Annotated in this window: 51 protein-coding genes and 1 tRNA gene (2 of these 52 running past the window's edge); 36 read left to right on the top strand and 16 right to left on the bottom strand. The window is 68.6% G+C overall.

Annotated elements, in window-relative coordinates; translation table 11 throughout:
- Nucleotides 1-512, bottom strand: partial view of a formate--tetrahydrofolate ligase gene (locus tag ABIC21_RS00510; RefSeq protein WP_354348502.1) — the start only. 1,285 nt of this gene lie to the left of the window's left edge; the window shows 512 of its 1,797 coding nt (coding positions 1-512); the start codon lies at nt 510-512; its stop codon lies beyond the left edge, outside the window.
- A 58-nt stretch (nt 513-570) separates the two neighbouring features.
- Entirely contained in the window at nt 571-1,857 is a 1,287-nt protein-coding gene (gene mshA, locus ABIC21_RS00505) for a D-inositol-3-phosphate glycosyltransferase (RefSeq protein ID WP_354348501.1), read from the bottom strand.
- 129 nt (nt 1,858-1,986) lie between these two features.
- Between mshA and ABIC21_RS00500 the strand changes: the two genes are divergently transcribed.
- On the top strand, nt 1,987-2,523 hold the full coding sequence (locus ABIC21_RS00500; protein WP_354348500.1) for a GNAT family N-acetyltransferase: 537 nt from the start codon (nt 1,987-1,989) through the stop codon (nt 2,521-2,523).
- 9 nt (nt 2,524-2,532) lie between these two features.
- Here the strand turns inward: ABIC21_RS00500 and ABIC21_RS00495 are convergent, their stop codons facing one another.
- The gene (locus ABIC21_RS00495) at nt 2,533-3,948 is read right to left on the bottom strand and encodes a family 4 glycosyl hydrolase (RefSeq protein ID WP_354348499.1); all 1,416 of its coding nucleotides are present in this window, start codon (nt 3,946-3,948) and stop codon (nt 2,533-2,535) included.
- Between the two features lie 81 nt (nt 3,949-4,029).
- On the opposite strand from ABIC21_RS00495, the gene ABIC21_RS00490 reads away from it, so the two are divergent.
- The 6 genes from ABIC21_RS00490 (at nt 4,030) to tsaD (ending at nt 9,661) form a co-directional block, all read left to right on the top strand.
- Entirely contained in the window at nt 4,030-5,121 is a 1,092-nt protein-coding gene (locus tag ABIC21_RS00490) for a carbohydrate kinase family protein (RefSeq protein WP_354348498.1), read from the top strand.
- Between the two features lie 287 nt (nt 5,122-5,408).
- Complete coding sequence (alr, locus tag ABIC21_RS00485) at nt 5,409-6,629, top strand: alanine racemase (protein ID WP_354348497.1); 1,221 nt, start codon at nt 5,409-5,411, stop codon at nt 6,627-6,629.
- Nucleotides 6,626-7,261, top strand: a complete 636-nt coding sequence (tsaE, locus tag ABIC21_RS00480) for a tRNA (adenosine(37)-N6)-threonylcarbamoyltransferase complex ATPase subunit type 1 TsaE (protein WP_354348496.1) — start codon at nt 6,626-6,628, stop codon at nt 7,259-7,261. Before alr ends, tsaE begins: the two co-directional genes overlap by 4 nt.
- Nucleotides 7,261-7,932: a tRNA (adenosine(37)-N6)-threonylcarbamoyltransferase complex dimerization subunit type 1 TsaB gene (gene tsaB / locus ABIC21_RS00475; RefSeq protein ID WP_354348495.1), complete on the top strand. Its 672-nt coding sequence runs from the start codon at nt 7,261-7,263 to the stop codon at nt 7,930-7,932. Before tsaE ends, tsaB begins: the two co-directional genes overlap by 1 nt.
- Nucleotides 7,933-8,045: 113 nt before the next feature.
- Nucleotides 8,046-8,513 (top strand): ribosomal protein S18-alanine N-acetyltransferase, encoded by a 468-nt coding sequence (gene rimI, locus ABIC21_RS00470; protein WP_354348742.1) that lies wholly within the window; start codon nt 8,046-8,048, stop codon nt 8,511-8,513.
- Complete coding sequence (gene tsaD, locus ABIC21_RS00465; protein ID WP_354348494.1) at nt 8,510-9,661, top strand: tRNA (adenosine(37)-N6)-threonylcarbamoyltransferase complex transferase subunit TsaD; 1,152 nt, start codon at nt 8,510-8,512, stop codon at nt 9,659-9,661. The genes rimI and tsaD overlap by 4 nt, the downstream gene beginning before the upstream one ends.
- A gap of 26 nt (nt 9,662-9,687) precedes the next feature.
- On the opposite strand, the gene ABIC21_RS00460 is transcribed toward tsaD, so the two are convergent.
- Nucleotides 9,688-10,839 (bottom strand): glutamate--cysteine ligase, encoded by a 1,152-nt coding sequence (locus ABIC21_RS00460; RefSeq protein WP_354348493.1) that lies wholly within the window; start codon nt 10,837-10,839, stop codon nt 9,688-9,690.
- Nucleotides 10,840-10,962: 123 nt separating this feature from the next.
- Between ABIC21_RS00460 and ABIC21_RS00455 the strand changes: the two genes are divergently transcribed.
- Together ABIC21_RS00455 and ABIC21_RS00450 are read left to right on the top strand one after the other, a co-directional pair.
- Nucleotides 10,963-12,732, top strand: a complete 1,770-nt coding sequence (locus ABIC21_RS00455; protein ID WP_354348492.1) for a glycoside hydrolase family 3 N-terminal domain-containing protein — start codon at nt 10,963-10,965, stop codon at nt 12,730-12,732.
- Nucleotides 12,733-12,804: 72 nt separating this feature from the next.
- Nucleotides 12,805-13,623, top strand: a complete 819-nt coding sequence (locus ABIC21_RS00450) for a shikimate 5-dehydrogenase (RefSeq protein ID WP_354348491.1) — start codon at nt 12,805-12,807, stop codon at nt 13,621-13,623.
- A gap of 45 nt (nt 13,624-13,668) precedes the next feature.
- Here the strand turns inward: ABIC21_RS00450 and ABIC21_RS00445 are convergent, their stop codons facing one another.
- Nucleotides 13,669-14,898 carry a THUMP-like domain-containing protein gene (locus ABIC21_RS00445; RefSeq protein ID WP_354348490.1) on the bottom strand — a complete coding sequence of 410 codons (1,230 nt, stop codon included), beginning with the start codon at nt 14,896-14,898 and terminating at the stop codon, nt 13,669-13,671.
- A gap of 56 nt (nt 14,899-14,954) precedes the next feature.
- Between ABIC21_RS00445 and ABIC21_RS00440 the strand changes: the two genes are divergently transcribed.
- The 3 genes from ABIC21_RS00440 (at nt 14,955) to groL (ending at nt 17,750) form a co-directional block, all read left to right on the top strand.
- Nucleotides 14,955-15,386, top strand: a complete 432-nt coding sequence (locus ABIC21_RS00440; RefSeq protein ID WP_354348489.1) for a hypothetical protein — start codon at nt 14,955-14,957, stop codon at nt 15,384-15,386.
- Between the two features lie 379 nt (nt 15,387-15,765).
- Nucleotides 15,766-16,062, top strand: coding sequence for a co-chaperone GroES (gene groES, locus ABIC21_RS00435; RefSeq protein WP_069949240.1), 297 nt, complete (start codon nt 15,766-15,768; stop codon nt 16,060-16,062).
- Nucleotides 16,063-16,139: 77 nt separating this feature from the next.
- Nucleotides 16,140-17,750, top strand: coding sequence for a chaperonin GroEL (gene groL / locus ABIC21_RS00430; protein WP_307460391.1), 1,611 nt, complete (start codon nt 16,140-16,142; stop codon nt 17,748-17,750).
- Nucleotides 17,751-17,860: 110 nt separating this feature from the next.
- Here the strand turns inward: groL and ABIC21_RS00425 are convergent, their stop codons facing one another.
- Nucleotides 17,861-18,829, bottom strand: coding sequence for a DUF389 domain-containing protein (locus tag ABIC21_RS00425; protein ID WP_354348488.1), 969 nt, complete (start codon nt 18,827-18,829; stop codon nt 17,861-17,863).
- 147 nt (nt 18,830-18,976) lie between these two features.
- Between ABIC21_RS00425 and ABIC21_RS00420 the strand changes: the two genes are divergently transcribed.
- From ABIC21_RS00420 to ABIC21_RS00410, 3 genes are all read left to right on the top strand, one after another.
- Nucleotides 18,977-21,079 carry an acyltransferase family protein gene (locus tag ABIC21_RS00420; RefSeq protein ID WP_354348487.1) on the top strand — a complete coding sequence of 701 codons (2,103 nt, stop codon included), beginning with the start codon at nt 18,977-18,979 and terminating at the stop codon, nt 21,077-21,079.
- 180 nt (nt 21,080-21,259) lie between these two features.
- Nucleotides 21,260-22,771 (top strand): IMP dehydrogenase, encoded by a 1,512-nt coding sequence (gene guaB / locus ABIC21_RS00415; RefSeq protein ID WP_354348486.1) that lies wholly within the window; start codon nt 21,260-21,262, stop codon nt 22,769-22,771.
- 108 nt (nt 22,772-22,879) lie between these two features.
- Nucleotides 22,880-24,721, top strand: coding sequence for an ABC transporter ATP-binding protein (locus tag ABIC21_RS00410; RefSeq protein WP_354348485.1), 1,842 nt, complete (start codon nt 22,880-22,882; stop codon nt 24,719-24,721).
- A gap of 9 nt (nt 24,722-24,730) precedes the next feature.
- On the opposite strand, the gene ABIC21_RS00405 is transcribed toward ABIC21_RS00410, so the two are convergent.
- Nucleotides 24,731-25,357, bottom strand: a complete 627-nt coding sequence (locus tag ABIC21_RS00405; protein WP_354348484.1) for a hypothetical protein — start codon at nt 25,355-25,357, stop codon at nt 24,731-24,733.
- Nucleotides 25,358-25,455: 98 nt separating this feature from the next.
- Here ABIC21_RS00405 and ABIC21_RS00400 point away from each other — a divergent pair, with 98 nt between their 5' ends.
- From ABIC21_RS00400 to ABIC21_RS00370, 7 genes are all read left to right on the top strand, one after another.
- Nucleotides 25,456-26,592 (top strand): GuaB3 family IMP dehydrogenase-related protein, encoded by a 1,137-nt coding sequence (locus ABIC21_RS00400; RefSeq protein ID WP_354348483.1) that lies wholly within the window; start codon nt 25,456-25,458, stop codon nt 26,590-26,592.
- Nucleotides 26,593-26,666: 74 nt separating this feature from the next.
- A complete protein-coding gene (locus ABIC21_RS00395) occupies nt 26,667-28,418 on the top strand; it encodes a glycerol-3-phosphate dehydrogenase/oxidase (RefSeq protein WP_354348482.1) in 1,752 nt (583 codons plus the stop codon).
- Nucleotides 28,419-28,489: 71 nt separating this feature from the next.
- The gene (locus ABIC21_RS00390; protein WP_354348481.1) at nt 28,490-28,978 is read left to right on the top strand and encodes a PTS sugar transporter subunit IIA; all 489 of its coding nucleotides are present in this window, start codon (nt 28,490-28,492) and stop codon (nt 28,976-28,978) included.
- A 57-nt stretch (nt 28,979-29,035) separates the two neighbouring features.
- Entirely contained in the window at nt 29,036-29,899 is an 864-nt protein-coding gene (locus tag ABIC21_RS00385; RefSeq protein WP_354348480.1) for an SURF1 family protein, read from the top strand.
- On the top strand, nt 29,896-30,408 hold the full coding sequence (locus ABIC21_RS00380) for a DUF3817 domain-containing protein (RefSeq protein ID WP_354348479.1): 513 nt from the start codon (nt 29,896-29,898) through the stop codon (nt 30,406-30,408). The genes ABIC21_RS00385 and ABIC21_RS00380 overlap by 4 nt, the downstream gene beginning before the upstream one ends.
- A 108-nt stretch (nt 30,409-30,516) precedes the next feature.
- Nucleotides 30,517-32,106, top strand: a complete 1,590-nt coding sequence (gene guaA, locus ABIC21_RS00375) for a glutamine-hydrolyzing GMP synthase (protein WP_354348478.1) — start codon at nt 30,517-30,519, stop codon at nt 32,104-32,106.
- A 267-nt stretch (nt 32,107-32,373) separates the two neighbouring features.
- Nucleotides 32,374-36,474 carry an AAA family ATPase gene (locus tag ABIC21_RS00370; RefSeq protein WP_354348477.1) on the top strand — a complete coding sequence of 1,367 codons (4,101 nt, stop codon included), beginning with the start codon at nt 32,374-32,376 and terminating at the stop codon, nt 36,472-36,474.
- 79 nt (nt 36,475-36,553) lie between these two features.
- On the opposite strand, the gene ABIC21_RS00365 is transcribed toward ABIC21_RS00370, so the two are convergent.
- The 3 genes from ABIC21_RS00365 to ABIC21_RS00355 form a co-directional block, all read right to left on the bottom strand.
- Nucleotides 36,554-37,135 carry an RcpC/CpaB family pilus assembly protein gene (locus ABIC21_RS00365; RefSeq protein WP_354348476.1) on the bottom strand — a complete coding sequence of 194 codons (582 nt, stop codon included), beginning with the start codon at nt 37,133-37,135 and terminating at the stop codon, nt 36,554-36,556.
- 359 nt (nt 37,136-37,494) lie between these two features.
- On the bottom strand, nt 37,495-37,746 hold the full coding sequence (locus tag ABIC21_RS00360; RefSeq protein ID WP_354348475.1) for an FmdB family zinc ribbon protein: 252 nt from the start codon (nt 37,744-37,746) through the stop codon (nt 37,495-37,497).
- Nucleotides 37,747-37,883: 137 nt separating this feature from the next.
- Nucleotides 37,884-38,528 (bottom strand): 5-formyltetrahydrofolate cyclo-ligase, encoded by a 645-nt coding sequence (locus ABIC21_RS00355; RefSeq protein ID WP_354348474.1) that lies wholly within the window; start codon nt 38,526-38,528, stop codon nt 37,884-37,886.
- Between the two features lie 99 nt (nt 38,529-38,627).
- Between ABIC21_RS00355 and galU the strand changes: the two genes are divergently transcribed.
- From galU to ABIC21_RS00300, 11 genes are all read left to right on the top strand, one after another.
- Entirely contained in the window at nt 38,628-39,545 is a 918-nt protein-coding gene (gene galU, locus ABIC21_RS00350) for a UTP--glucose-1-phosphate uridylyltransferase GalU (protein WP_354348473.1), read from the top strand.
- 5 nt (nt 39,546-39,550) lie between these two features.
- Nucleotides 39,551-40,171, top strand: coding sequence for a GNAT family N-acetyltransferase (locus ABIC21_RS00345; RefSeq protein ID WP_354348472.1), 621 nt, complete (start codon nt 39,551-39,553; stop codon nt 40,169-40,171).
- Nucleotides 40,172-40,287: 116 nt separating this feature from the next.
- Nucleotides 40,288-41,274, top strand: coding sequence for a hypothetical protein (locus ABIC21_RS00340; RefSeq protein ID WP_354348471.1), 987 nt, complete (start codon nt 40,288-40,290; stop codon nt 41,272-41,274).
- A gap of 125 nt (nt 41,275-41,399) precedes the next feature.
- On the top strand, nt 41,400-42,200 hold the full coding sequence (locus tag ABIC21_RS00335) for an SDR family oxidoreductase (RefSeq protein ID WP_354348470.1): 801 nt from the start codon (nt 41,400-41,402) through the stop codon (nt 42,198-42,200).
- A 46-nt stretch (nt 42,201-42,246) separates the two neighbouring features.
- Nucleotides 42,247-42,319: transfer RNA gene (locus tag ABIC21_RS00330), tRNA-Ala, on the top strand.
- A 107-nt stretch (nt 42,320-42,426) separates the two neighbouring features.
- Nucleotides 42,427-42,966, top strand: coding sequence for a PadR family transcriptional regulator (locus ABIC21_RS00325; protein WP_354348741.1), 540 nt, complete (start codon nt 42,427-42,429; stop codon nt 42,964-42,966).
- A 12-nt stretch (nt 42,967-42,978) separates the two neighbouring features.
- Nucleotides 42,979-44,691, top strand: a complete 1,713-nt coding sequence (locus tag ABIC21_RS00320; protein ID WP_354348469.1) for an ABC1 kinase family protein — start codon at nt 42,979-42,981, stop codon at nt 44,689-44,691.
- A gap of 36 nt (nt 44,692-44,727) precedes the next feature.
- A complete protein-coding gene (locus ABIC21_RS00315) occupies nt 44,728-45,195 on the top strand; it encodes a GatB/YqeY domain-containing protein (protein ID WP_354348468.1) in 468 nt (155 codons plus the stop codon).
- A 225-nt stretch (nt 45,196-45,420) separates the two neighbouring features.
- Nucleotides 45,421-46,542, top strand: coding sequence for a methyltransferase (locus tag ABIC21_RS00310; protein ID WP_354348740.1), 1,122 nt, complete (start codon nt 45,421-45,423; stop codon nt 46,540-46,542).
- Nucleotides 46,543-46,600: 58 nt separating this feature from the next.
- On the top strand, nt 46,601-48,193 hold the full coding sequence (locus tag ABIC21_RS00305) for an ABC-F family ATP-binding cassette domain-containing protein (protein ID WP_354348467.1): 1,593 nt from the start codon (nt 46,601-46,603) through the stop codon (nt 48,191-48,193).
- Nucleotides 48,194-48,273: 80 nt separating this feature from the next.
- Nucleotides 48,274-48,588 (top strand): hypothetical protein, encoded by a 315-nt coding sequence (locus tag ABIC21_RS00300; RefSeq protein WP_354348466.1) that lies wholly within the window; start codon nt 48,274-48,276, stop codon nt 48,586-48,588.
- A 24-nt stretch (nt 48,589-48,612) separates the two neighbouring features.
- Here ABIC21_RS00300 and ABIC21_RS00295 read toward each other — a convergent pair whose 3' ends face one another.
- Genes ABIC21_RS00295 through ABIC21_RS00285 form a run of 3 tightly spaced genes read right to left on the bottom strand, consistent with a single transcriptional unit; the run spans nt 48,613 to nt 51,849 of the window.
- Nucleotides 48,613-50,316, bottom strand: a complete 1,704-nt coding sequence (locus ABIC21_RS00295) for an ABC1 kinase family protein (protein ID WP_354348465.1) — start codon at nt 50,314-50,316, stop codon at nt 48,613-48,615.
- Between the two features lie 41 nt (nt 50,317-50,357).
- Nucleotides 50,358-51,353 (bottom strand): magnesium/cobalt transporter CorA, encoded by a 996-nt coding sequence (gene corA / locus ABIC21_RS00290; protein WP_354348464.1) that lies wholly within the window; start codon nt 51,351-51,353, stop codon nt 50,358-50,360.
- A 7-nt stretch (nt 51,354-51,360) separates the two neighbouring features.
- Nucleotides 51,361-51,849, bottom strand: coding sequence for an Lrp/AsnC family transcriptional regulator (locus ABIC21_RS00285; RefSeq protein ID WP_354348463.1), 489 nt, complete (start codon nt 51,847-51,849; stop codon nt 51,361-51,363).
- A 180-nt stretch (nt 51,850-52,029) separates the two neighbouring features.
- On the opposite strand from ABIC21_RS00285, the gene ABIC21_RS00280 reads away from it, so the two are divergent.
- On the top strand, nt 52,030-53,268 hold the full coding sequence (locus ABIC21_RS00280; protein ID WP_354348462.1) for an MFS transporter: 1,239 nt from the start codon (nt 52,030-52,032) through the stop codon (nt 53,266-53,268).
- A gap of 43 nt (nt 53,269-53,311) precedes the next feature.
- Here ABIC21_RS00280 and ABIC21_RS00275 read toward each other — a convergent pair whose 3' ends face one another.
- Complete coding sequence (locus ABIC21_RS00275; RefSeq protein WP_307460300.1) at nt 53,312-53,818, bottom strand: Lrp/AsnC family transcriptional regulator; 507 nt, start codon at nt 53,816-53,818, stop codon at nt 53,312-53,314.
- A 132-nt stretch (nt 53,819-53,950) separates the two neighbouring features.
- On the opposite strand from ABIC21_RS00275, the gene ABIC21_RS00270 reads away from it, so the two are divergent.
- The gene (locus tag ABIC21_RS00270) at nt 53,951-55,114 is read left to right on the top strand and encodes a trans-sulfuration enzyme family protein (RefSeq protein WP_354348461.1); all 1,164 of its coding nucleotides are present in this window, start codon (nt 53,951-53,953) and stop codon (nt 55,112-55,114) included.
- Here ABIC21_RS00270 and ABIC21_RS00265 read toward each other — a convergent pair.
- Nucleotides 55,104-56,444 (bottom strand): MFS transporter, encoded by a 1,341-nt coding sequence (locus ABIC21_RS00265; protein WP_354348460.1) that lies wholly within the window; start codon nt 56,442-56,444, stop codon nt 55,104-55,106. The genes ABIC21_RS00270 and ABIC21_RS00265 overlap by 11 nt on opposite strands.
- A gap of 90 nt (nt 56,445-56,534) precedes the next feature.
- Between ABIC21_RS00265 and ABIC21_RS00260 the strand changes: the two genes are divergently transcribed.
- Nucleotides 56,535-57,518 carry a LysR family transcriptional regulator gene (locus tag ABIC21_RS00260; RefSeq protein ID WP_354348459.1) on the top strand — a complete coding sequence of 328 codons (984 nt, stop codon included), beginning with the start codon at nt 56,535-56,537 and terminating at the stop codon, nt 57,516-57,518.
- A gap of 137 nt (nt 57,519-57,655) precedes the next feature.
- On the opposite strand, the gene ABIC21_RS00255 is transcribed toward ABIC21_RS00260, so the two are convergent.
- Nucleotides 57,656-57,671, bottom strand: partial view of a nitronate monooxygenase gene (locus tag ABIC21_RS00255; RefSeq protein WP_354348458.1) — the end only. It continues 1,031 nt past the right edge of the window; the window shows 16 of its 1,047 coding nt (coding positions 1,032-1,047); its start codon lies off the right edge, out of view — the gene reads right to left on this strand; the stop codon is at nt 57,656-57,658.

Here is a 57,671-nt window from a genome sequence, read left to right as displayed (position 1 = left end):
AAATCCCCGGTGAAGTGCAGGTTGATCTCGTCCATCGGCAGCACCTGGGAGTAGCCGCCGCCCGTGGCGCCGCCCTTCATGCCCAGGATCGGCCCGAGCGACGGCTCACGCAGCGCGATCATCACCTTGTGGCCTGCACGGGCCAGGGAATCCGCCAGCCCCACCGTCGTCGTGGACTTGCCTTCACCGGCGGGAGTGGGGGACATCGCCGAAACCAACACCACCTTGCCCGGGGCGCGGGACGCGCCGCCGGCCGGCGGACCGGCGAGCCTGGCAGGATCGATCTTCGCCTTGTAACGGCCGTGGAAGTCCAGCGCCTCGGCGTTGATCCCGGCCGCCGCGGCAATTTCCTCGATCGGCCGCATCGTGGCCTGCTGCGCGATCTCCAGATCACTCAACGCGGCGGCGCCGCCCGCGGCAGGCCCGACGGCGGCGCCCGTAGCGGCGGACTGGCCCGGTGCGCCGCCCGTGGCTGGTGTCGCGGCTGATCCGGGAATCCTTGTTTCAGACATCGTTGTCCTTTGGCTCGTGGCGTCGGTGGGTGTTCCGACCAGTGGGTTCAGGCCGCTGTTACCGGCCTATGGTTCCAGGTGAGGGGGTGTGGCCCACCGGAATGGTCAGGTTTCCAAAGTACTGGCTCAACGCGGTGTGGTAGCTCTCCAGCGTGACCGCGGCGGTTCGTTGCCAGCCGAATCCCTCCGCGTGCAGGGCGGCCGCGCGGCCCATGTCCTCGCGGGTTGCGGGGTCGTCGTACAGGGCCTCCAAAGCGTCAGCCCAGTCGGCGGCCTTGTGGCCCTCCACGAGCATGCCGGTCCGGCCGTCAAAGACGGCACGGGAGAGCCCGCCGACCTTGGTGGCGACGACCGGCGTTCCGCAGGCCTGGGCCTCCAACGCCACAAGACCGAATGATTCGCTGTAGGACGGCATCACCACGACGTCGGCGGACCGGAACCAGCCGGCGAGCGTCGGTGCGCTGACCGGCGGGTGGTGGGTGACGACGTCGTCCATCCCGGCGGCGCTGATCAGCGACTTCAGGTCGAAATCCTTGGCCCCGCTGACCGCGCCGACGATGGTCAGCTGCAGGTCGATGTCCGGACGCCGGTCCCGGAGCAGGGCGGCGGCCTTGACCAGGATCTGCGGTCCCTTGAGGCGCTGGATCCGGCCCGCGAACAGCAGGTGGAAGCGGCCCGGCGGGATCCCGCGGGCAGCCCGGTCCCGGCCGCGGAACGCCGGCGTGAAGATGTCCAGGTCCACGCCCGGCGGGGCCACATCGATGTGGTCGTTGTCCGCGTGGTAGTGCGAGACCAGTTCCGCCGCTTCGGTGCCCGTGTTGGCGATCAGCCGCGTGGCGCCGTCGACAATCCTCTGCTCGCCGTCCTCGCGCCGCCGCGGCTCGGGTTGCTCGCCGGAGACCAGCAGCAGGTTCTTCACCTTGGCCATGGTGTGCATGGTGTGCACCAGCGGCAGCCCCCACAGGCTGGCAAGCTCCAGCCCGGCCACCCCGGAAACCCAGTAGTGCGAATGGATCACGTCGTAGCGGCCGTGCGGCTGGAGCTGCCGGATCCGGTCGATTTCGGCGACCATGCTGTGCAGCAGTTCGGGAAGCTCCTCCTTGGGCAGCTTCCGGGCCGGGCCGGCCATGACGTTGTGCACGCAGACTCCGGGGGAGGGGTGCTCGACGGCGGCCTGGCCGGCGGCCGTGGACCGGGTGAAGATCTCCACCTCGACGCCGGTTTCGGCCAGGGCCGCGGCGAGCGCGCGGATGTACACGTTCATGCCGCCGGCGTCGCCGGACCCGGGCTGCTCCATCGGCGAGGTGTGCAGGGAGAGGAAAGCGACGCGGCGGATCAGCGACATTCCCTACCACCCTTCCATGTGCGCCTGGAACTGCATTTCGATAAAACACTACTCCTGAAAATCCCGCGGGTTCATAGGCCGCCGGGCGGCGCCGGTCACAGAGCCAGGCATCCTGCTAACGTGACGGCTGTGAGCACAAGCGAAGAGACCGAATCCACCGCCCCGGGCTGGGATATCCGCCCCGCCGCCGGCGCGGACTGGCCGGCGATCTGGGGGATCCTCGAACCCGTGATCAGGGCCGGGGAGACCTTCACCTGGGACCGGGACACCACCGAGCACCAGGCTCGCGACCGGTGGTTCAAACAGTCCCCGGGGCAGACCTTCGTCGCGGTGGGGCGGGGGGAGCTCGACGGCGTCGTCCTGGGCACCGGCGAGCTGCACGCAAACCAGGGCGGCGGCGGAAGCCACGTCGCGAATGCCGGGTACATGGTCCACCCGGCGCACGGGGGCAAGGGGGTGGCCCGCGGGCTGTGCGCGTACTCGCTCGACGCGGCGCGGGCGGCCGGCTTCCGGGCCATGCAGTTCAACGCCGTCGTGGAAACCAACGTCCGGGCCGTTGCCGCCTGGCAGTCCCTGGGCTTCGACGTGCTGGCCACCATCCCGGAAGCGTTCCTGCACCCGCGGCTGGGCTACGTGGGACTGCACCTGATGTACCGCAGGCTGTAGCGCCGGGGCTCAGGGCTTCCCGCGCCAGAGCTCCTTCAGCTCCGGGAACGCGGCCTCGTACCCGGCCAGCAGTTTGTCCGCGAGGGCCGCGGAACCGACCAGCGGGTGCCCGGCGAACGCCGCCAGCGCCGCGTCCCGGCGGCCCGGCCCCGTGGAGCCGGAGTCCCGGCTGGTGGCCGCCACGACGAGCCGTTCGACGTCCTTGACCTGCCGGAGCAGCGCCAGCTGTTCCGGTGCGGGGCGCTCCTGCGGTAGCGGCGCCACGCCGTCGGGCGTCACCCGGCAGGGAACCTCGACGACGGCGTCCGCGGGCAGCCCGGGAATCGCCGGCGCAGGGGCTCCCCCTGCGCCGGTGGTGTTGGGGGTGTTTAGGATCAGCTCCGCCGCACCGCCGCCGGAGAGGGCCCGCATCACGGCGAGGGCGACGCGTTCGTAGCCGCCGCCGGCCAGGTCCGTCTCGTCACGGCGCTCGCCGGCGGCGCGGGCCTCGGCGAGGTAGCCCTCCTCGCGGGAACGCCGTGCGGCGTCCCACAGCCGGTAGGCCTCCGGGCCTGCCGCCGCGAGCTGCGGATAGAGCTCGGACTGCTGCCGGTCGATGGACTCGCCGCGGGTCGTGGGGGAGGACCGGATGCCGGCCAGGGCGCGTCCGGTCTCGTAGTAGTAGTACAGGTATTCGTTCGGCAGGCACCCCAGCTTCGCCAGGAAGGTCTGCGGAAACAGGCGTCCCTCCTCGAAACCGGCCAGGGCGTCCGCGTCGGCCAGCAGCCCGGGCAGTGCGTCCCGCCCGCCGGCCGACAGCCGGTACAGCCAGCCGAGGTGGTTCAGGCCGTAGTAGCCCACGCCGTCGAGCGTGCCCTCCGGCAGGGCGACGCCGGCGGCCCGCGCCGCCCGGTGCACCAGCCCGCTGGCCGAGTCGCAGATGCCGACCACCTTGCGGCCGAGCACCGGGACCAGGGCTTCGGTGACCATGCCGGCCGGGTTCGTGAAGTTCAGCAGCCACGCGTCAGGGCAGTGGCGGCGCATCTGGGCGGCGAGCTCCAGCATGTGCGGGATGGACCGCAGCGCGTAGGAGATGCCGCCGGCCCCGGTGGTTTCCTGGCCCAGCAGCCCCAGTTGCAGGGCCACCCGTTCGTCGGCGGTGCGGCCGGCTGTCCCGCCGGGCCGGATCGCGGCGAACACCAGGTCCGTGCCGTGCAGCGCCTCGGCCAGGGAGGTGGTGGCGCGGACCGCGGGAAGCGTGGCTGCCGTGCCGGGCTGGTGCTGGCCCGTAAAGGAGGCCAGGACGGCGTTGATGGCGGCGAGCCGGCCGGGATCGACGTCGTACAGCACCAGTTCCCGGACCAGCCCGGCGAAGGGACCCGCGCAGAGCGCCCGGTAGACCAGCGGTACACGGAATCCGCCGCCCCCGGCAATCATCAGCCGCATGTCGACAGTCTATGCACAGCGACAGCTGCCTGGCCCGGCAGACGCCTTTCCAGTGCTACCCGGACGGCGTACTGTGCATACATGGACGCGATACCGACGCGGCGTTTTGACCCGCTTTCCTCCGTCCGAACCCCGGCGGCGGAGGGCTTCGATCTGCTGCTGACCGGGACCGTTTTTCAGGACATCATCTTCACCGGGTTGCCGCACGCACCCGTCGCCGGAACCGAAATCTGGAGTGACGGGATGGGCAGCTGCCCCGGAGGCGTGGCCAACCAGGCCATCGCCGCGGCACGCCTGGGGCTGCGGACCGGGCTGGCGGCAGCGTTCGGCGATGACGGCTACGGCGACTACAACTGGAAGATTTTGGCCGGACAGGAACACGTTGACCTGTCCCTGTCCCGGAAGATCGCAGGCTGGCACTCCCCGGTCACGGTGTCCCTCAGCGTGGACCACGACCGATCCATGGTGACGCACGGCCACCCCGCCCCGGTGAGCTCCAGCGACCTGGTCGGCTGCCCTCCGCCGTCACTCGCCGCCGTCGCGGAGCTTGGCGAGGAGCTGGAGCCGTGGGCGCTCGACGCGCACAAGGCCGGGGTCCGGCTGTTCGGCGACGTCGGCTGGGATCCCACGGGCGTCTGGTCCGCGGCACGGCTGGACAACCTGCAGTACTTCCACGCCTTTATGCCCAACCAGCACGAGGCGATGGCCTTCACCGGGCACGACAACCCGTGGGCTGCGCTCTACGCGCTGGCGGACAAGGTGCCAGTCGCCGTCGTGACCCTTGGGCCCCAGGGTGCCATGGCCGTGGACTCCTTGACGGGCGAGGAGGAGTGGGTGCCGTCGCTTCCGGTGTCCGCTTACGATCCGACAGGCGCGGGGGACTGCTTCGGCGCCGCCTTCATCGTGGGCTGCTTGGCGGGCTGGCCGCTCGGCGACCGGCTGCGGTTCGCCAATCTCTGCGCCGCCCTGGCCGTGCAGGAGGTCGGCGGCTCGCTCGCCGCACCCGGCTGGGGGGACATCGCCGACTGGTGGCAGCGGGCCAACGCCCGGAAGGAACGCCAGAGCAGCCAGTGGCTCCGGCGCTACCGCTTCCTCGAGGACATCGTCCGCGACGTGCCGCAGGAAGCGCAAAGGCGGGCGACGGCGACCATCGCGCACCTTTCGGACGCGTAGCAGGCTCCCCCCACTGGACATGCCCTCCCTGCGGGCTGAGGAGTGGACAGAATGCCATTGTGCTCACTCGTGGCCGCGAAGACTGGGCATGTCCCTCGGAGCGACGGTGCGGACCTGGATCCAGGTCTGGTCCACGTGGCGGCTGGACATGCCCTCCCTGCGGGCTGGGGAGTGGACAGAATGCCATTGTGCCCACTCGTGGCCGCGAAGACTGGGCATGTCCCCCGGAGGGTGGTGCCGGGAGGCCCGAATTCAGCCCCATGCGCAGCCACCCCTAGAATCGTTAAGTGACTTACCCAGCAGCAACAGGTGACTTCCGGTCCGCCCCGCAGGTTCCGCCGGCCTACGCCGAGGAGCGCTCGGCAATAATCGACCTCGAAGCCATCCGGCACAATGTCCGCCGCCTGGCTGCCGTGGCATCACCGGCGCAGGTGATGGCGGTGGTCAAGGCCGACGCCTATGGCCACGGCGCCGTCCCCGTCGCCCGGGCCGCGCTCAGTGCCGGCGCCAACTGGCTGGGAACCGCCCACATTTCCGAGGCCCTGGCCCTGCGCGCCGCCGGCATCGAGGCCCCCCTACTGGCCTGGCTGCACACCCCGGAGAGCAACTTCGCCGCCGCCGTGGCCGCCGGCATCGACATCGGCTGCTCGGGCTGGGAACTCGAACGCATTGTCGCGGCCGCCCGCGAGCAGGAACGGCCCGCCCGCGTGCATCTCAAAGTGGACACCGGACTGGGCCGCAACGGGGCGACCCTGGATGCCTGGGACAGCCTCGTGGGCGAAGCCATGGATTTCCAGGACCAGGGCCTGCTGCGCGTGGTGGGCATCTTCTCCCACCTGGCGGTCGCCGACGAACCCGAGCGCCCGGAAACCGACGAACAGCTCGCGGCCTTCCGCGAGGCCCTCGCCATCGCCCAGGACGCCGGCGTGGATCCCGAGGTCCGGCACCTCGCCAACACCCCGGCCACCCTGTCCCGGCCCGACACCCACTTTGACCTCGTCCGCGTCGGACTGGGCCTCTACGGGCTGTCGCCGTTCGACGGGCAGAGTCCGGACGAGCTGGGACTGCGCCCCGCCATGACGGTCCGCACCGTCGTGTCGCACTGCAAGGATGTGCCGGCCGGCCAGGGCGTCTCCTACGGCCTGAACTACCGCACCGGCGGCACCAGCACGCTGGGGCTCATCCCGCTCGGCTACGCCGACGGCGTCCCCCGCATCGCCACCGGGGGACCGGTCCGCGTCGGGGGCGTGAACTACCCCGTGGTGGGGCGCATCGCAATGGACCAGATGGTGATCGATCTGGGCCCGCTCAACGTCTCGGCCGGCGGCCCCAGCGTCCTCGGCGCCGAAGCCGTGCTCTTTGGCAACGGCGACGACGGCGGGCCCACCGCCGAGGACTGGGCCCGGGCGGCCGGCACCAACAACTACGAGATCGTGACGCGCATCAGCCCGCGGGTGCCGCGCCGCTACATCAATGAAGAGCCTGCCGGCGGCGGGCCGCGGCTGTGAGCGCGGCGGCCTGGGAACGGACCCTGCGAGTCGGGACCGCGGACGAAACGCACGCCCTCGCGGCCGCCCTCGGCGCCCAGCTCCAAGCCGGTGACCTGCTGGTCCTCACCGGGGAGCTGGGCGCGGGAAAGACCACCTTCACCCAGGGCCTCGGCGAGGGCCTGGGCGTCCGGGCCGGCATCATCTCGCCGACCTTCGTGCTGGTCCGGATCCACCCCAACCTGCCCGACGGTCCGCGCCCGGGCGGCCCGGACCTGGTGCATGTCGATGCGTACCGGCTGGGTTCGGCGTCGGAAATCGACGATATCGACCTGGAAAACACGATGGACAGCGCCGTGACGGTGGTGGAATGGGGCCGCGGCCGGGTGGAGCACCTCAGCGAGAGCCGGCTTGAGGTGGACCTGGTCCGCAGCCTCGGCGGCGCCCAGGCGCCCGCACGTCCGCCGGAATCCGGCCACTGTCCGGCACCAACAGAACACGCCGAGGTGCTGGACTTCGACACCGACGACGACGACGAACCCCGCACAATCGTGATCCGTGGCTTCGGTCCCCGCTGGGCGGCCCCGCCCGCCCTCCCGGCGTCCGGTGGGTCCGCACCCGCGCCCCTGCCCCACACCCCGGAAGGGACCTGATGCTGATCCTTGCCATCGACACCTCGGCGGTGGCCAGCGCCGCGCTCGTCTCCGATGACACCCCGGAATTCCTCGTGGGAAGCTTCGCCACCGAAGACACCCGGAGCCACGCCGAAGTGCTGGCGCCGGGAATCGAAGCCCTCCTCGCCGAGGCCGGCCTGAGCGGGGCCGACATCGACGCGGTGGTGACCGGTGTGGGCCCGGGCCCGTTTACCGGCCTGCGCTCCGGGATCGTCACGGCCCGCACCCTCGCGTTCGTCTGGGGCAAACCGCTGTACGGGCTGATGAGCCTGGACGCCATCGCCCTGGAGGTGGCGGAGTCCACTGATGCGGCGCCGGAGTTCATCGTCGCCACGGACGCCCGGCGCAAAGAGGTCTACTGGGCCCGGTATGTCCTCAGCGGCGGCCAGTTGCCGCACCTGCTGGACGGCCCGCACGTCGGTTTTGCCGCGGACCTGCCCGATCTTCCGGTCTACGGCGCCGGCGCCGGCCTGTATGCCGACGTCGTCAAGGCCGTCCCGGAATTCAGCGGCCGCCAGCCGGAAGCCCTCTCCCTGGGCCAGTTCGCCCTCGCACGGCTCGCCGCGGGGGAACACCTGCTGGACTCCACCCCGCTGTACCTGCGCGAGTCCGACGCCCAGGTCCCCGGCCCGCGGAAGAGGGCGCTGTGAACGCAGGGTCCGCAGGACAGAACTCAGGACAGAACACAGGACAGGGCACCGGACAGGGCCCGGGAACGGACGCGGTGCCGGCGGGGCTCCCCGGCGGGGTGTTCCTCCGGGACATGACCCCGGCGGACATCCCGGCCGTGCATGAGCTGGAGCGCAGGCTGTTCCCCGTGGACGCCTGGCCGCTGCAGATGTTCACCGCCGAGCTGGCGCAGGCCCAGACCCGGCGCTACCTCGTGGCCGAGCGTGCCGGGCGGATCGTGGGCTACGCCGGGCTGATGTGCATCCAGCCGATCGCGGACGTCCAGACGATCGCCGTCGTGCCGGAGCAGGAAGGCCGGGGGATCGGCTCGGCGCTGCTGACCGAACTCATCCGGGAAAGCCGGCTGCGGCATGCCGAGGACGTGCTCCTGGAGGTCCGGGCCGACAACCCCCGCGCCCAGCAGCTCTACCGCCGCTACGGGTTCGAACAGATCCACGTCCGGCCCCGCTACTACCGCGACGGCGTCGACGCGCTGATCATGCGGCTCCGGCTCGGCACCCCCGACTCCAACACCACCCCCAGGGAAGCAGACCGCCCATGAACAGCACCCAGCACCACCGGCCGCTGGTCCTTGGCATCGAGTCCTCGTGCGACGAGACCGGCGTCGGGATTGTCCGCGGGATGCAGCTGCTGACCAACACCGTGTCCTCCTCCATGGACGAACACGTCCGGTTCGGCGGCGTGATTCCCGAGATCGCCTCCCGCGCGCACCTGGACGCCTTCGTCCCCACCCTCCGCGAGGCGCTGGCCGAGGCCGGCGTCACCCTGGCGGATATCGACGCAATCGCCGTCACCTCCGGGCCCGGGCTCGCCGGCGCCCTGATGGTTGGGGTCTGCGCGGCCAAGGCGCTCGCCGTCGCGACGGGCAAACCGCTCTACGCCATCAACCATCTCGTCGCGCACGTCGGCGTCGGGCTGCTGGAGACGGACGACGGCGGCCGGCTCGCCTTCGCCGGCGGGCCGCGTGAGAACCCCGAGAACCCGGGCACCACCCGGCCGGCCAACGCCCTGCCGGACAACCTGGGGGCCCTGCTGGTCTCCGGCGGGCATACCGAAATCCTGCGGATCCGGAACATCACAGGGGACGTCGAGCTGCTGGGGTCCACAATCGACGACGCCGCCGGCGAGGCCTACGACAAGGTGGCGCGGCTCCTGGGCCTCGGGTATCCGGGCGGCCCGGCCATCGACAAGCTGGCACGCACGGGCAACGCCAAGGCGATCCGGTTCCCGCGCGGCCTCAGCCAGCCCAAATACATGGGCACCGCGGAGGAACCCGGCCCGCACCGCTACGACTGGTCCTTCAGCGGACTCAAGACCGCCGTCGCACGCTGCGTGGAGCAGTTCGAGGCCCGCGGCGAGACGGTGCCGGTGGCGGATATCGCCGCAGCCTTCCAAGAGGCCGTCGTGGACATCATCACCTCCAAAGCCGTGCTGGCCTGCCGGGAGAACGGCATCACCGAGCTCCTGCTCGGCGGCGGGGTGGCGGCGAATTCACGGCTGCGGCAGCTGACGGAACAGCGCTGCAGCGCCGCCGGGATCCGGCTGACCGTCCCGCCGCTGGCCCTGTGCACGGACAACGGAGCCATGGTCGCGGCCCTCGGCGCCCAGCTGGTGATGGCCGGAATCGCGCCGAGCGGCATCGGCTTCGCGCCGGATTCCTCCATGCCGGTCACCACCGTCTCGGCCTGAGGCGGTCCGGCGAAGGACCGCCGAGTCTAGGCTTCGGGGCCCTTGCGCATCTGCTGGACCAGGTCCAGGACGACGGCGCGCAGGTCGCCGCCGTGCTCGGCGGCCACGCGCCGCTGCCGCTGGTACCCGGCGCCGCGCTCGATGATCTTCAGGACGTCGGCCAGCTCCGCGACGCAGCCCAGTTTCACCGCGACGGGTTCCAGCCGGGCGACCGTCTCGCGGATGTGGTCCGTGACGAGCTGCTCGTTGCCCGCGGCGTCCAGGATGATGATGGCGTCCAGGCCGTAGCGGGCCGCGCGCCATTTGTTCTCCTGCACATGCCAGGGCGGCATGGTGGGGATGGTGCCGCCGTTGTCCAGCGTCGTGGAGAACTCGTCGACGAGGCACTGGGTCAGGGCGGCGATGGCGCCGACTTCCTCGAGCGTGGCCAGGCCGTCGCAGATGCGCATCTCGATGGTGCCGAAATGCGGGACGGGCCTGATGTCCCAGCGGATTTCGGACAGTGAGTCGATCACGCCGGTGGTGAACATGTCCTGGGCGTAGGACTCAAAGTCATCCCAGCTGGCGAACTGGAAGGGCAAACCGGCGGTGGGCAGCTGCTGGAACATCAGCGCGCGCTGCGAGGCGTACCCGGTGTCCTCGCCGCCCCAGAACGGGCTCGAGGCGGAGAGCGCCTGGAACTGCGGGAAGTAGTTCACCAGTCCGTCCAGGACGGGGAGCACCTTGTCCCGGCTGTCCAGGCCCACGTGCACGTGGACGCCGTAGATCACCATCTGGCGGCCCCACCACTGCGTGCGGTCAATAAGTTTCGCGTACCGCTCCTTGTCGGTCACCGGCTGCAGCTGCGGGGGGCTGAAGGGGTGGCTGCCGGCGCAGAAGATCTCGACGCCCATCGGATCGGTGACGTCACGGACGGCGGCGAGGGAACTGCTCAGGTCCGCTTTCGCTTCCGCCACGGTGTTGCAGATCCCGGTGACCAGCTCCACCGTGTTCAGCAGCAGCTCCTGCTTGATATGCGGGTGCTCGTCGTCCTCGTTCAGCTCGGGATGCTTCGCGGCGACCCCGCGGAGGACCTCCTTGGCCACGGACGCCAGTTCCCCGGTTTCCGCATCCACGAGGGCGAGTTCCCATTCCACACCAAGAGTTGATTGCCTGGATGAAGCGAAATCAATCTTCATGTGGTCCCTTCATGTTGTGCTGTCCGTTTCCCTGCCCCGTCCGGCTTTCGTCTTGGGCGGAATTGCCGGACAGTTGGCGAGGCAACGGTGGCTCAAGTCTAGTGCAGGGGTAGCATCGAGCCGGTGGCCAGGTTGCAGCGAAAACGTGAAAGTGTTCACAATCGACCCCGGACCGCGGCGGTACTGACGGCAGTTCTGGGGCTTGTCCTCGGCACCGCCTCCTGTTCGGGGACCCCGACGCCGGACCCCTCGGCGGATTCGGCGGCCCTCTCCGCGGACCCCGCAGCGACCGCACCGGCGCAGCCTCCGGCGCCCCCGTGGGATCCGTCCGCGACACTGCCCGACGATCCCGATACCTTCCCCCGCGCCGGGACCCGGCCGCTCGGCTGGGGGCCGCAGCAGCGGGACGCGACCGCCGCGGCGCAGGCCGTGGCCGCGATGACCACCGAGCAACGGGCCGGGCAGGTCCTGCTGCCGTTCTACCGCGGACTCGACCATGAGGCCCAGGCCGCGGTCATCGAGCGTCTGCACCTGGCCGGTTCCATCATTATGGGTGACAACGTCCCCCGAACAGCGGACGGACGCGTGGACACCGCGGCGATGCACGGCGTCGCCAGCCGGCTCCAGGCCGCGGCACGGACCGGCGGCCGCAGCTGGCCCGGCATGATCGGCGTCGACCAGGAAGGCGGCGTGGTGGCACGGCTGCGGGCGCCGCTGACCGAGTGGCCTGCCCCGATGAGCTACGGCGCGGCGGGAAGCGGGCCGCTCGCCGGCGAAGCCGGCCGGGCCATGGCCGCCGAACTCGCGGCGCTGGGCTTCAACACCGACTTCGCCCCGACCTCCGACGTCACCATGGGCCCGGCCGATCCGACCATCGGAGCCCGGTCCATGTCCGGCGACGCCGACGCCGCGTCCGGCTTCGGCGTCGCCTTTTCCCAGGGGATGCTGGCCGCGGGGCTGCTGCCGGCCGCGAAACACTTCCCCGGCCACGGCTCCGTCAGCGTCGATTCCCATGCCCGGCTGCCGGTCCAGGGCGCAAGCCTGGAGCAACTCCGGGCCAAGGACCTTAAGCCTTTCCAGGCTGCCATCGACGCCGGCCTGCCGATGGTCATGACCGGCCACATCGCCGTGCCCGCGCTTGAGCCCGGCGTTCCCGCCTCCGTGTCCACGGCAGCCTATGCCGAACTGCGGAAGATGGGGTTCCAGGGCGTGGCGGTCACGGATGCGCTCAACATGGGCGCGGTCAAGGGGTCGTATCCCAACGACTCCGCCGCGCCGCTGGCCCTGGCCGCCGGCGCCGACCTGCTGCTGATGCCCGCCAACGTGGCGGCCGCGCACGCCGCGATCATCGCCGCGGTGCGCGGCGGCACCCTGCCGCCCGAGCGGCTCGCGGAGGCGGCGCAGCGCGTTGTCACCATGATGATCTGGCGCGGACGCGCGGGCGCCGGACCCGGAACGGCGCCCGGCAGCGGCAGTGGCCTGTCGCAGGAAGTCTCCGCGGCGGCCATCACCGTGCTGTCCGGGCCCTGCGACGGCCCGATGGTGCCGGCCAGCGTCCGGGTGACGGGCGGCTCAGCCCAGGACCGGGCACGGTTCGCCGCCGCTGCCCGGAACGCCGGCATCAGCATCGGCAAGGGGCCGCTGGTCTCGCTGATCGGCGCACCGGCGTCACCAGCAGCACCGGCCACGCCGCAGTCGCCGGCGGACGTGGCGGTGGCCCTCGACGCGCCCTGGCCGCTGGCGCACTCCACGGCCCCGGCCAGGATCGCACTCTACGGCCGGAGCCCCGGTGCGTTCGAGGCCCTGGCGGCCGTGCTGGCCGGACACGCCAAGGCCCCCGGCAAGCTTCCGGTCGCCGTCGGGTCCCAGCCTCCGGGTACCGGCTGCGCGTGAGACCAGGCCGGCGCGGACCGGCCCGCGTCCGGGAGCACGCCGGCCCGGGCCGGCCTGTCGTTTAATGGAGGGGTGCCCATCCTGAATAAAGACATGACCCTCTGCATCTCGCTCTCGGCCCGGCCGAGCAACAACGGGACCCGCTTCCACAACCACCTGTATGACCAGCTTGGCCTGAACTGGATCTACAAGGCCTTCGCCCCCACAAACCTCGGCCAGGCGATCGCCGGCGTGCGCGGCCTCGGAATCCGCGGCTGCGCCGTGTCGATGCCGTACAAGGAGGACGTCATCGCGCTCGTGGATGTGATGGACCCGTCCGCGAAAGCCATCGACTCTGTCAACACGATCGTCAACGACGGCGGCACGCTCACGGCCTACAACACCGACTACACGGCGATCGAGCAGCTGCTGCAACGCAACGCCGTGCCCTCGGCGTACTCGGTGCTGCTAAGGGGCGCCGGCGGCATGGCGAAGGCCACCGCCGCGGCCCTGCGCGACGCCGGGTTCCGGGACGTCACCGTGATCGCGCGCAACGAGGAAGCGGGCCGGGCGCTCGCCGGGCTCTACGGCTTCGCCTGGCGCGCCGACGTCGATTCCCTGACGGCCGACATGATCATCAACGTGACGCCCGTCGGCATGGCCGGGGGCCCCGACGTCGACTCCCTGTCCTTCCCGCAGGAAACAGTGGACGCCGCGAAGGTAGTGTTCGACGTCGTCGCGCTGCCGGCCGAGACCCCGCTGATCAAGGCCGCCCGCGCGGCCGGCAAGACCGTGATCACCGGTGCGGAGGTGGCGACCATCCAGGCGCTGGAACAGTTTGTGCTGTACACCGGGATCCGGCCCAGCGACGAGCAGGTCCGGGCCGCCGAGGACTTCATGCGGGCCCAGTAGCTTCCCGCGAATCCGGCGTTCCGGCTGCCCGGACAGCGGTCGAAACTAGACAGGCTCTACCGAGATGGCCACCCGCTCCTCCCCGATCCGGGTGAGGACCAGGGTGGCTGTTTTCTTGCTCTTGCTTTTTCCTCCGGTTTTCCCTCCGGGGAGGAGCTGTTTGCGCAGCTCCTCCGGGGTGACCGAGGTGCCGCGCTTCTTGATGTCCAGGACTCCGATGCCCTGATCCTTGACCCAGGCCTTGAGCGCCTTGACGTTGTAGGGCATCACCTCCAGCACCTTGTAGGGCCGGGCGAAGGGGGTGTCCCGCAGTTCCGGGGCGCAGATGTAGGCGATGTGCTCGTCCACAAGGTGCCCGCCCAGCTGGAGTGCGACGTCGGCCACCAGCCCGGCGCGGATGACGGCGCCGTCGGGCTCGTAGAGGTACCCCTCGACCGGCCCCACGGGGGCGACCGGGCCGCCGCCGAAATCCTCGGCGCTGGTGAGCTCCGCCGCGCCGGCGGGGCCGAGGAGCAGGGCAGCCCGCCGGATCCCCGGGCGCCGGACGGCGTTGAACCACAGCGCCACTTCGGTGACGTCCCCGCCCACCGAGACCCACTGGGCCTCGCAGTCCCTGGGCACCGAATCGTGCGGCATGCCCGGGCCCATCTTCACACCCACGGCCAGTCCGGCGCCGGCCAGGGACTCGACGAAGGACAGCGGCGGGGAAAAGTCCTCCGGATCCCAGAGCCGCTTCGTGCCCGAGGTGGAGGTGGTCCGGCGTGCCGGGTCCAGCCACACGCCGTCCATCCCGTCGAGGGCCACCGTCTCCGCATCGGAATGGACCACGGTAGCGTTCCGGAACGGGATCAGGTTCATCGTGGCGCAGGCGGCCGTCGTCTCGTCCCTTTCAACCGCCGTGACCTGGATGTCCAGCGAGGCGAGCGCCATGGCGTCGCCGCCCAAGCCGCAGCCAAGGTCCGCCACGTGCTGCACGCCGGCTTCCGCGAAGCGCTGCGCGTGCCGGGCCGCCACGGTGAGCCGGGTGGCCTGCTCCAGGCCCGCCTGGGTGAAAATCATCTGCCGGGCGAACTCGCCGAACTTGGCCTCGGCCTTGGTCCGCAGCCGCGACTGGGTGAGGACGGCGGAGACGAGTTCGGGGGAGTGGCCGGCCTTCCGGAGCGAGGCGTTGAGACGGAACGCCTCGTCCTCCTTGTAGGGGCCAAGTGACGCCAGCAGCTCCCAGCCCTCGGGGTTCAGCAGCGGGGCGATTTGGTCCTGCGGTGCGTCAGACATGGGATCAAGCCTAGTTCAGCGCGGGGTGGAGCCGTGCGCCCGATAAGGTTGACGGCATGGATGACAGCGGCACGGCAAGCAGCGGCACGGACGAGTACTATCCGGGGGGCGGCGCCGCCGAGCGGGCCGCCGACGGCGGCCGCCCCGCCCGCCCGGGACTCGCCCGCTTCGCCCGGCCGGCGCTGATCGCCGGCGGCGTCATCGCCGTCGTGTGCGTGGCCCTGCTGGTCATCATCTTCTTCCTCGACTCCTTCAACGCGACCGTCTATTCAGTCGGCGGCCTGGACGTCCAGGACGCCACCGACGAAGCCAGGGCCATCCGCGAGAACTACGCCGGGGCCCGCGCCGGCGGCATCGTGTTCTTGGTGCTGGGCGTTGCATTGGCCGCAGCCGGTGCCCTGGTGCTGTACCGGCACCGGAACGAGGCCGGTACCGACGACGGCGACAACGGCGAGGACGTCGACTTCGAGGACCTCGGCGGACGGTAGCCCGGCGGCGGCTCCGCGCCGCCGGACATGTCCAGTCTTTGGCGTCAGGGGCGGACATGTCCTCCCCGGAGTGGTCCACGCCCCGCGGACATGTCCCGCGGCCGGCGCCGGCACTGAGCACAATGCCCAAGTGTCCACGGGCCGCACCCGGGAATGGGCATGTCCCCCCGCCGCCGGCGTTCACCGAGAACGTATTTCTGGCACTCGCCTTGACCGAGTGCTAACTACTTACATAGAGTCGTCATTAGCACTCTCCCTAGGAGGGTGCTAACACCTGAAGCTTCACAGCCAGGCTGCTGCCGGCACCGCGACGACGGTCTGTACGCCTTGGCACCACAGCTTTGATGTCCACGAATTTGCTGACGAAAAGGAGAGGTCATTGTCGGTCTCTATTAAGCCTCTTGAGGATCGTATTGTTGTCCGCCCGCTCGAAGCCGAGCAGACCACGGCTTCCGGCCTGGTCATCCCGGACTCCGCGCAGGAAAAGCCGCAGGAAGGCGAAGTTGTCGCAGTAGGCCCCGGCCGCTTCGACGACAACGGCAACCGCGTGCCGATCGACGTCACCATCGGCGACGTTGTTATCTACTCCAAGTACGGCGGAACTGAAGTCAAGACCGGCGGCACCGAGTACCTCGTGCTGTCCGCCCGCGACGTCCTGGCGATCGTCGTAAAGTAACTCTCTTGGACCCCGCGCCGCCGATCCTCCTTTGACGGGTCAGTTGCGCGGGGTTCTGTCTTTGAAAGGACAAAACCATGGCAAAGCAGCTTGCGTTTAACGACGCTGCCCGCCGGTCGCTTGAAGCCGGCATCGATAAGCTCGCCAACACGGTCAAGGTGACGCTTGGCCCGCGCGGCCGCAACGTCGTGCTGGACAAGAAGTGGGGCGCCCCCACGATCACCAACGATGGTGTCACCATCGCCCGTGAAGTCGAACTGGACGACCCCTACGAGAACCTTGGCGCGCAGCTTGCCAAGGAGGTCGCCACCAAGACCAACGATGTTGCCGGTGACGGCACCACCACCGCCACCGTGCTGGCACAGGCCCTCGTCAAGGAAGGCCTCCGCAACGTTGCGGCAGGCGCCGCCCCGGGCCAGATCAAGCGCGGCATCGAGGTCTCTGTTGAGGCCATCGCCGCCCGCCTGCTCGAAAACGCCCGCCCGGTCGAAGGCACCCAGGTCGCCAACGTCGCCTCCATCTCGGCCCAGAGCGACGAGATCGGCGAGCTGCTGGCCGAGGCATTCGACAAGGTCGGCAAGGATGGTGTGATCACCATCGAGGAATCCTCCACCACGCAGACCGAACTGGTCCTCACCGAGGGCATGCAGTTCGACAAGGGCTACCTGTCCCCGTACTTCGTCACCGACGCGGAACGCCAGGAAGCTGTCCTCGAAGACGCCCTGATCCTGATCAACCAGGGCAAGATCTCCTCGGTCCAGGACTTCCTGCCGCTGCTGGAAAAGGCGCTGCAGAGCTCCAAGCCGCTCTTCATCATCGCCGAGGACGTCGACGGCGAGGCGCTCTCCACGCTGATCGTCAACCGCATCCGCGGCACCCTGAACGTCGTGGCCGTCAAGGCACCGGGCTTCGGCGACCGCCGCAAGGCCATGCTGCAGGACATCGCCACCCTCACGGGCGCACAGGTTGTCTCGCCGGAACTGGGCCTCAGCCTGGACACGGTCGGCCTTGAGGTGCTGGGCACCGCCCGGCGCATTACCGTCACCAAGGACAACACCACGATCGTTGACGGCGCCGGTTCGGCCGAAGACGTCGCAGCCCGGGTTTCCCAGCTGCGCGCCGAGCTGACCCGCACCGACTCCGACTGGGACAAGGAAAAGCTGCAGGAACGCCTGGCCAAGCTGGCCGGCGGCATCGGCGTGATCAAGGTCGGCGCTGCCACCGAGGTCGAGCTCAAGGAAAAGAAGCACCGCATCGAGGACGCCGTATCCTCGACCCGCGCTGCCCTGGAAGAGGGCATCGTCGCCGGCGGCGGCGCCGCCCTCATCCACGCCCTCAAGGCGCTCGACGAGGACCCGGCCGTCCAGGCCCTCGAGGGCGACGCGGCAGCTGCTGTCGGCATCGTCCGCCGGGCACTGACCCAGCCGCTGCGCTGGATCGCCCAGAACGCCGGCTTCGACGGCTACGTCGTCGTCGCCAAGGTCGCCGAATCGGCCAACAACCAGGGCTTCAACGCCAAGACCGGCGAATACGAAGACCTGATCGCTGCCGGCGTCATCGACCCCGTGAAGGTGACGCGTGCGGCCCTCCGCAACGCGGCGTCCATCGCGGCACTGGTGCTCACCACGGAAACCCTCGTGGTCGAGAAGCCTGCCGAGGAAGACCAGCACGCAGGCCACAGCCACTAGGCTGCAGCCAACACGCACACACAAAGAACCGGTCCGGCCTCCGCTGGGCCGGTTTTTTGTGCGTTGCGCCCGCCTGCTCTTGCGCTGCTGCTGTGCCGGGCTGCGCGGACTCAGCGCCGTGCCCGCAGCGCCGTCCGTTTCAGGCGCAACGCCGCGGCGTCGGGCAGCCGTTTGGTGATGAGCCGGTAGAAAATCAGCACGGCAACAGCCGCCGCCACGATACCCACCAGGTTCAAGGCCAGCTGCAGGGCGGAACCTGCGGCTTTCTCGAATTCGCCCAGCACCAGCGCGACGGCCACGAAGCCGGCGGCGGGGACCGTGGTCACGGAGATGAACACGCCGATCAGGGCGGCGGAGCGCCGGCTGATCACGGACAGCATCCCGGCGGCGCCGGCCAGCACGGCGACAATCAGCGAGTAGGGGCCCGGGTGGTAGATGAAATCGACTGCCGAGCCGCGGTCCAGGACATCTTCGGGGAAGAGACCCAGCGGCACGGAGAGCCACGCCGTGAAGGCCGCTGCCAGCATCGCCACGGGGAAACCGACGCCGAGGGCGAGCGCCGCACGGCGTCCCAGCTTCCACTGCCGCCGCACAAGCGCGACCGCCAGGGCCGCCAGCGGTCCGAACTCAGGGCCCACAGCCATCGCGCCGACAATGGCGATCGTCGAGTCCGTCACGATGCCGATGGCCGCCAGCTGGGTCGCCAGGATGAGGAAGGCAAGGAAGCTCCACGTCAGCCGGGAATCCTCGCCCGTCTGCCGCGATACCTCGTCCCAGATCACGGCGTCCGCGCCTTCCCCGGGGGCGTCCGCGGCGGCCTTGTCCGCCCGGTCGGAGAGCACCAGGTCGGGCATGGTGACCGAGATCGAGCCCTGCTCCTGGACCTGAAGGACGTGGAGTTTCTCCACCAGCCCCTCCACCGACTCCCGGGCGAGCAGCACGTGGATGACGTCCCCGGGAGGAACCACGGACGCACCTCGCTGCCGGGAGACTTCGGCGACGCCAACCTCGCCGGTGGAGCAGTCCACGACGGCGTCGGACAACTTTTCCGGAACACAAATGCGCAGCTGTGCGATCACGATGCGGCCTCCTCTGGCTCGTTACAGGGTAGCCTCCGGGACCGCCCGGGACCGGCGACCCGGCGGCTGCACGCGCCCCCGTGATTGGCCAGAAAAATTACGACTCGGTAACATTGATGCTTTGGAAACCGCCCTGGAAGGTCCCGAGTGTCGAATGAGCGAACCATAGCGAGCCCGCCGGCAACGGAGGCGGGTTCGCCGTCGCGCGCAAAATCGGGCTACCGCCCCGAAGTAACATCGGGCTACCGCCCCGAAGTCCAGGGCCTCCGCGCCCTTGCTGTCCTCATGGTGGTCACCTATCACGTGTGGCTCGGACGGGTCTCCGGCGGGGTCGACATTTTCCTGCTGATTTCGGCGTTCCTGATGACCCTCAGCTTCACCCGGAAGGTCGGGGCCGGCAAGCCCCTCCGTCTCCTCGGCCACTGGCTCCACCTGCTCAAGCGGCTGCTTCCCGCCGTCGTCGTGGTTATTCTTGGCGTCCTCGCCGGTACCCGCATGGTCCTGCCCCAGAGCCGCTGGCCGGACGTTCTGGACCAGGTCTGGGCCTCCCTGCTGTACCGGCAGAACTGGCTCCTGGCGGACACCGCCGTCGACTACTACGCGCAGGACCACTCCGGGGCCAGCCCGCTGCAGCACTTCTGGTCCCTGTCCATCCAGGGCCAGGTTTTCCTGCTCTGGCCGCTCGTGTTTGCCGGCGCGGCCCTGCTGCTGCGGTTCCTGCGCCGGACCCCCGTGGGCGACCGGGTTGGCTATGCCGCGCTCCTCGCTACGGCCTTCGGCGCGATCTTCGTCGCGTCGCTGGTGTTTTCGATCGAGCAGACCGCCACTAACCAGTCCTACGCCTACTTCGACACCCGCACGCGGCTCTGGGAATTCGCCCTCGGCTCGCTGCTGGCGCTCGCGCTGCCGCACCTCAAACCCGGTAAGGTTCTGCGGCTTGTCCTCGGATGGACGGGCCTCGCCGCGATGCTCTCCTGCGGCCTCCTGCTCACCGTGGACCGCTCCTTCCCCGGTTTCATTGCGCTGTGGCCAACGCTGGCTGCGGCCGCCATCATCGTCGCCGGACAGAGCGGCAGCCGCTACGGCGTGGACCGCGTCCTGACCTGGAAGCCGCTGGTGGCGCTCGGGGACAACTCCTATGCCCTGTACCTGTGGCACTGGCCGCTGCTGGTGCTGGGCCTCGCCGCGACGGGCATCACCGCGCCGGACCTGATCCAGGGACTGGCGATCGTTTCCGCCTCGATCGTGCTGGCCGTGCTGACCACCCGGTTCGTGGAGAAGCCGCTGCGCGAGTGGCACTGGCCGCAGCGCCGGGCCTGGCGCACCGCCGTGGTGATCGCGGCGTGCGGCGCGCTGCTGGCGGGCCCGGTGTCCGTGTGGCAAAGCAAGCTGACGGCAGACGAGGCGGTGGCAGCGGCCCAGTCGCGGGAACTGACCCCCGGCGCGGCCGCCCTGGCGCCCGAGAACGCGGGCAAGCCGACGCCGGAGGCCAAGATCATCCCGGCTCCGGGCGCCATGAAGAACGAATGGGCGGACATCGACGGGCTGTGCACGGACGGGAACCTCCCGCGCGACCCGCTGCTCGCGGGGTGCCTGCAGAACAGCCGCCCTGACACCGTCACGAAGCGCATCGTCGTGCTCGGAGACTCCCACGCCCAGCAATACATGGCCGCACTCGGGCCGGTCGCGCGAAGCCACGGCTGGGAAGTCGTCGCCCTGCTGAAGGGAAACTGCCGCTTCGGCGGCGAATCCCCGGACCGGGATGCCGAGTGCAATGCCTTCAACCGGGCCAGTGCGCAGTACGTCCTGGACCACCAGCCGGACGCGGTTTTCACCGTCGCCTCGCTGACGCACAAAGAGGCACCCTTCGAAACCGAGGTGCCGCAGTACCTCGAAGGCATCAAACCCTTCACCGATACCGGCATTGAAGTGGTCGGCATCCGCGACAACCCGCGCTTCAACATGAACATGCCCGAATGCGTCCAGAAGCACGGACCCGAAGCCCCGAAATGCCGGGTGCCCCTGCAGGAGTCCCTGGCCGGGGCCTCCCCGCTCGACGGGTACCGGGGAAGGGTGCCCGGGCTGTACCTGGTGGACCTGAGTGACTTCATCTGCGCCGGCGGCACCTGCCCCGCCGTCGTCGGGAATGTGTACGTCTACAAGGACGACAACCACCTGACCAAGACTTATGTTCAAAGCATGATCCCCATGTTCGAGCGGCGCCTGCTCGCCGCCACCGGCTGGACGTGACGCAGCGCCGCCGGTCCGGCCGGTGCCGTTGCTCACATTACTGCCCCGGAATATGGGGATCGCCGCCAAGGTTCTACTATTTATTCAACACTTCTGCACAGGCCATGCCCGTAATGACGGGCTGGTCATCTGCTGCAACCCCTACCCGTGAAACCCATAACCAAGGTAAGAGGCGCACTCATGACCCAGCCCGAACACAACCCCTTCGGCTTCATCGGACTGACATACGACGACGTTCTGCTGCTGCCCGGCCACACGGATGTCATCCCCTCCGAGGCCGACACGTCCTCCCGGATCTCCAAGCGCATCTCGGTCCAGACGCCGCTGCTCTCCGCGGCGATGGACACCGTCACCGAATCGCGGATGGCGATCGCCATGGCCCGCCAGGGCGGCCTCGGCGTCGTGCACCGCAACCTCTCCATCGCCGACCAGGCGGACCAGGTGGACCGGGTCAAGCGCAGTGAATCCGGCATGATCACCAACCCGCTGACCATCGGCCCGGAAGCCACCCTGGCCGAACTCGACGAAATCTGCTCGCACTACCGGGTTTCCGGACTCCCCGTCGTCGACGAGGGGATGCGGCTGCTGGGCATCGTCACCAACCGCGACACCCGCTTCGTCCCGGAAGCGGACTTCCCGATCCGCCTCGTCAGCGACGTCATGACCAAGATGCCCCTCGTCACGGGGCACGTCGGCATCAGCCGCGAGGAAGCCTCGCACAAGCTGGCGACCAACAAAATCGAGAAGCTCCCGCTCGTTGACGAGCAGGGCCGGCTCAAGGGCCTCATCACCACCAAGGACTTCACCAAGGCCGAGCAGTACCCGCTGGCTACCAAGGACGACGAAGGCCGGCTGCGCGTCGGCGCCGCCATCGGATTCTTCGGCGACGGCTGGGAGCGGGCCATGGCGCTGATCGACGCCGGCGTGGACGCCCTGTTCGTTGACACCGCCAACGGGCACTCCCAGGGTGTCCTGGACATGATCCGCCGGCTCAAGTCCGATCCGGTGGCCGCGCACGTCGACATCATCGGCGGCCAGGCGGCCACCCGCGAGGGCGCCCAGGCGCTCATCGACGCCGGTGCCGACGGCATCAAGGTCGGAGTGGGTCCCGGCTCCATCTGCACCACCCGCGTGGTCGCCGGCGTCGGCGTCCCGCAGATCACCGCCATCTACGAGTCGGCCAAGGCCGCCATCCCCGCCGGCGTGCCGCTGATCGCCGACGGCGGGCTGCAGTACTCGGGTGACATCGGCAAGGCCCTGGTGGCCGGCGCGGACACCGTCATGCTCGGTTCCCTGTTGGCCGGCTGCGACGAGTCCCCGGGTGACCTGATCTTCGTCAACGGTAAGCAGTTCAAGCTCTACCGCGGCATGGGCTCCCTCGGCGCCATGCAGACCCGCGGGAAGAACACCTCCTACTCCAAGGACCGCTACTTCCAGGCCGACGTCTCCGGCGACGACAAGCTCATCCCGGAGGGCATCGAGGGCCGGGTGGCCTACCGCGGCCCGCTGGCCTCGGTGGCGTACCAGCTGGTCGGCGGCCTCCGCCAGACCATGTTCTACACCGGCGCCCCGACCGTGCCGGAGCTCAAGGCCCGCGGCAAGTTCGTCCGGATCACGGCGGCAGGGCTCAAGGAGTCCCACCCGCATGACATCCAGATGACGGTGGAGGCACCGAACTACGGTTCGCGCTAGCCCCTTGGGGAGGCCCGCCCAACTGACTCGCAGCAGGGGCCGTTTTGGAAGCTCATAACGGCCCCTGCTGCTAGCTAGTTGGGCTGGCCTGTGTCCTAGGCTGGAGGCATGTCCGAACTCCTGCCCGCACGTGAGCCAAAGCGCAAACTGGCGCTGCGGCCCTACGCCCGCGCCGTCGCGCAGGTGCTGCGGGTCAGCTTCCGGGCCTCGCCCGCCGCCGTCGTGATGAAGGTTGTGGGCTCGCTGATCTCGGCGCTGCTCCCGCTCGTCACCACCTACTTCGCGGCCCTGACCACCACGGCCCTCGCGGCCGCCTACGCCGGTGATGCCGCCGCGGGGCAGCAGGCCATCGTCTACGTCATCATCACCGCCGCCCTCGGACTGTTCTGGGGCGCGTTCAGCAGCGTGGACCGGTACATCCAGCAGCTCATGAGCTTCAAGGTCGGCGCGATCGTGGGCGACCTCATGTACGAGCGGTTCCTGGCGCTGGACTTCTGGCGCTACGACGACAAGGAAACGGTGGACCTGTACGACCGGGCCAAGCGCTTCTCCGACTCCTACGCCCGGGTCCTGGACCGGATCGCGGCGATCTTCACCCAGCTGGTCTCGGTGATCCTGGCGATCGGTGCGCTGCTGCTGGTCAGCTGGTGGATTGCCGTGATCGTGCTCGTGGCGATCGTGCCCAGCGTCTATCTGCAGTTCAAGCTCTCCCGCGAGCAGATCGCGCACTGGAACACCCAGATCGATTCCCGCCGGCAGCGGCGGATGATCGAGACCAACCTCCTGCGCCCGCAGCACATCGCCGAGATGCGCCTCTACGGGATCGTCGGGTACCTCATGGACCTCCGCTCCCGGCTGCGCGACGCGGATGAGCGCCGGCGGCTGGATTTCCAGAAGCGCTACATCCCCAAACAGCTCGCCGCCGACGCCCTGCAGTACGGCGCCGAGGTCGTGTCCCTGATCTGGGTGGTCGGGCAGATCATCGCCCGGGCGCAGCCAGTGGGGCAGTTCCTCTACGTGCAGCAGATCGTCAGCCGCGCCCTGTCCACCGCCAACAGCCTCGTCTCCTCCCTCAGCTCCATCGACGAGGACCTCGCGAACCTCAAGGACTACGAGCTGTTTATGGCGCTGCCGGTGCACTCCGACCACGCCCCGCCGCTGCTGCAGGCGCCCCGGACCGTGGAGCTGCAGGACATCCGCTTCACCTACACGGGCAGCGAACTGGAAGTCATCAGGGGCATCTCGCTGACCATCCGCGAAGGCCAGCACATCGCGATCGTGGGGGAGAACGGCGCCGGCAAGTCCACCCTCATCCGCATCCTCGCCGGGCTCTACCGCCCGGACTCCGGGCAGGTGCTGCTCGACGGCGTCGACCTCGCCGCCGTCGACGTCAAGTCCTGGCACCGCCATCTGGCGGTGCTCAGCCAGGAGTTCCTTAAGTACGAGTTCGCCACCGCGGCGGAGAACATTTTCTTCGGCGACGTCGATTCACCGCGCGACGACGGCCGGATCCGCCGCGCCGCGGCCGACGCCGAAGCCCTCGAGTTCATCAACAAGCTGCCCAACGGGCTGGACAACCACGTCAGCAACTGGATGGAGGATCCGCGCGGACGCAAGGGCAGCGGACTGTCCGGCGGGCAGTGGCAGCGCCTCGCGATGGCCCGGAACTTTTACCGCAGTGCCCCGTTCATGGTCATGGATGAACCGACCTCGGCCATTGACGCCCTTGCGGAGCACCGCATCTTCACGCGGCTCTTCGCCGACCGCAGCAGCACGATCATCGCCATCAGCCACCGCCTCGCAACGATCGAGAAGGCGGACGTCGTCTACATGCTGGAGGACGGCCGGATTGTGGAGCAGGGCACCCACAAGGAACTGGTGGCGCTGCGCGGCCGCTACTTCCGGATGTTCGAATCCCAGCTCAGCGAGGACGAGGCCGAAGGGATCTGACGGGACGGGTCAGGGCCGGAGGCCGCCGCTGCCTGCCTGCAGCACCGTGGTGCGGACCCGCGCGAGGCTGGGCTCCGGGGGGACGCTGCTGAAACCGAATCTGACGGCGGGCCGGATGTCGGACAGTTCGCCGGCATCCGCGCCGTCCCAGCCGACGCTCGCCGAGTCGATGCGGTGCAGGTCGGTCACGCCGTAGTACTCCCGCCGCCCGCCCTTCGCGGCGCCCGCGGTGCGGACCCCGGCGCTGAGCACGGCCGCGAGCGGGCTGACGGCGCGCAGCCAGTGCGGGTGCACGGCCACCGGCCGGGGGACCAGCCGCGCAAAAGATCCCAGCCGGGTCCGCGCGCCAACGGCGGCACGGATCCGCAGCGGGCCGGCATCCACCCGGAGCCCCTGCGCACCATACGATGCCGCGACGTCCAGCACCTGCAGCTCGTCAAAGTTGTAGACCGCAGCGATGAATTCGCCCACGTCAGCGGTCGGTGCCAGCAGGATCCGGTGGCCGGAGGGTAGCTCCACCATGGCGTCGGCGAAGGGCCCGAAGGGGGACTGCTGCCAGAGTCCCACGACCGCGCGCAGACCGGACCCCGTCCCGATCCCGGCGATATGGCCATCGAAAACCCAGCGTTTGCCCATGCCGCCAGCGTACCGGCCGCCGCGAACAGTCCGATGCGCCGGCCCGCCGCGGCGCGGGCCGTCGGCTGCACGCGCGTTCACTGGGATAACCTAGAGCAGTGACTTACGAGATTGAGATTGGCCGTGGCAAGCGTGGGCGTCGTGCCTACTCCCTGGATGACATTGCGATCGTCCCCAACCGACGTACGCGTGACCCCAAGGACGTGTCCGTCGCCTGGCAGATCGACGCCTACAAGTTCGACATGCCGGTCATCGCCGCTCCCATGGATTCGGCCATGTCTCCGGAAACCGTCATCGCCCTGGGCCGGCTCGGCGGGCTCGGCGTTCTCGACCTCGAGGGCCTCTGGACCCGGTATGAGGACCCGCAGGCCGTGCTGGACCAGATCGGTGCGCTTCAGGACGAGACCAACAGCCCCGCCGTCACCCGGCGTATGCAGGAGCTCTACCAGGCCCCGATCCAGCCGGAGCTGATCACCACCAGGCTCGCGGAGATCCGCGCCGCAGGCGTCACCGTCGCCGGTTCCCTCACCCCGCAGCGGACCCAGGAGCACTACAAGACCGTGGTGGCCGCCGGCGTCGATATCTTCGTGATCCGCGGGACCACCGTCTCGGCCGAGCACGTTTCGAAGGACCACGAACCGCTGAACCTGAAGCAGTTCATCTACGAACTCGACGTCCCGGTGATCGTCGGCGGCGCCGCGGGATACACCCCGGCCCTGCACCTCATGCGCACCGGTGCCGCCGGCGTGCTGGTCGGTTTCGGCGGCGGCGCCACGAGCACCACCCGCCGCGCCCTCGGCATCCACTCGCCTATGGCCTCCGCCATCTCCGACGTCGCCGCCGCCCGCCGCGACTACATGGATGAGTCCGGCGGACGCTACGTCCACGTGATCGCCGACGGCGGCATGGGATCCTCCGGCGACATCGTCAAGGCCATCGCCATGGGCGCCGACGCCGTCATGCTCGGCAGTGCCCTCGCCCGCGCCGACGAGGCCCCGGGCAAGGGCTGGCACTGGGGCCAGGAAGCTCACCACCTCGAACTTCCCCGCGGCGACAGGGTCAACGTCGGCACCGTCGGGCCGCTCGAGGAGGTCCTCTTCGGGCCCGGCCACCACACCAACGGGACGTCCAACCTGATCGGTGCGCTGCGCCGTTCGATGGCGACCACGGGCTATTCGGATCTGAAGGAATTCCAGCGCGTCGACGTCGTCGTATCGCCCTACGCCGGCAACTGACGGCCCCCTGCCCATCCGGCGAAGTTGGAAGTAGTGTGGTGCACTACGAGCTTTGATCCGGATGGAGGCGTGACATGAACAGTTTTCCCGGCGGTTCTCCCAAGGCCGGTGGTGCCCTTGGGCCTGCGGAACGCGAAGCTTCACTCGCGGTACTCAGGGGCACCACAGAACCCGGGAAGGAACTCGACATCCTGATCGTCGGCGGCGGCATCGTTGGCAGCGGCGCCGCCCTGGACGCAATCACGCGCGGCCTGAGCGTCGGCATCGTCGAGGCCAACGACTGGGCCGCGGGCACCTCCTCCCGATCCTCGAAGCTGATCCACGGCGGCCTGCGCTACCTCGAGATGCTCGATTTCGCCCTCGTCAAGGAGGCCCTGCACGAACGCGGGCTGATCCTCTCCGCGCTCGCCCCGCACCTGGCCCGGCCCGTTCCCTTTCTGTACCCGCTGACCAAGCCGTTCCTGGAGCGGCCCTACGTGGGCGCCGGCATTGCTTTGTACGACGCCATGTCCATTTCCACCGGCCAGCGCCGCGGCGTGCCGTTCCACAAGCACCTGAGCCGCCGGGGCACGCTGCGGGCAGCGCCCAGCCTCAAGGACGACGCGTTTGTCGGCTCCATCCGGTACTACGACGGCCAGGTCGACGACGCCAAATACTGCGCCAACCTCGTGCGCACCGCGGCCTACTACGGCGCCCACGCGGTGAACCAGATGTCCGTGGTCTCCTTCCTCCGCGAGGGCGAACGCGTGGTCGGTGCCAAGGTGGTCAACCACGAGGATGGCTCCTCGTTCAACATCAAAGCCAAGCAGGTTATTAACGCCACGGGGGTCTGGACCGACGAGACGCAGGCCATGGTGACCGACCGCGGGCAGCTCAAAGTCCGGGCTTCCAAGGGCATCCACCTCGTGGTCCCGCGGGACCGTTTCCAGTCAACCGTGGGACTGATCCTGCGGACCGAGAAATCCGTGCTGTTCGTCATCCCCTGGGGCCGGCACTGGATCATCGGCACCACCGACACCGACTGGCACCTCGACAAAGCCCACCCGGCGGCGTCCAGCAAGGACATCGACTACATCCTGGAACACGTGAACCGGGTCCTGAAACGCCCGCTCACCCGCGAAGACGTCGAAGGGGTCTACGCCGGGCTCCGCCCGCTGCTGGCCGGCGAAAATGACTCCACCGCAAAGCTTTCCCGCGAACACGTCGTGGCCCACCCTGTGCCCGGGCTCGTCGTTGTGGCCGGCGGCAAATGGACCACGTACCGGGTCATGGCCAAGGACGCCGTTGACGAGGCGACCCGCAGCATGGACGAACGCGTCCCGCCCAGCTGCACGGAGTCCATCCCGCTGCTGGGCGCCAGCGGATTCAAGGCCGCCTGGAACAAGCGGAACCGGATGGCGGAGGAAACCGGAGTCCACGTGGCGCGGATAGAGCACCTGCTCAACCGCTACGGTTCGATGGCCCCGGAGGTGCTGGCGCTGATCACCGAGAACCCGGAGTTGGGCGAGCCGCTGCCCGGCGCGGACGACTACCTCGCCGCGGAGGCGGTGTACGCCGCCACCCATGAGGGCGCCCGGCATGTGCAGGACGTGCTGACCCGCCGGACCAGGATTTCCATTGAGGCGTGGGACCGCGGTGTGTCCGCAGCGCCGGTAGTCGCTAAACTGATGGGAGATGTCCTCGGCTGGAGCGATGCGCAGCGTGAGGGCGAGATCAAGCACTACCTGGCCAGGGTCGACGCCGAACGGCTCAGCCAGGAGCAGCCGGACGACGAATCCGCTGACGCAGCACGCATGGGCGTCGAGGACATCGTTCCGCTGCGTTGACTGGCAGCGTCCGCCGGCAGCCTCGACCCGAGACTGCCGGCGCCTTGACGCCCACTTCGAAGGGACATCTCTTGGCGGAACCATTGGACCGGTATGACGCCGAGCTCACCACCCCTGAAATGGTGATCCTCGAGATGGACGCCTCCGACAAGTTCGACGCTGCCAGCCAATTGGCGGAACGGATGCATGCCGCCGGACGCATTTCGGATCTTGAGGGCTTCCTCAAGCACGTCAACGCCCGGGAACACCAGATGGCAACGGGACTGCCAGGCGGCATCGGCCTGCCGCATGCCCGCAGCGAGTTCGTGTCCCGGACCTCCATCGCGGTCGGCATCACAAAATACGGCAAGGCGCTCGACTTCGGCGCCGCCGACGGGCCCGCGACGGTTGTCCTCCTGATCGCGACCCCGGCCAGCTCCTTCTCCGAGCACCTCGAAGTGCTGGCAACCATTGCCCGGTCATTGTCGAAGGAGTCGTTCCGCGAATCGCTCCGCCGGGCCTACGACCCCGAAGTGATCGCGGAACTCATCAACTCCAGCCTGGTCTTCTTCGACCACTAAACGCTCGTCCCACATCCCGTTTCGTTGTTCTACACACCAACGAAGTACGGTTAAGGGGTGCTGAAAACTGCCCTCAAACCCCGCTGGATCGCAGGACTGGTGTTCGCGATCGTCGTGTCAGGGGTGTTTGTGCTGCTCAGCCAGTGGCAGTTCGGCCGCTCGACCCAGCCCGAGGTGACGGTCGCCGCCACTACCGAGGAACCCAAATCCCTGATCACGGTGCTCCAGCCCGGGGATTTCTTTCCCGGATCGGTTGCCGACCAGATTGTCACCGCCACCGGCAGCTACGATCCGCAGAAGCAGGTCCTCGTCCCGGGCCGCCTGAACGGCGGGGCGACGGGCTATTGGATTATTGCGGCCCTGGCCGTGAACGACGCCCCCGCCCTGACCGGAGCCGGCGCTTCGCCGCAGACCTGGATCCCGGTGGCCCGCGGCTGGGTTGCCGACCCCGCGGACGCCCCCGCGCCGCCGTCGGGCACCATTGAACTCACCGGACGGCTCCTGCCCTCCGAAGCCCCGCTGCCCGGGACCGACGCCGGACCCGGCCGGGCCAGCGCCGTCTCCGTCGCCGAGCTCATCAACATCTGGGAAGTCAGCAGCTACCCCGGCTTCGTCGCCGCGAGCTCCGAGGCCGCCGGCGGCAGCGACGTCAGCGCCGCCGCGTCCGGCGGCGAAGTCAGGCCGCTGAACATCGGGCCGCAGCCTCCCGCCGAAAAGGTCAACTGGCTGAACCTGTTCTACGCCGCGGAGTGGGTCGTGTTCGCCGGCTTCGCGCTGTTCATCTGGTGGCGCCTGGTGAAGGATGACTACCGCCGCGGACTCGAGGACGCCCTCGACGAGGAGCACGAAGCCGCAGCTCGGGACCACCCTGAACCGGACCCCACTGAACCGCACCCCACCGAAACGAAAGTGCAACCATGATCGAGCCCCAGCCGGCCGTCCAGCCGCAGCAGACCAACGCCACCGGAAGCGGGCGCGGCAAGAAGCGCCGCTTCGGCGGAACCGAGGCGCAGATCCGCTCGGCGTTGAAGTTCTACAAGGTGCTCGCGTACATGACCGGTGCCATGCTGCTCCTGCTCTGCGCCGAACTGGTCGCCCGGTACGCCTTCGGCCAGTACCTGTTCCTCGGCGGAACCAACGCCGTCACCGGTGAGCCTTTCGGTTTCGGATTCGCCGATGCCGAGCCCCCGGGCGTCGTCGGGGGCGTGAACCTGTCCGTCGCGGTGCTGATCGTGCACGGCTGGATGTACGTCGTGTACCTCATGTCCAACTTCCGGCTGTGGTCGCTCATGCGCTGGCCGTTCTCGAAGATGATCATCCTGGCGCTCGGCGGCGTCGTGCCCTTCCTGTCCTTCGTCGTGGAGAAGAAGTTCCACGCCGAAGTGGAGGCCGAACTCGCCGCGAACCCGCAGGCTCCGCAGCGCTACTGAGCGCCCGGCGTCGGGCACCATGTGAGTTCGCTTACCCGGCGGCCGTTCCCGGGCCGGTACCGTCTTCTCAATGTGCGGGCGGACGGCGCCGCAAAGTAGGCTAGTACGGTGACTACTCCCTCTGCATCCCAGACGTCCCACAAGCCCGTGCTGGTTGTTGACTACGGTGCCCAGTACGCGCAGCTGATCGCCCGCCGCGTCCGGGAAGCGAACGTGTATTCGGAAGTGGTTCCGCATACCTACAGCACCGAGCAGCTCCTGGCCAAGAACCCTGCCGCCATCATCCTCTCCGGCGGCCCCGCCAGTGTCTACGCCGAAGGCGCCCCGAGCGTCGGCGCAGACCTGTTCGAGGCCGGAGTGCCCGTCTTCGGCATCTGCTACGGCTTCCAGGCCATGGCGAACGCCCTCGGCGGCAAGGTCGCCCAGACCGGGCTCCGCGAGTACGGCGCCACCGAAACCACCACCATCGGTGAGGGCCGGTCCATCCTGGCGGGCATGCCCCAGCACCAGAGCACCTGGATGAGCCACGGCGACTCCGTCCACGAGGCCCCCGAAGGCTTTGAGGTCCTGGCGACGACGGCGGGCGCCGAGGTGGCAGCCTTCGCCAACGAGGAGAAGTGCCTCTACGGCGTGCAGTGGCACCCGGAGGTAAAGCACTCGGCGTACGGCCAGCAGGTCCTTGAGAACTTCCTGTTCAAGGGCGCCAAGCTGGAACCGAACTGGACCGCAGGCAACATCCTTGAAGAACAGGTTGACCGGATCCGCGAACAGATCGGCGACGCCCGGGTCATCTGCGGCCTGTCCGGCGGCGTTGACTCCGCCGTCGCCGCCGCCCTGGTGCAGCGCGCCGTCGGCGACCAGCTGACCTGTGTGTTCGTGGACCACGGACTGCTGCGCGAAGGCGAGGCCGAACAGGTCGAACGCGACTTCGTGGCCGCCACCGGCGTCAAGCTCTACGTTGCCAACGAGCAGGAGCGCTTCCAGGCGGCCCTGGCAGGCGTCAGCGACCCGGAGACCAAGCGCAAGATCATCGGCCGCGAATTCATCCGCGCCTTCGAGGAAGCCGAGCTGGCGATCATCGCCGAGGCGGCCGCGCACGGCGAGAAAATCAAGTTCCTCGTGCAGGGGACCCTGTACCCCGACGTCGTCGAGTCCGGCGGCGGTGAAGGTGCAGCGAACATCAAGAGCCACCACAACGTGGGCGGACTGCCGGAAGACCTGCAGTTCGAACTCGTCGAACCGCTGCGGGCCCTGTTCAAGGACGAGGTCCGCGCCGTCGGCGCCCAGCTGGGCCTGCCGCAGGAAATTGTGGGGCGCCAGCCATTCCCGGGCCCCGGTCTCGGCATCCGGATCGTCGGTGAAGTCACCAAGGAGCGGCTGGACCTGCTGCGCAAGGCAGACGCCATCGCGCGGGCTGAACTGACAGCTGCCGGACTGGACAACGAGGTCTGGCAGATGCCGGTCGTCCTGCTGGCCGATGTCCGGAGCGTCGGCGTCCAGGGCGATGGCCGCACCTACGGCCACCCGATCGTTTTGCGCCCTGTCTCCTCCGAAGACGCCATGACGGCTGACTGGTCGCGCCTGCCCTACGATCTGCTGGCCAGGATCTCCAACCGCATCACCAACGAGGTGGACGGCGTGAACCGTGTCGTGCTCGACGTGACCAGCAAGCCGCCGGGAACGATTGAGTGGGAATAGCCTGGTAACGGGCTCGCGGAATGGCCGGACTCCAGGGAGACCGGCCATTCCCGTCTGTCCCTGCCGGCCGGATTGCGGTGGCAACCTTTTGGCGGGACATCGCCAGCCGGCCAATTCGGGCGGAATTTATGCCCTGCCAGTGTTGCGGAGCCTCACCGGCGCCGGATTCGGGCTACCCTCGAAAGCATGCCGGTATGGTCCAGGACGTCCCGCGCGAGCACGGAAAACGTGACCCCAGTAATCGCGAGCACAGAAAAGAAGGCAGCAGTGTCAGTTGGTCAAGGCCACCCCGAGGGCTCCGAGGAGCTCAGGAAATGGCTGTCGGGGCTCAAACCCGTCACTGGTGCAGACACCATGCTGCGCTTCACCAAGACGCCTGAGGGTTCCATCGACCTGACCCACGCGCATCCGTCCGGACTGGCGCAGTTGATGGCTGGCCGGCGCACCCGGCTGTCCACACTGATCCGTGACCACCAGCAGTTCGTCGTCGCCGCGCGGGCGTCCCGCAATCTGCGGTCCAAGATCTTCGAACTCGCGAATGACCGCGGCATAGATGCAGGGTACTTCTCGGCGGGAACGGTCGTCTGGACTTCCGCCGTCGGAGGCAAACCCCAGCGCGTGTCGGCACCGGTGATGCTGGCATCCATCTCCCTCACCATGCGTCCGGGCGAGGACGATTACGAACTGCAGCTGACGGAGCAGGCCAAGATCAACCCCGCCCTGATCCGGCACCTGAAGACCGTCCACGGGATCGTCTTCGATGTCAACGCCGTCACCCGCATGGCCTACAGCACTGCCCGGTTTGATCCCCAGCCGGTCCTGGACCGGCTGGGCACGCTCATCCAGCCCATCCATGGCGCCGAGGTTGAGCACAACCTCCTGGTCTCCACCTTCGCGGACCTGTCCGGGAGCCTCGATGATCCGTGGATCAACGAGAACCACCTCCTTGTGTCGGCGCTGGGGCGCGCCGCGGCCGGCGAGGCGGTGGAGGTTCCCGAACTTAAGGCCGGGCGCTTCCCGAGCACCGACGAGCGGGATCCCGCAGACGAACTGCTGCTGCTCGACGCCGACACCGACCAGCAGTATGTCGTCGATGCCGTCCGGGCCGGGGACTCGCTCGTGGTCAGCAGCCCGCCCGGCACCGGCCAGACGCAGACAGCCATCAACACCATCGGTGCCCTCGTGGATCAGGGCAAGACTGTCCTGGTGGTGGGGGACCGGCGCGCCAGCCTTGGCGAGATCTCGGCAGAGCTGGACACCCTGGGCGTGGACTCCACCCTGTTCCAGCTCGCCGGGAACACCACCCCGCTGCAGTTGAAGGGCCAACTGGTGCGGGCCATCATGCGCAACGAAAAATCCCTTGAGCCCCAGCTCAGCAACCTGCACACCACCCTGACAGAGCACCGCCACGCCCTCCGGGACCACGTCGCCTCCCTGCACAACGTGCGCCAACGCTGGGGCTGCTCGCCCTACGAAGCCATGCAGTCGCTGGCCGAGCTGACCTCCATCCAGCCGGCTCCGGCCACCACCGTCCGGCTCAAGCGCAGCGTGCTGGACAACATCCGCGACCGCGAGGAACTGGCAGGGCGGCTCCACCGGGCCGCCGAACTGGGCAGCTTCAGCAGGGCCTCGACGACAAGCCCCTGGCACGGCGCCCGCCTCCTGACCCGCAAGGAAACCCAGGAAGCCCAGCATGTGGCCCGCTCGGTGGCCGGAAAGCTGCCAAAGCTGCGCGACCTGATGGACGGCGTCGCCGATCACGCCGAAATCCGCCTTGGCCGCACTTTTGCCGATTGGGGGGACCAGATTGAGCTTCTGGTCGCGGTCCGTGAGAGCCTCGACAAATTCACCCCGGACATCTTCGACCGCCCGGTCAATGACCTCATCTCCGCCACTGCAGCCTCATCCTGGCGGCGCGAACGGAACATTGAGATGCCATCCATGCAGCGCTCGCGCCTGCGCCGGGTGGCGAAGGAATATGTCCGCCCGGGCGTCCACATTGCGGACCTGCACAACTCCCTGGTCCTCGTCCAGGAGCAGCGCGCCGAGTGGTCCGGCTACGCCACGACTCAGCGCCATCCGGCGGTCCCTTCCGGCCTCGGGGAGATCATCGCCCTGTACCGCGAGCTGGAAGCGGAACTGGCCGAGCTGGGACAGGCCGTCGCTCACACCGCCGCGGGCGGCGAATTGCATGCCGCGCCCTACGAGGAACTCATGGAGCGGCTGGAACGGCTGGTTGCCGACACCGGAACGCTCGAGACGCTGCCGGAGCGGACACTTCTGGTCGAGAACATGCGCGAACACGGTCTCGGCGAACTGCTCGCCGACCTTGCCGAACGTGAAGTGCCGGCCGGATCGGTTGCTGCGGAGCTCGAGCTCGCTTGGTGGCAGTCGGCGCTGGAGGCCATGATCAGCGGAGACGATTATTTGGCCATGTCCGACGGCGACGCCCTGCGCCAGCTCGAGGCCGAGTACCGTCTCGCGGACAACGCCCACATCGCCAGCGGCGCGGCCCGGCTGCGCTGGCAGCTGGCCGAACGCTGGCGGGCTGCCATTGCGGAGCACCCGCGCCAGGCGGAGCTGCTGCGCAGCCTGCTCAAGGACGGCAGGGTCACCCTTTCAGCCCTGACCGGGCAGGCCGCTGAACTGCTGCCCATGCTGGTGCCGGTGTGGTCGGTGAGCCCCTATCTGCTGACGGCGGTCCTGCCCGTGGAGCAGAAGTTCGACGCCGTTGTGATCCTCGATGCCGAGGCGACGTCGCTGCAGGCTGTCCTGCCGGCCATCGCCCGAGCCAAACAGGTGATCGCCTTCGGTGACGACCGGATCGCCAGTCCGCGGACCTTCACCGTCGGTGTGGAGCGGCTTGCCGCCGGCGAGAGCTCCCATCAGGGTGTCGAAAGCGCTTACCGGGCCCTGTCCACTGTTTTGCCCACTTGGAACCTGCGCACGGTCTACCGCGCCGTCGATGAAGACCTCGTGCGTCAACTGAGCAAGGGCTTTTACGACGGCGGACTGCGCCGTTTGCCGGAAGGCCAGTCCGCCACCGGGCTGGACCGCGCGCTGACGGTGGAATACCTGCCGGACGGAACGGGACTGCCCAGCGCGGACCAGGACGGCGTGGAATCCGTCGTGGCCGAGGTCAACCGCGCGGTGGAGCTTGTCTTCGAACACGCCCGGCTGCGGCCGCGGACGTCGCTGGCTGTCGTTACCGGCAGCCTCCGGCACGCAGCCCGGATCGGCGAGTCCATCCGGTTGCAGCTGCCCAACTACCCGCTGCTGGCCAGTTTCTTCACCGCCGGCGACGAGTCCTTCCGGGTGGTGGACCTGGAACGCGCCCAGGGTCTGGTCCGCGATCACGTGATCTTCTCACCGGGGTATGGGCGCACGCCGCACGGGCGGGCTCTCCACAGCTTGGGCCCGCTGTCCCTGGACGGCGGACGGGCCAAGTTCGCCCTCGCCATGACGCGCGCGCGGCGGTCGCTGCACGTACTGAGCTGCTTCCGACCCGAAGACCTCGACGTGACCCGGCTGAGCCACGGTGCCGTCGACTTCTACGAGCTGCTGGACCGCGAAATTGCGGGCAATTCCGATCTCGGCAGCCCGGCATCGAGGGCGGCCGCCAGCGAACAGGCCCTGGGAGCGGACCCCCTGGTCGCTGACCTCGGCGACCGCCTGCGGGCTCGGGGTGCCCGGGTCTGGCACCAGTATGATGGCGCCCTGAACATGGTGGCCGCTGCCGACCCGTTGAGCACCCTCGGGCAGGACGACGCTGAGATTCCCCGGCCCGTGGCAATTGAGTCCGACGGCACCGAGCAATACCGCCGGCTGACCGTCCGCGAACGCAGCAGGCTCCGCCCGCAGCTCCTGGAACGGCTCGGCTGGCGCTACATGCCACTATGGACCATAGAGGTTTTCACCGATCCGTCGGCCTGCGCCGACCGCATCGGCGGATATCTCGGACTGGAAAAGCCGGCGGTGACGCACCGGAAACGGACCTCGCCAGGGTTCTTCGACGACGACGTCGAGAACCTTGCCGTCAGCGAAGCGCAGGCCTCGGAGCGGCGGACCCCGGCCGGACGGCCGGACAGTGCGCAGGAGCACAGAACAGATCAGGGTATTAAGGAGGGCAGTGGCATGACTGCGAACGGCGATAGCCAGAACCACGGCGACAGCCAAGAGGGTCGCGATATCCGGACCAGCGACGAAGGCCGGGACAACGGGACCGAACAACCCGAAGCGGCGACCGTCGCGGCCGGCGTGCTGCCGAACAAAGCTGCCGAAGACGATCCGAGGCGCTGGGGCGACGAGCCGGGCGGCTACGACCACGACTCCTGGCTCCAAGAACAAAAGCCGCCGCACTGGGGCTAGGACCCTTCTCGGCCCGGACCGCTCGGGAGTGGGCTTCCGGCAGAGCCCCTGCCGGGACAGCGCCGGCCGGCAGGGCCGGCTAGCCATGAACGCCCGCCACGAGGACAAAGAACAGCTTGCCTTGGGTGGATGCACCGGCGAGGCGACCCGCCTGATCGGCGTCGGCAGCCACGACCAGGAGGCCGTCGGAGTCCCCAGTTGCCAGCCATTGGCCGGCCCCGCTGCCGTGCTCGGAGGTCCACAGCACCGGCACCGCGGCGGCCAGCACTTGGGATGCTGCCGGCTGGTCGAAGCCGTTGCCGGTTGTCATGACGACATTCACAAGTTGGCCGGGGGAAAGCAATTGGATCGAGGCGGGATCCGCCATGCGCAGCGGCACAGCGGCAGATCCCGGAGGACTGCCAGCCAGGAGGCCGGGGCCAAGGAGCTGCGCATCAGAGAGCAGCTGACCCTTGCGCAGGGCCACCGCCAACTGCTTCCCCGCGAGGGAATCTGTGCTGCCGAAGCTGCCGGCGGGCACCAGGGCGCGCGGGACGCTCAAAGCTACCAGATCGTCCGGGGCCAGTGTCTCCCCGGCCGGGAGGTCCCTTGACGCGGCCAGGGCGGAGACCGTGAAGGCCGGAGCGGGGGTTAGCTGTTGAACGGTGAGACCGGCAGCCACGCAGAGCAGTAGCGCCACCGCCAGCCGGCGGTTGCGGACCAGCCACCGGACCAGCCGCCTACGGGGAGGCTGCCCAGCGGGCCTTGGCCGGCGCGGACGGCTTGGGGTGATCGGCCGGCCGGAGCGGCGCCCGGGGGAGCTGCCCCTTCGGAGAATTGGTAAGGGGCGCAACACGCCGCGGAATATGACCCCAGCGCCCGCCTCAGGGTAGGCGGCTAGGGGAAGGACGGGGCGGGCGAGGATGGCCATGGCCCGACACTACGCATCGGCGTGGAAGCCGGGCAGGCGGGCTTTGGGCTATGTGGATAAAACAGCCCGGGCGGCATCGGAGCGGGCGGGGCCGCAGCCCCGGACAGTTCCTAGCTTGCGGAAGCGGCGGCAGGCGCCGGAGTGGGGGCCGGGGCCGGGGCCGGCGAGACAGTGCCGCCCTTGGCGTCGCGGGAGTCGGTCCGGTAGAAGCCGGAACCTTTGAAGACGACGCCAACGCTGTTGAACTTCTTGCGAAGGGTCCCCTGGCACTCAGGGCAGGACGTGAGGGTGCTGTCGGTAAACGACTGCACTATCTCGAAGGCGTGGCTGCAGTCCTTGCAGGCGTAGGCATACGTGGGCACTGGAAATCCTCCTCTGGGACATACGAGCAGGTCCCGTGCTGTCCGGCGCGGATCACAGCCGACATCTCCGTCGACACCATCCGCCCCTTAGCAGTCGCAGGGCCTGAGTGCTAATTCTATCACCCTGCCGCGAGGCCCTACGTGCCCGATCGCTGCAATGAAAGCAGGCCCGTCGGAGTCAGGGCGGCGGCCACCTTCCGGTCGAAGGGCTCTGCGGGGATGCTGCCGGCAGGCAGGACCTCGCCGTCGTACACGACGGCGATGGTCGGCACGGGTGGGAACAGCCCGCCGTCGGACGTCGAGGACCCAGCGGGGAGGAGGGCCGCCACCGCCGCCAGGAACTTGTCGTAGTAGCCGCCGCCCTGCCCGATCCGGTTGCCGGTGAAGTCGACGGCGGTGGCCGGCAGGAAGATGCCGTCTGTCTGCCGCATGACGGTTGTGTCATGGCGGTCGCCGACCGGTTCCTGGATCGGCGCGTAGCGGCTCCGGGCGGATTCGGAACCCGGCGTCCAGTACACCCAGGTCAGCGCCAGTCCAGGCTCGCAGACCGGAAGCAGGATTTGGTGCCCTGCCGCATGCAACACTGTCAGCAAGGGAAGGGTCGGCGGCTCGGAACCCACTCCAAGGTAGGCGGCGAAGGTGCCGGGGCTGCCACCGGTCAGTGCGGCAGCCCACGCCAGTCCCTGTCGGGCAATGCCCTTCCCCGCGTCCTCCAGTCCGGCCGGCGTCAGTACCGCACGCCTGGCACGGTGGCCGGCCCGGATCTCTTCTTTCGTCGCCATGCGGCCTTGTCCCTCCCGCGTGATGCAGCCCGGGAAGCGGAGTTTCTCTGGCGTCACGAACGATTACCCAATGTTTGGTCCCTCCGTTAGATTAGTCCAGTGACTACTCTCAATGCTCCCGTTCGCAAGGCCGTCATCCCCGCAGCCGGCCTCGGCACCAGGTTCCTTCCGGCCACCAAGGCCATGCCGAAGGAAATGCTTCCTGTCGTCGACAAGCCAGCCATTCAGTACGTTGTGGAGGAAGCCGTCAACGTCGGCTTGAGCGACATCCTGATGATCACGGGCCGTAACAAGCGTGCCCTCGAAGACCACTTTGACCGCGTCCCTGCGCTGGAAGCCACCCTCGAGGCCAAGGGCGACACCGCCAAGCTCGCGTCCATTCAGGCCGCCAGCAACCTCGGTGACATCCACTACGTCCGCCAAGGCGATCCGATGGGCCTGGGTCACGCCGTCCTCCGCGCAAAGCAGCACGTGGGATACGAACCCTTCGCTGTGCTGCTCGGCGATGACCTGATCGACGCCCGCGATGAACTTCTCAGCACCATGATTGAGGTTCAGGCGAAGACCGGCGGTTCCGTCGTCGCACTCATCGAGGTGGAACCCTCCCAGATCAGCGCCTACGGCTGCGCGGACGTTCAATCGATTCCGGGCGAGGACTATGTCCGCATCAACCAGCTTGTTGAGAAACCTGACGTTGAAGACGCCCCGTCCAACCTCGCCGTGATCGGCCGCTACGTCCTCCACCCGGCGGTCTTCGAGGTCCTGGAGCGCACTGCGCCCGGCCGCGGCGGAGAAATCCAGCTGACCGACGCGCTCCAGGAGCTCGCAGCTGGCAACGGCGAAGGCTACGGCGTTTACGGCGTTGTGTTCCGGGGCCGCCGCTACGACACCGGGGACAAGCTCAGCTACCTCAAGGCCTGCGTGCAGCTCGCCTGCGACAGCGAAGACCTCGGCCCCGGCCTGCGGGAGTGGCTCCCCGACTTCGCTGCCAGCATCGCCCCCAGCCTGACCAAGTAACTCCCGTGGGGGGCAGCTTCCGCTGGCCGGTGACGCTTGAGAGCGGCGACCTTTTGTTGCGCCCGATCCGTTACCGGGACCGCAAGGAGTGGACTGCGGTCCGCTCCCGCAACAGCGAGTGGCTAGCCCCCTGGGAGGCGTCCAATCCTGTTCCCGGGGGTGGCCTTCCCGACTACCGCCAGATGGTGCGCTCCCTCAAGGCACAGGCCGCCCAGGCCGCGGCCCTGCCGTTTCTCATCACGGAGCGGACCCCGGGCTTCCGCGAGCCTGTCATTGTGGGACAGCTGACGGTTTCCTCCATTGTGTGGGGCTCGGCAATGATGGCCACACTCGGCTATTGGGTGGACCAGGATCGGGCCGGGCACGGCATCGCCCCGACCGCGGTGGCGTTGGTGACGGACTATTGCTTCCAGTCCCTTGGGCTGCATCGGATGGAAATCAACATCCGGCCCGAAAACGCTCCCAGTCTCCGGGTGGTTGAGAAGCTCGGATTCCGCGACGAGGGCTACCGGCCGCGGTTCCTGCACATCAACGGCGAATGGGCCGATCACCGGAGCTTCGCACTGACCTCCGACGAAGTCCCGGAGGGGCTCCTTTCGCGGTGGCAGGAGAGCCGCCCCGCTTAGTGGTCAGACCCTTCCTGACCAGCAATAACGTCATCAATCCAGTCAATTGACAGTTCCCTTGCGACACACCGGGGACAATGCGGGCCCGCACCCCGGATTGCTCATACGGTTTTGATGTGGACATCCCTCTTAGCAGCTCTGTGATCCTTGTCATTGCTGTTGCGCTCTGGATTGTGTGGGTTGCCCCCTACATACTCCGGAACGGACGCCACCAGCTGCAGCCTGCGGGCGAGCTTGTGGCGGACGTCATTGATCTCGAAACAGCAGCCCCGCAAGCCGGGAAGGTCATGAAGATGACGGCCCAGCAGGAGAAACCCATGACCAGCACCCAGCGCACCGAGCCCGTCCCGGGAACCGCCGGGCTCGACGGCGGCACCACGACTGCAGCCACCGGTCCGGCGTTCAGAATCCGCTATGGCCGGTTGGCTCTCGCCTTGGCCGGTCTGCTGTCGCTGCTCACCGGTGTTGTCTCGGCGGCGCTGCGCATCTTCGGCATTGGTTCCCCCTGGTTGCCGTTCGCCGGGTTGCTCGGTGCCGGCGCCGCGGTCTTTATGCTTCGCTGGCTCGCGGTCCGGGACCGCCGCCGAAAAATGAACGCCGCATTTCGCGCGGCCATGAGCGTACCGGCCCACGCCGCCGGGTCCGCCCCCGAACGAAACCCCCTGCGGGAACCGGCGGGAGAGCCCAGGGAACGGACCGAAAGCCCGCTTTTTGACGCCCAGGCCGTCGCCGCAGAATGCACGCCGGCACCGAAATCCCTCAACGCTCAGGAACTTCGCCAGGCGGCCCTGGCGGAAGCCGTGGCTTCGGGGGACACCTCCGTCCTTGGCACCATGGATGTCCCGACCCCTGAAGAATCCCGCTGGGAACCGGTGGAAGTCCCAAAACCCACTTATGTGGAAGCGCCGAAGGCCGAGCGAGCCGCCCCCAAGCCTCTCGACCTGCCGGAAGCCCCGAAGGCAGTCGGTAAGCCGTCGCTGAAGCAGGGCCACCCGCAGACGCCATCCGGCAGCCTCGGTGCGGACGCCGAGCAGAAGCCCCTGGGCAAGGCCCAGAGCGCCCTGAGCAACCTGGACGATGTCCTGCAGCGACGCCGGGCCTGAGCTCCATCCCTTTCCCGGCCCCGGGCGGCCAGCAATGGCCGCCCGGGGCTTTTTTGTGCCCGGCGGAATGCTGGCCAGCGCGTCTCCTGCGGCCCATAGTCCGGTTGGGGCGGTAGCCTCAGGGCATGGCTCGAATTTGCGTTGCGGGAGGAACCGGTCAGGTGGGCCGCGAGGTGGTGCGGCAGGCTGTCTCAGGCGGGCACGAGGTGGCGGTCCTCTGCCGGAATCCGCCGCCCTCCGGGGACTCGGCCCGCATCTCCGGCGCCGAGTATTTTCCTGCCGATGTGACCACTGGTGTGGGACTGGCCGCGGCGCTGGTCGGGGCCGACGTCGTGGTCGACTGCCTGGAGGGGCGGTCCGGGAAGTCTCTGAAAGCCTTCGCCGACGGCGGTGCCCGGCTGCTTGCCGCCGCCGAGGACTCCGGCGTGCCCCGGGCCGTGGTGCTGTCCATCGTCAATTGCGACCGGAGCAGCTTCGGCTACTATGCCTCGAAGGCAGCCAAGGAGCTGGTCTACGAGCGGTCCGGACTCGAGACGGTCGCGCTCCGAGCGATGCAGTTCCACTCCCTCCTCGCGACGATTTTCGCCGCCGGCTCGAACCTGCGTGTCATTCCCGTGGTCAGAGGCGCTCGTTTCCAGCCCATAGCACCCGCGGACGTCGCGGCGGCCTTGGTCGAAGAGGCCGTAGAACCCGCAGCGGGTCGGCGGCACACCGTCAGGACCGTCGGCGGCCCCGAGATTCAGGAGATGGGGGAGTTCGCCCGTCAGTGGAAGGCAGCCACCGGCTCCCGCGCACGGTCGCTGCCTCTCCCGCTGCCCGGTGCGATGGGAAAGTTTCTGCGCGCTGGCCTGAATCTGGTACCGGAGGAGCGCCACGCCGGTGCAACTTTCAGCGGCTGGCTGGCAAAGAACGCGGATAGTTTGTAGCCTAGGGACACCGGCAACGCCGTTCCTTCGGGACCGGCGTTGCTTCGGGGCTATAGCTCAGTTGGTAGAGCGCTTCGTTCGCATCGAAGAGGTCAGGAGTTCGAATCTCCTTAGCTCCACAGTTTGCAGGGGTTTTGAGCCCCTGAGCGCCATGGAACTAGCACTTTCCCGGATGTATCGTTGACTATCGTTGTATATCGTTCGCGATCTTCCAGAGGAGAGCATGATGCACAATTCATTCCCGGCAGGCGGATTCCGCGGCAACAATGTCGACAGCATGTGGCAGGCCGTTGAGGAGCTGCGTTCGAGGTTCGAGAAGCGCTCGGGCTCCCGTGCGGGGCGGGGCGAGGTGCGCTCGGCCGTGCTGGCCCTGCTCGCGGAGCGGCCTATGCACGGCTACCAGATCATCCGTGAAATCGAGGAGCGCAGCGGTGGCTGCTGGAAGCCCAGCGCGGGCTCCGTCTACCCCACACTCCAGCTGCTGGCCGACGAGGGCCTGATCCGTGCCGAGGAATCCAACGGCCGCAAGATCTACTCCCTGACGGAGGCGGGCCGGGAGGTGGCGGGTGCCGGCGTGCCAGCGCCCTGGGACTCGACGGCACCGGCGTCGGGCACGGGGTTCACGGCGCTGCCCAAGGCCGGCGTCGAGCTCGCACAAGCCGCGTCCCAGGTGGCCCGCACCGGCACGCCGGAGCAGGTGCAGGAGGCCGTGGCGGTCCTCGACGACGCGCGTCGCCGGCTGTACGCGATCCTCGCTCAGGGCTGACGGGCTGACGGGGTGACAGCAGTTCGCCGGGACCGCGCAGATCCGCGACCCGGCAGCAGGGCCCACCGTGCCCGGTACCGTCGCATCCTGCGCTTCGCCGCATGGCATCTCGCGGAGACCTGGTGGTTTGAGCTGTTCCTCCCTCACCTCGGGCTGGTCCGGACCGCCGAGCGCACCAGGACCAAGAGAATGCGGCGCTTCGCGCAGCGCTTCCATGTGCTGGCGGTGGACCTCGGCGGTCTCATGATCAAAGTCGGTCAGTTCCTGTCCTCCAGGCTCGACGTGCTGCCGCCCGAGATCACCAAGGAACTTGAGGGCCTGCAGGATGAGGTGCCTCCGGTGTCCTTCTCTGCGATCCGCACCCTCGCCGAAGCTGAGCTGGGGGCGCCGCTGGAGCGGTTGTTCGCCTCTGTCGAGGAGACACCGATCGCAGCGGCATCCCTCGGGCAGGCGCACCGGGCGAGGCTTCGCCCGGGCGACGCCGCCGACACCGGGCTTGAGAGTGTTGTGCTGAAGGTGCAGCGGCCGGGCATCGACGCCATTGTCGACGTCGACCTGGCGGCACTGCGCAAAGTCGGCGGCTGGCTCAGCCGGGTTCGCCTGGTGTCCGATCGTGCCGACATGCCCGCCCTGGTGGAGGAGTTCGCGCAGACCAGCCTGGAGGAGATCGACTACCTGAATGAGGGGGCAAACGCGGAGCGGTTCGCGGTTGAATTTGCCGATGACGGCCGGGTGGGAGTGCCCGACGTCGTCTGGGAGCGGAGCACCCGCCGCGTGCTCACCCTCGAAGACGTGACAGCCATAAAGATCACGGACACGGCAGCGCTGCTGGCGGCGGGCATCGATCCGGCGCAGGTCGCCCCGGTTTTCGCCTCGGTCATGTTCGAACAGATGTTCACGACCGGTTTTTTCCACGCCGATCCCCACCCGGGCAACATCTTTGTCACTCCCTCGACCGGTCCCTCTGCAGAGCGCGCCTGGAAGCTGACTTTCATCGACTTCGGCATGATGGGCGAGGTTCCGGCAAACACGCGCAGCGGGCTGCGAAAGCTGCTCATCGCGGCCGCTGAGCGTGACGGCGAGGGCCTGGTGGCCGCTATCAGGAACGTGGGTGTGCTGCTCCCCTCGGCCGACACTGTGGAGCTTGAGCGGGCGATGACGCACCTCTTCGCCCGGTTTGGCGGGATGGGCTTCGCCGAGCTTCGCGCGGTGGACCCCCGGGAGTTCCGGGACTTTGCGGTGGAGTTCGGAGACGTGGTCCGCTCCTTGCCGTTCCAGTTGCCGGAGAATTTCCTGCTCATCATCCGGGCCATGTCACTGACGTCGGGAGTGTGCAGCTCGCTGGATGAGCGGTTCAATCTCTGGGACTCGGTCGAACCCTACGCGGCGCAGCTGCTGCGCGACGAGCGCGGCAACATCGTGCAGGACGTCGCCCAGCAGGCACTCGATGCTGCCGTATTGGCCGTGGGCCTGCCGAAACGTCTGAATGGGGTCCTGACCCGGTTGGAGGACGGGTCACTGGCGGTTGCCAGTCCCCGCCTTGAGCAGCAGGTAAAACGGCTTGACCGCACGGTGCAGCGATCGGCATCGGCCCTTATATTCGGTGCCCTGCTTGTTGCCGGTTCCGTGGTCCGCGCGGATGACACGGTCCTCGGTAATGTGCTGATGATTGTGTCGGTGGTTCCGCTGCTGCACGGACTCTGGGCGGGGCGCAGCGGCCTGTGACATCCCGATATCCTGTCCAGTGAGACGAGGAGAATTATGACCACCCTGAAAGAACGCCTGCACGCCGACGTCGTCGGCCACATGAAGGACCGCAACAAGGTCGCGCTCACCACGGTGCGCAACGTCCTGGGCGAAATCGAAACCCGCGAGAAGTCCGGCAAGACCCCGATCATTCTGGACGACGCCCAGGTGACGTCCCTGCTGCAAAAGGAAGCCGCCAAGCGCCGCGACACCGCCCGCATCTATACCGAGGCGGGGGAGGCCGAACGGGCCGCGGCGGAAATCGCCGAAGCCGAGATCATCGAGGCCTACCTGCCGCAGGCACTGACCGCAGCCGAGGTGGAGGCGATCGTTGACGAGGTGATCACGGACCTCACGGCCGACGGCACCGAACTGACCATGCGCCAGCTGGGCGCGGTGATGAAGCCGGTGACCGCGAAGGTCGCCGGACGCTTCGACGGGAAAGCCGTGAGCGAGATCGTGCGCGGCCGCATCGCCCCGTGACCGGCAGCCGGGCCGGGAAAATGGCAGACCGGGAATAGCAGCCCGGGCAGGACGGCGGACCGCCACCGGCGTGCGCCTGTATCCTGAGAAGGTGCGTCCCGCCGCACACGTCAGTCTCCGATCCGCCCCTCGGACTCTGGGATTGGAACTCTTATCGCTACCGCCGTGCCGGATCAACCCCTGGCCATCCCGACGCCCTCCCGCACGCCCCCGCAGGCAGCCGGGGTGAACGATCCCGCCGTGGTGACGTGGGCAGAGGGCGGCCACAGCAGGACCGCCCGCTGGCGGTCGGCGAACGGTCGGCCCGCGCCCGCCCGCATTGAAGTCGTCAACGACTCCCTCACGGCCGATGAGGCGAACCGGATGGCCTCCCAGGGCACCGCGATGCTCTGGCAGGGCGACTTCCACAACGCGCGGCAGATCCTCAACGCCCTCGACCGGCGGGTGGGCGCCGGGAAGAAAAAGGCCGCGCACACCCCGGCCGATGAGTTTTATCGGCACCGCCAGTCCCGCTCGCACCGGGCACGCATTCTCGGCCTGCTGCTGATTCCGCTCGATCCGGGCCCAGTGGTGCCGCTTCGGCGCGCCCCGGGCATCCAGCAGGCCGCCGAGGAGGCCTACGGCGACATCAGCGAACCTTCAGTGGTGTCGCTCCACGAGCTTGTCGGGGCCATCGGCGCGCACGAATGGCGAAAAAACGGCGTCTTCGTCGAGGCCCTGCAGGACCGCATCCACCCGCACTACGGCACGTTCTTCCCGACTCGCAGCGAGTACGTCGATCTGGTGGCCGCCGCGCCGCTGCCCTCCGACAGGCTGGCGTTCGACGTCGGAACGGGCACCGGCGTGCTCGCCGCCGTCCTCGCCCGCCGGGGCGTCCACCGTGTGGTCGCGACGGACAACGAACCCCGCGCGATTGCCTGCGCCGGCGAGAATTTCCGGAATCTGGGCGTCCAGGACACGGCCGAGGCTGTCCTGACCGACATGTTCCCGCCCGGCCGGGCACCGCTCATCGTGTGCAACCCGCCGTGGATTCCGGCCACGCCGCATTCCTCCCTGGACAATGCCGTCTACGACCCCGGCAGCCGGATGCTGTTCCGTTTCCTGAATGAACTCCCCGGCCATCTGGAGCCGGGCGGCGAGGGCTGGCTCGTCCTCTCGGACCTGGCCGAGCACCTGGGCCTGCGGTCCCGCGACGATCTGCTGGGCGCCATCGAGGCGGCCGGGCTGAAGGTGCTGGCACGGTCCGACACCAAGCCAACCCATCCCAAGGCATCCGACCGGAACGATCCTTTGTTCAAGGCCCGCGCGGCCGAAGTCACCTCGCTGTGGCGGCTCGCAACCCGCTAGCACCGCGCTCCGCCGCATGCCCCTGCCGTTCAGACCCTAACCCGAAAGAGAAATACCCATGAGCCTGATCCGGCTGCAAGACGTCAGCGTGCGCTTCGACAACACCCAGATCCTCCGGGAAGCGTTCTTCCGCCTCGAGACGGGCGACCGGGTGGGCCTGATCGGCAAAAACGGCTCCGGCAAGACGACCATCCTCAAACTGGTCCTCGACCAGGTGACACCGGATACCGGCACGGTCACCCTGGAACTGGGCACCAAGGTGGGCTACTTCTCCCAGTTCTCGGAACTCAACGGGGACGCCACGATTCTTGACGTGCTCGACGGGCTGTTTACCGAGATCAAGGCGATTGAGGCCGAGCTGGCCGCCATCGACACCTCCATCGCCGCTGACCCCGCGGACACAGAACTCGACCGCCTCATCAGCCGCCAGGCCGAGCTGTTCGAGGACATGGAACGGCTCGACGGCTGGGACTACCCGCGGCGCATCGACACCGTCCTCACGACCCTGGGCTTCGACGAGGCGCACCGCACCTGTGCCATCGACGAGCTGTCCGGCGGCTGGCGCAACCGGGCGGCCCTGGCCAAAATCCTGCTCGAAGGCCCCGACGTGCTGCTCCTCGACGAGCCCACCAACTTCCTGGATGTGGCGGGCGTCGAATGGCTCGAAAGCTGGTTCCGGGACTTCAAGGGCGCCGCGATCATCGTCTCGCACGACCGGAAATTCCTCGACGCCGTCGTCACCCGGATCATCGAGGTGGAAAACTTCCACCTGCACGAATACCCGGGCAACTTCGGCGAATACGTCGTGCAGAAACAGTTCCGCCTCAAGACCCTGGAGCAGCAGTTCGTGCACGAGTCGGAGCTCCTGGCCTTTGAAGCCGAAGGGATCTCCGACCGCCGCGAGGCGGCCAAGGCCGCCAGCAGCGGGCTGGGGAACCAGCTGGCCAAAATCAAGAAGTCCCGCACACCCCGGCCGGTCGACCAGATCGTCACCGAGATCTACGGCGGCCTGCACGTCAAGGACGTCCTCTGCCGGGTGGAGGGACTGGGCAAGTCCTACGGCGAGAAGCTGCTGTTCAACGGCCTGAGCTTCGAGATCCGCCGCGGCAACCGGATCGTGGTGCTCGGCTCCAACGGCAGCGGCAAGTCCACGCTCCTGAAGGTGCTGACCGGCGAGGAACGCGCCGACTTCGGCGACGTGGCCTGGGCCAAGGGGCCGGGCTTTGTCTCCTACAACCGGATGCTCGAGGACCTCGACGACGCCGACACCGTGTCGCACGCGGTCAACGCGCTGCCCGACAGCCTTGCGTTCAGCGCCACGAAGAAGTCCGTCAACCGTTTCCTGGCCATGTTCCAGTTCTCCGAGGCGGACCTGAAACAGAAAATCGGGAACCTCTCCGGCGGGCAAAAGGCACGCGTCGCGATGGCGCAGTGCCTCCTGTCCGGCGCCTCGGTCCTGCTGCTCGATGAACCGACCAACCACTTGGACATGTCCAGCACGCAGGTCATGGAACGCGCGCTGGTGCACTTCCCGGGCGCCGTCGTGGTGGTCAGCCACGACCGGTTCTTCAGCGAAAAAATCGCCAACCGCCACCTGGTGTTCGGCGCTGACGGCTCGGCCCCCGGCGAAATCGACGTCCGCGCCGCGTAGTGCCGGTCAGCCCCGGGACGGCTTTGCCGAATCGCATCGGGAAAGTCCTCCTGGTTGAGCGCCGGCGGGATAATGGAAGCATGACCGAACAGGACCAGGACCGCGACCCCTGGGAGGAGTTCGACCGGCTCAACCCGGCGGCACCTGACCGGGTGGCGGGCTACCCCGGGGGTGAGCCCGTGGGCTTCGGCTTCCGCACGGGCGTCCGCAGCGCGAAGGTGGCCATCGGGTTTGCCATCTACGCCCTGACCCTGGGAACCATCCTGGTGGTGGTCGGCGCCGTCGTGTTCATCCGCGAAGGCCAGTGGCTGCTGCTCGGGCTGATGGTGCTGATCGAGGCCGTGTTCGTCCTGGCGTTCCGCCGGCTGGTCGCGCAGGCACGTCTGCGCCGCTGACTGCCCGGGTGTGGAGCGGCCCTGCTACTTCCGGTTCCGGGAGGTCAGGGCCAGGTAGGCACCCAGGGCGCCGACGCCGCCGATCCCCGCGGTGAAGAGGGTCTTCGGCCAGTTCCGCCAGCGGTCCGGCTGGGCGGACACCAGCTCCCCGACGGCGTTGATCAGGGCCGCGGTGATCAGCCCGGCGACGATCCGGTTCCCGGTCTTTTCCGCCTTGTCCATCAGCCTGTCCAGCTCCTCGGCCCGGAAATGAATATCGATGCCGCCGCGCTCCAGGACGTCCACCACCCGGCGCATGATCTCCGGCGCATCCGTCCCGAAGCGCAGGGCTTCCCGGCCGAGCTTCTTCAGCCGGTCCGCCAGAGCCTCGGGGGACAGCGAGCCGAGGATCATCTGCTGCGTAAAGGGTCCCAGCTGGGTGGTCAGCTCGAATCCGGGATCCAGCTGTTTACCCAGACCGTCCGCCATCACCAGCATCTTCAGCAGCAGGGCTGTTTCCCGCGGCAGCCGCAGCCGGTACTGGCGCAGCAGGGCCGCCAGTTCCGTCAGCACCGCCACGATCGGAATCTCCGCGAGCGGCCGTCCGGCGTACCGGTCCACGAGCCGCCCCAGGTCCGTCTGCAGTCCGCCAAAGCCGCCGCTCGCCTGCGCCCCGCACAGGCGGACCAGGGCGGTGGTCAGCCGGCCGGCGTCCTGGTCCACGACGGCCGCCAGCATCCTGACCAGCTGATCACGCGTCGAGTCGCTGATCTGGCCGACCATGCCGAAGTCGATGATGCCCAGCCGCCCGTCCGCCTCCACGAAGAAGTTGCCCGGATGCGGGTCGGCGTGGAAGAACCCGTCCTCGAACACCATCTTCAACAGGACGTTGCAGGCCCGCCGGGCCAGCTCCCCGGCGTCGATCCCCGCCTCCCGCAACGCGGCAGCATCGTTGACTTTGATGCCACGGATCCGCTCCAGCGTCAGGACCCGGGCTGTTGTGGTGTCCCAGAAGACCAGGGGGATGTGGACGCGGCCGTCGCCCGCGAAGTTCGCGGCGAAGTGCTCCACGTTCCGGGCTTCCTGCAGGTAGTCCAGTTCGGCGCGCAGGGTCTGGGAGAACTCATCGACGAGGGCCGCCAGGTGGACCGCGGCGGCCCGCGTGGAGGCCCGCTCCGCGCGTTTGGCCAGCTCGGCCATGATCTCCAGGTCCTCATTGACCTGCGCCACGACGCCGGGGCGGCGGACTTTGACCACGACGTCGACGCGCCGGACGCCGGCGGCCGCGCCACCGGGGACGCCCGATGCGGCGTCCTCCGGGTCCAGGGTGATCCGGCCGCAGTGGGCCTGGCCGATGGAGCCGGTGGCGAGGGGAGCGTCGTCCAGCGAAGCGAGCAGCCGGTCCGCCGCGGTGCCGAGCTCCTCGGTGATGACGGCACGGACTTCGGCGGCTGTAATGGGCGGGGACGCGTCCTGGAGCTTCGCGAGCTCGGTGGCGTACTCCGGCGGAAGCACGTCGGTGCGCGTTGACACGATCTGGCCGAACTTGATGTAAACGGCACCGAGGTCCTCGATGGCGAGCCGGACGCGCACCGGCAGGCTCGCTCCCCGCGGCGGACGCCGGTGCTGGGCCGGGAAACCATCCGCGGGCCGGAGCCGGTCCAGCCCAAGGGTTCCCAGCGCGAAGCCCAGCCCGTGCCTCGTCAGGGTCTCCACGATGTCCCGGAACCGGTCCCGCCGTGCGCTCATGACGCCAGACTACACTCGGGTCCGCCGAACGGATCCGCCCGTCAGAGCCAGCCCTTCCGCTTGAAGATGCCGTACATCAGGGCGGCGGTGGAGCCCATCAGCCCGATGGCCATCGGGTAGCCGAAGTTCCACTGCAGCTCCGGCATCCCCTCAAAGTTCATGCCGTAGATGCCCGCCACAATGGAGGGGGCGAAGAAGATGGCCGCCCAGGACGAGATCTTCTTGACCTGCTCATTCTGCTCGGCGCTGGCCTCGTTCTGCCGGTTGGCCGTCAGCGTCCCGTCGAGGGTGAGGGCGTTCTGCAGGAGGTCCCGAAAGGAATCGGCGCGGGAGATCAGCCGCTCCACATGGTCTTCGACGTCGCGGAGGTTGTGCTGAAGCTCGGGTTTCACCTCATATTTTTCGAAGCCGCCCCGGAGCAGCTGCATCATGGCCGGGAGCGGATGGATGGCGCGCTGGAACTGGATGACCTCGCGGGCCAGTTCGTAGATCCGCCGCGAGACCGTGGAGTCGCCGCTGAACAGCTGGTCCTCGATCTCGTCGATGTCGTTTTCCAGCCCCGCCACGACGGGCACGTAGTCGTCCACCACCTGGTCCATCAGGGCGTAGAGCACAGCCTCCGGGCCGTGGCACAGGAGATCGGGGCGCTTCTCCAGCTTTCGCCGCACCTGTGCCACCCCGCCGGTTTCGGCATGCCGGACGGTGACGACGAAGTTCTTCCCGGTGAACACATGGAGTTCGCCGAATTCCACGGTTTCCGTCGCGTCCAGGTACCGCGCGGGCCGCAACACCGTGAAGAGGATGTCGTCGTAGCGTTCGAGCTTGGGGCGCTGGTGGGCCGAAATGGCGTCTTCCACGGCGAGGCTGTGCAGCCCGAACTCCGCGGCGACGGCGGCCATTTCGTCCTCCGTCGGCCGGTACAGGCCGATCCACGCCATCCCGCCGTGCCGGCTCAGGGTGTCAAAGGTCTGTTCGAGGCTCTGCGGCTCGGCGCTGCGCACGCCGTTAACGTAGACGGCGTTATCGATGATAGTCACGGGCTCATTATCCAGTCTTCAACGAACTGCCCTGGGCCAGCCGGCTGATCAGCGGTTCGGTGCGGTACTGGATGTGGGTGTACAGGGCAAGGACGGTCTCGGTCCGGATGACGCCCTTGATCCGCAGAATGGAGCGCAGGGCGGCCTGCAGACTGTGGGTGTCGGTAGCCACCACGCGGCACCACACGTCGCCGCGTCCGGAGATCTCGTGGACCTCCAGGACCTGCGCGATCAGGCGCAGCGCCCCCACCACACCGTCGAGTTCCCGGTGGTTGACCTCGATCGTCACGAAGGCGACCACGTCGTAGCCCACCGCTTCAAGATCGATCTCGCGGCCGCCGTCATGCAGCAATCCCGATCGCAGCATGCGCCGGACGCGGGACTGCGCGGTGTTGCGGGCAATGCCCAGTTTTTCGCTGAGGTCGCCGATCTGGATCCGCGGGTCCCGGATCAGTTCCAGCAGGATTTTCAGGTCGGTGGGGTCCAGACTGTTCAAATCGTCACTTCGGTTCACTTTGAGGGCAGATGATTGATTGTTTTGATCAATCTTGGCATGGAATTTGGCTGCACGGAGCAGCAATGCTGCATTCTGGGGAGTATCGAATCAGAACGGGCTGGCGATTCCCCACCAGGGGGAACACGCGGCCCGCTTCCATGCAAGGGCAAGGGCAAGGTCATGACGGTCTTCAGCGAACTTCGCATGCGCCCCGCCACGGCAGACCGCTGGGGCTGGGACGCTTCCACCACGGCACGGCTGGTGATGGCCGGCGTCGTGATCTTCACGCTGCTGGTCGGCGCGAATCTGGCCACGCCGCTGTACCCGCTGCTGCAGGCCAAACTGGGCATCACCGCCTTCGGTGTCACGGTGGCCTTCTCCGCGTATGTCCTGGCGCTGGTGGCGACCCTGATCCTGGCCGGCCACTGGTCGGACCACATCGGACGCCGGGCCGCGCTGGTCCTTGCGGTGCTGGTGGGCCTCGCCGGCGGCTCCGTTTTCGCCGCGGCGGACAGCCTGTTCGCGCTGTGTGTCGGCAGGGCGCTGCAGGGCGTCGCGGTGGCGCTCGCCACCGGTGCCAGTTCGGCGGCCCTGCGGGAGCTGCTGCCCAGCCGCCCCGAGTGGGCCTCGCGGTTCACCCTGCTGGCGTCCGCCGGGGGCGTGGCGGCCGGCCCGGCCATCGGGGGAGTGCTCTCGCTGCTGCCCGGGCCCACGACCACGCCGTATTACCTGCATTCCATGGTCCTGGCCGGGCTGCTGGTCCCGCTGTACCTGCTGAAGGCCCGCCCGGCCATCACGTCCGTCGCGGGTCCGCAGCCGTTGCGGGTGCTGGCGCCCCGCCGGCCGTCGGTGTCCAGTGAGGCGCGCGGCGCCTTCTGGCTGGCGTCCTCCGTGGGGTTCCTCAGCTTCACCGTGTTCGGCTTCTGCCTCTCCCTGGCGCCGGGCTATTTCGCGCAGATCGTCCACGCCGATTCCCGGCCGCTGATCGGACTCCTGGCGGGGCTGACCCTCGGGTCCTCCGCGCTCAGCCAGCTCCTCGCGGTGCGGGGACGTTTCGTGGTGCCGATCGGACTGGGAATGCTCGCCGTGTCGGTGCTGCTGATCGCCGCGGCGGCCGCCTGGAGCAGCCCCTGGCTGCTGATCCTCGCGAGCATCACCGCGGGCATGGGGCAGGGCGTGTCCTTCCGGACCGTCTTCAACGATGTGGCCGGGAAAGTCGAACCTTCCCGGCACGCCCAGATCATCAGCACGGTCTACGTCATCACCTACCTCGGCAGCGCCTTTCCCGTCATCGGGCTGGGCCTCGCCGCCGGGGTCGTCGGCCTGCAGACGGCGGTCGCCGGCTTTGTGGTGCTCTGCTCGATCGCCGGGGCCACCCTCGCCGCCATCACGCTGCGCGCGGCGCTGCGCCGCGCCTGACCGCCTCCGGCGGAGCTGAAGCGGCGCCGAAGTTGAAGCGGCGCTAGTCGGGCAGCGGGCCCTGGTTGCCCTGGATGTGGTCGAACACCAGAGTGGTCTCGGTGTGCCCCACCACCGGATCCGTGGCCAGATTGTCGAGCACCCAGTCGCGGAGGTCCTCGGTGGTGGCGACGGCGATGTGCAGCAGGTAGTCCACCGAGCCCGAGGTGTGGAAGGTCGAGAGCACGGCCGGAAGCTTCGGGACCCGGGCCGTGAAGCGGTCGATCTGTTCGCGGTCGTGGGCGCGGAGCCTGACGGCGATGAGGGCCTGAACCGAGCGGCCGATCGCGGAGAGGCTCAGCTTCGCCTCGAAGCCCTGGATAATCCCGCGCTCGGAGAGCGCCCGGGTGCGCATCAGGGCCGTGGACGGCGCGATGCCGACCAGCTCGGCCAGCTGCTTGTTGGAGATTCGGGCATCGGCCACGAGTGCCGCGAGCAGGCGCTCGTCGATAGCGTCCAGCGGCTCGCCGGCACCCGCTCCCGGCCGAAGATTCTTCGCACTGCTACTCACGGATCCTCCTTGATGGGTTGTCAGTTCATCATAAACGGCGCATTCCGACACTTCCATTCGCGGGCCCTACAAAACTCCGAATTATTGCCAGATACTTGCGGAATTCAACGGTGAATATTCATAAGGAGCAAGGTGCTTTCTCAAGACTCGCTGGCCGTCCACGCCGGCCGCAACGGACTCACTGAACTGGGCGTGCACGCCGTGCCGATCGATCTGTCCACCACGGCACCCCTGCCCTCCGTGCACGACGGCGGGCTCGCCTATGAGCACATGGCCACCGGCGGCACCCATGTCGAGGGTCAGAGCACCGTCTACCAGCGGCTCTGGAATCCCACCGTGGCGCGGTTCGAGGAGGGCGTCGCCGTCCTCGAGGACACCCCGGAGGCCGTGGCGTTCGCCACCGGCATGGCCGCTCTCAGCGCCGTCCTGCTCGCCGTCGTCGCCACCGGAAAGAAGCATGTCGTCGCTGTGCGGCCGCTGTACGGCGGCAGCGACTACCTGCTGGCCTCGGGCGTGCTCGGCAACGATGTCACGTTCACAACCGCGGAGGGCGTGCACGCCGCGCTTCGCCCCGACACGGGCCTGGTGATCCTGGAGACGCCGGCCAACCCGAGCCTGGAGCTGGTCGACATCGCCCGCGTGGCCGCGGCGGCGGACGGCGTCCCCGTCCTGGTCGACAACACCTTCGCCAGCCCCATCCTCCAGCAGCCCTATCTGCACGGCGCCGCGATGGTCCTGCACAGCGCCACCAAGTTCCTCGGCGGACACGGCGATGCCATGGGCGGCGTAGTGGCCGCGGCTCCCGAATGGACCACCAGGCTGCGCCAGATCCGGGCCGTCACCGGCGGCATCCTCACGCCCTGGCCCGCCTATCTGCTCCACCGGGGCCTGGCCACACTGCCGGTCCGGGTGCGCGCGCAGCAGGCCAGTGCGCAGAAGGTCGCCGTCGCCCTGGCCGGGCACGGTCTCGTCCGGCGCGTCTTCTACCCGGGGCTGCCCGAGTGCGATCCGCAGGGGCTGATCGGAACGCAAATGTCCGGTCCCGGCTCGCTGCTTGCCTTCGAGGTGGGCAGCGCCGAGCATGCCGAAAGAATCCCGTCCGCCGTCGGCATGATCACACATGCGGTCTCGCTCGGCGGCATCGACACCCTGATCCAGCACCCGGCCGGGCTGACCCACCGGCCCGTTGCCGCCGATGCCAAGCCGCATGCCAGCCTGCTGCGGGTGTCGGTGGGCCTGGAGGACCCGTCCGACATCGTGGCCGACCTCGTGCAGGCCATCGAAGCTACCCGCTGATGCCCGGAGCCCCGGCCGCCGGGGCGGGCCGGGCGGGATGCACGACGGCGGTGATCACCGCCGTCGTGCAGGCCAGCCCGATCACGGCCAGCGCCAGCGCCGTCCAGCCAAGCGACTGGAAAACCAGCCCGCCGGCCCAGCCGATGACGCTGGACCCGAGGTAGTAGGCGAGGTTGTAAAGCGAGGCCGCCTGGGCCCGGCCGGTCGTGGCGATCGCCCCGGTCCAGCCTGCGCCGACGCTGTGCGCCGCAAAAAAGCCGGCAGTGAACAGCAGGAGGCCCGCCATGATGAGTCCGAGCAGTTGCGTCAGCGTTAGGGCCAGGCCCGCCGCCATGAGCACCGTCCCCGCAATCAGCACCGTGCGCCGCCCGAACCGCTCCGTCAGTCCGCCGGCCCAGCGGGACGATACCGTGCCGGAGAGGTAGGCCAGGAAGATCAGGCTGATGATGGTGGCCGGCAGGCTGAAGGGTTCGCCCGAGAGCCGGAAGCCCAGGTAGTTGTAGACAGCCACGAAACCGCCCATCAGCAGGAACGCCTGGACGTAGAGGGCCAGCAGCCGCGGATTCCGCCCGTGGCAGGCCAGCGTCCGGAAGGCCCCGCGGAAGCCGCTGGCCGCCGCGGCCGTGAAGCCCCGGGCCTGCGGCACCAGGGCCACAAACAGGGCCGCGGCCACGGCGGCCAGGATCGAGACGGCTAGGGCCGCGGCCCGCCATCCCCAGAGTTCGCCGACAAAGCCGGCCAGCAGCCGGCCGGCAAGTCCACCCAGGGTGGTGCCGGCGACGTAGGTTCCGGCCGCCAGTGCGGCGTGGGCCCTGTTGACCTCCTCGTTGAGGTAGGCGATGGCGATGGCGGGGATGCCGCCCAGTGCCATGCCTTCGAGCATCCGCAGGCCCAGCAGCATCGGGAAGCTCGAGGCGAGCGGGACCAGCAGGCCCAGGACCGTGGCGGCCGAGATGCCCCACATCATGGCCCGGACCCGGCCGATCCGGTCGGCCAGGAACGACCACGGAAGCACCGTCGCCGCCAGCCCCACGGTGGCGAGCGAGATGGTGAGCGCCGCCTCGGCCGCCGTGATCTGCAGATCCGCCGCCATCATCGGCAGCACCGCCTGGGTGGAGTAGAGCTGGGCAAAGGTGGCGACGCCCGCAAACGCCAGGCCGGCCAGAATCTTCCGGTAGGCCGCGGACCCCTTCGGATGCCCCGGCCAAACAGCATGGGTGCCGTCGGCAGGGTCCGGCTGGATCTGGGCGTAGCCCTGGACCTGGGCCTGGACCTGGACTTGGACCAGGCCGCGGGCAGCGGGGCGACGGAGCAGTGGAAGTCGGGGCATCTCCCCAGAATAGGCTTCCAAAAGACATGCCTCCAATGCATGATTCTCATAGAATCAATAGCAAATACGGAACGATCTGGAGGATGGGCCATGGACGTGGAACACAAACAACTGGTCCAGCTCCTGCCGTTGCTGCCACTGCTGGCCGAACTCGGGCGCACCCAGCACATCACCGAGACCGCCGAAGTGCTGGGACTGCCCCAGTCGACGGTCAGCCGGGGAATCGCCCGGGCCAGCAGCATCATCGGGACGGAACTGCTGATCCGTGACGGCCGCGGCGTGCGGCTGACCCCCGCCGCGAAGGCGCTCCTTCCGCACATCGAGGCCGCGCTCGGGGAATTCCAGACCGGGCTGGACCTGGTCCGGCACGAGTCGGAGGTGGTACGCGGCCGGATCGCGGTGACGTTCCAGCACACCTTCGGTGAGGCGATGCTGCCGCTGCTGATCAGCGCCTTCCGCAGCCGGCATCCGCAGCCGGCCTTCGACCTCAGCCAGGGCGCCCGGGACGGCTGCCTGGCGGAACTGGCTGCCGGCGACGCGGACCTGGCCCTGACCGCCCCGGTCGCTGCGCCGAGCCGGCTGATCTCCTCCGCCGCCCTCTACCGGGAACCGCTGCGGCTCGTGGTCCACCAGCGGCATCCCCTGGCGAAGCGCCGCAGCGCGGGCCTCGCGGAGATCCGGCAGGACCCGTTCGTGGCGATGGGTGCAGGCTACGGCATGCGCTCGCTGACGGACACCCTGTTCCGGGAGGCGGGTTTCCGGCCCCGCATCGCCTTCGAGAGCCAGGATTCCCACACGGCCCGGGGCCTCGTCTCGGCAGGTCTCGGGGTGAGCATCCTCCCGCCCGGCGGCCCGGCACCCGGACGCCACACTCCCGGGCAGTCCGGCGACCTTGGCTGGGTGGAGCTCGCCCTGGATTCCGGACTGGCCTTCCGGGAGATCGGGCTGGCCTGGCGGGAACGCCGGGGCGGAGCGGACACCGAGCCGGACCCCGTGCGGCTGTTCCGGGAGCTGGTGCTCAGCGAGGGACCGGCACTGCTCGCCGGCTTCGTCCGCGGACGCTCCGGCACCTGAGCCGGCCGCCGGCCCAGCCCGCCCGCCTGCGGCCCGTGCGGCGAGTTCGCCGGAAAGCTGCGAGCTCGTAGGGAACGTTCCGGCGATCTGGCACCGTTCCGGCGACCTCGGCGACGTGTGGCGGCGGGGGCGGGCCGTCAGTCCAGCAGCCCC

The organism is Pseudarthrobacter sp. PvP090 (genome assembly GCF_040547365.1).
In the GTDB taxonomy this organism is placed as follows: Bacteria; Actinomycetota; Actinomycetes; order Actinomycetales; family Micrococcaceae; genus Arthrobacter.
The sequence above is the reverse complement of the archived record's forward strand: the minus strand, read 5'-3'. Positions and strand labels throughout refer to the sequence as shown.

Bases quoted from the DNA above. Each gene is read 5' to 3' on its own strand.
- ABIC21_RS00295 (WP_354348465.1), bottom strand. From the start codon at position 50,316: ATGAGCGCACGGCGGGACCGGTTCCGGGACATCGTGGAGACCCTGACG.
- groL (WP_307460391.1), top strand. From the start codon at position 16,140: ATGGCAAAGCAGCTTGCGTTTAACGACGCTGCCCGCCGGTCGCTTGAA.
- ABIC21_RS00405 (WP_354348484.1), bottom strand. From the start codon at position 25,357: ATGGGCAAACGCTGGGTTTTCGATGGCCATATCGCCGGGATCGGGACG.
- ABIC21_RS00460 (WP_354348493.1), bottom strand. From the start codon at position 10,839: ATGAAGATTGATTTCGCTTCATCCAGGCAATCAACTCTTGGTGTGGAA.
- ABIC21_RS00355 (WP_354348474.1), bottom strand. From the start codon at position 38,528: ATGGCGACGAAAGAAGAGATCCGGGCCGGCCACCGTGCCAGGCGTGCG.
- ABIC21_RS00315 (WP_354348468.1), top strand. From the start codon at position 44,728: ATGACCACCCTGAAAGAACGCCTGCACGCCGACGTCGTCGGCCACATG.
- ABIC21_RS00260 (WP_354348459.1), top strand. From the start codon at position 56,535: ATGGACGTGGAACACAAACAACTGGTCCAGCTCCTGCCGTTGCTGCCA.
- ABIC21_RS00335 (WP_354348470.1), top strand. From the start codon at position 41,400: ATGGCTCGAATTTGCGTTGCGGGAGGAACCGGTCAGGTGGGCCGCGAG.
- ABIC21_RS00380 (WP_354348479.1), top strand. From the start codon at position 29,896: ATGATCGAGCCCCAGCCGGCCGTCCAGCCGCAGCAGACCAACGCCACC.
- ABIC21_RS00325 (WP_354348741.1), top strand. From the start codon at position 42,427: ATGCACAATTCATTCCCGGCAGGCGGATTCCGCGGCAACAATGTCGAC.
- ABIC21_RS00410 (WP_354348485.1), top strand. From the start codon at position 22,880: ATGTCCGAACTCCTGCCCGCACGTGAGCCAAAGCGCAAACTGGCGCTG.
- ABIC21_RS00300 (WP_354348466.1), top strand. From the start codon at position 48,274: ATGACCGAACAGGACCAGGACCGCGACCCCTGGGAGGAGTTCGACCGG.
- mshA (WP_354348501.1), bottom strand. From the start codon at position 1,857: ATGTCGCTGATCCGCCGCGTCGCTTTCCTCTCCCTGCACACCTCGCCG.
- ABIC21_RS00395 (WP_354348482.1), top strand. From the start codon at position 26,667: ATGAACAGTTTTCCCGGCGGTTCTCCCAAGGCCGGTGGTGCCCTTGGG.
- rimI (WP_354348742.1), top strand. From the start codon at position 8,046: ATGACCCCGGCGGACATCCCGGCCGTGCATGAGCTGGAGCGCAGGCTG.
- ABIC21_RS00305 (WP_354348467.1), top strand. From the start codon at position 46,601: ATGAGCCTGATCCGGCTGCAAGACGTCAGCGTGCGCTTCGACAACACC.
- tsaD (WP_354348494.1), top strand. From the start codon at position 8,510: ATGAACAGCACCCAGCACCACCGGCCGCTGGTCCTTGGCATCGAGTCC.
- tsaB (WP_354348495.1), top strand. From the start codon at position 7,261: ATGCTGATCCTTGCCATCGACACCTCGGCGGTGGCCAGCGCCGCGCTC.
- ABIC21_RS00280 (WP_354348462.1), top strand. From the start codon at position 52,030: ATGACGGTCTTCAGCGAACTTCGCATGCGCCCCGCCACGGCAGACCGC.
- ABIC21_RS00265 (WP_354348460.1), bottom strand. From the start codon at position 56,444: ATGCCCCGACTTCCACTGCTCCGTCGCCCCGCTGCCCGCGGCCTGGTC.
- ABIC21_RS00440 (WP_354348489.1), top strand. From the start codon at position 14,955: ATGGATGACAGCGGCACGGCAAGCAGCGGCACGGACGAGTACTATCCG.
- ABIC21_RS00490 (WP_354348498.1), top strand. From the start codon at position 4,030: ATGGACGCGATACCGACGCGGCGTTTTGACCCGCTTTCCTCCGTCCGA.
- ABIC21_RS00495 (WP_354348499.1), bottom strand. From the start codon at position 3,948: ATGCGGCTGATGATTGCCGGGGGCGGCGGATTCCGTGTACCGCTGGTC.
- ABIC21_RS00445 (WP_354348490.1), bottom strand. From the start codon at position 14,898: ATGTCTGACGCACCGCAGGACCAAATCGCCCCGCTGCTGAACCCCGAG.
- guaB (WP_354348486.1), top strand. From the start codon at position 21,260: ATGACCCAGCCCGAACACAACCCCTTCGGCTTCATCGGACTGACATAC.